A 57671-nucleotide genomic window follows, 5' to 3' on the forward strand; every position below is an offset into this window, starting at 1 on the left:
GCCAGGCCGTATTCGCGCGTCGCGTCATTGGCTGTGACTGTGAGCAGGGCACGCGTGATAGTCAGGGTACCGGGCACGTAGCTGAAGTTGTAATTGGTCGATGTCGCGCCCGAGCCGATGATGCTGTACGTGCCGATGCCCGAGTTCAGGACAGCGGTGCTGCCATAGGTCAGGCCCGAGATCACGCTGGCCGTGTCGCCATTGCGGAAGCCAGAGATGCTGCCGGTGAACGCAGGATCGGCCAGGCCATACTCCCGCGTCGCGTCGTTGGCGGTGACTGTCAGCAGTGCGCGCGTGATCGTCAGCGTGCCCGGAACGTACGAGAAGTCGTAATTGGTCGCGATGGCACCCGAGCCGGTAATCGCGAACGTCCCGACGTTCGAGGCGATCGTCGCTGCGCTGCCGTAGACGAGGCCGGATACGACGCTGGCGGTATCGCTGTTGCGGAAGCCTGTGATCGATCCGGTGAACGTGGGGTTCGCGAGGCCGTACTCGCGCGTCGCATCATTGGCCGTGACGGTGAGCAGGGCGCGGGTAATCGTGAGCGTACCCGGCACATAGCTGAAATCGTAGTTCGCCGCTGCGCCGCCCGAGGCCGTGATCGCGAACGTTCCGACGTTGGAGGCGGTTGTTGCCGTAGTGCCATAGACCAGCCCACTGACCACGCTCGCGGTATCGCCTGCGCGCAAGCCGCTGATCGAGCCGGTGAAGGTCGGGTTGGCAAGGCCATACTCGCGCGTCGCGTCGTTGGCGGTGACCGTGAGCAGGGCGCGCGTGATGGTCAGGGTACCGGGCACGTAGCTGAAGTTGTAATTGGTCGATGTCGCGCCCGAGCCAATGATGCTGTACGTGCCGATACCCGAGTTGAGCACAGCCGTGCTCCCAAAGGTCAGGCCGCTGACGACGCTGGCCGTGTCGCCGTTGCGGAAGCCAGAGATGCTGCCGGTGAACGTCGGGTTCGCGAGACCATATTCGCGCGTGGCGTTGTCCGCGGTCACCGTGAGCAGGGCGCGGGTAATGGTGAGAGTGCCCGGAACATAGCTGAAGTCGTAATTCGTCGCGCTCGCACCCGATCCGGTGATCGCGAAGCTTCCGACGTTCGACGTGATCGTGGCGGCGCTTCCGTATACCAGCCCCGAGACCACGCTGTCGTCGTCGCTGTTGCGGAAGCCTGTGATCGATCCGGTGAACGCGGGGTTGGCTAGGCCATATTCGCGGGTGGCGCTGTCCGCCGTCACGGTGAGCAGCGCCTTGGTGATCGTCAGCGTACCGGGGATGTAATCGAAATCGTAATTGGCAGCAAAGGCCTCGAACGGCGAAATGCTGTAGGTGCCGACGTCGGAGAATTCGTCCGCCAGGGTGGTGAAGTTCAGCCCGGAAACCACCGAGGCATCGTCGCCGTTGACGAAGCCCGAGAAGCTCGCGGTGAACATGGGGTTGGAATCGCCATAGGTGCGGGTGGCGTCGTTGGCGGTCACGGTCAGCAGCGCGCGCAGCGTGGTCAGCGCGCCGTTGACGAAGTCGAAGTCGTAGCCGACATCGGACAGCAATGTGCCCTGATCGATGAAGATCGTGTCGATCCCGGCGCCGCTGCCCGCAGAAAGGGTGTCGAAAAGGTTCGGCGCACCTGAAAACGCATAGGTATCGCTGTCGCCGTTCACCAGCCCGCTGAAACTGAAGGAGTAACCGGGAGGCGCCTGGCCGTATGTGCGCGTGGCATCGTCGGCGGTGAAGGTCAGCACCGGCTGCCGCGCGAAGATGAACAGGTTGCCCGCGAAACCGCTCGGCGAGACGTTGTTGTAGAGGTTGTTCCCGACAAGCCCGCCGCGGTCGATGACATCATAATCGTTGGAATAGATCAGGAAACGACCGCCGCCGGTCAGGTTGAAGACCCCCGCGCCGGCATTGTTGGTGAAGATGTCGCTCTCGATCAGCACCGCATCACCAGAGGCGCTCGCGGTGAGCAGGGCGTCTGCATCCAGGGTGACCGCGCGATTGCCGGTGACGCCCAGGTTCTGCAGGACGATGCTGCTCGCGGTAATCGACCCGATGGTCATCGCGCCGCTGTCGAAGAACGACTTGTCGTCACCGGCAACAATCCGGAGGCTCGCAAAACCCGAGCCTGCATCGATGAATGCGCCCGGGCCGAAGGTGATGACTGCATCGTCTGGATCGCGGAAGCCATCGACGACGCCGCCCGATAGGAATTCATTGGCGACGGCGGTGAAATTGCCGCCGTCGGTCGTGATCCCGGCATTGATCAGGATCGAGCGGCCTGCGCGGAAGGTCAGGTTGCCCCCCGCCCCGCCTGCGCTGACCAGGATCGCGCTGCTGACGGTGATGTCGTTGTTGGCCTGCAGCTCGACTGCGGTGCCGCCCGCCAGGATGTCGACCAGCGCGGTGGGGGTGATCGTGACATCCGCGCCCGGCGTATCGCCGAACCCGAGGCCGAGTGCATCGGGCGAGACCCCGTCGAGGTCGAAGAAATAGACCGCGCCGGAATTGATGATCTGATTTTCCGGGCCATCATCCCCCGACGCGCCAACCACAAGCCGCCCGGCATTCATCGATACGCCGTTGCCGAAAAGGTCGTTGGCATCCAGACCCGCAACCGCAACGTTGCTGCCCCCGGTATAGCCCCGCCCGAAGATGGCCGACAGCGACGGATTGGCAAAAGCCGCATCGGCAAAGCTGATCAGATACACCGCGCCGGCTTGAGGTCGATCGTCCGCAAACCCTGAGTCCCCATAAGCGCCGATCGCCAGCACGTTGCCCTCGAGCGAGAGCGCGCTTCCCAGAAGTTCATTGGCGGTTGAGGTGGGAAGGGTCAGGTCATAGCCAACACCGATCGTGCCTGCCAGCGTACCGCCGTCAAAGGCCGTATCGGCAAAAGTGAACAGATAGACTGCGCCTGCCATATTGGCAGAATCTCCGGAACCGTCTTCGAAGAAGGCACCGACCGCCAGCCGGGTGCCATTGAGCGCGACCGCACTGCCGAGGGAATCACCGACGCTAGCAAAGGCAGTGGTATCGACGTTTGCGCCGAGGGTATATCCGCGCCCGATAGTCCCGATCAGGCCGGGCACACCGGCCGCCACATCGAACAGATAGACCGCACCTGTTTCCTGCGTGCCGTTGGCGTCCCCGTCATCGCCGATCGCACCGACGGCCAGCCGGTCGCTGTCGAGCGATACCGACCAGCCGAAAAGGTCGTCATTGTCGAGCGCGAGGTTGAAATTGGCCCCGAGAGCATAGTCCTTGCCGATGATCGCGAGCTGCGCGGGGGCATTGAAGGTGTCGTCGTCAAACCCGAACAGGTAGACCGCGCCTGCGCCAGGGGCATCGTCGTCGAAGCCGCGGTCGCCGGTGGCGCCGACAGCCAGCGTGAGGTTCGACAGCGAAACAGAGCTGCCAAACCGCGCCCCGGCACGCAATTCCGGAACCGAAAGGTTCTTGCCGCCGCTATAGTCGCTGCCGATGACACCTTCGAGGATGGGGAACTCGAAATCTGTTGTCACGAACGTGAAGAGGTAGACCGCGCCCGATTCGGTCAGGCTGTTGCCAAAACCGGCATCGCCCGGAACGCCGATGGCCAGCCGCTGGCCGTCGAGCGAAACCGAGGTGCCGAATGCGTCGAACTCCCCGACCCCTGCAACCGGCGTGCCCAGACCGCGGGTATAGCCCGCGCCGATGGTACCGCGCAGCTGCGCACCGCTGAAATCGGTATCGGCAAAGGTGAACAGATAGACCGCGCCCGAATCGGTCGACGCTGCGCCGTTGCCGAAGCCATCGTCGCCCCTGGCGCCAACAACCAGCCGGTTGCCGTCCAGTGACACCGAAGTGCCGAACGCATCGGCATCCTCCAGCTCGACATCGAAATCGAGGTTCGCGCCGAAGTTATCCGCCCCCCTGGCAAGGATTTCGGCAATACTTCCGCCACCGAAAATGCTGTCGGTGAAAGTCAGCAGATAGACCGCGCCAGAATTGGGAGGGCTGCTTGCGCCGCTGTTTATTCCAGGCCCTCCGATGGCGAGCCGGTTGCCATCGAGCGATACCGACGTGCCGAAGAAGCTGCCGCTCGCAAAACCGAACGGCGTCAGCACCGTATCGACATCGCCTGGCCCGCTGTAGCTTGCGCCCACGATGCCGCGCTGCAGGCCACCATTGAAATCCAGATCATCGAACGTGAAAAGATAGACAGCGCCAGAATCGGACAGGCCGTTTGAGTTACCATCATCACCCCTCGCGCCGACAGCCAGTCGGGTGCCATCCAGCGAGACGGACCAGCCGAATGCGTCTCCGTCGTCCAGCAGAATATCGCGATCGTTGACGACGCCCTCAAAACCTAGGCCAAAAATGGCCTGCAGGGAGCCAGACTGGAACTCGGCCCCGGCGAACGAAAACAGATACACCGCCCCGATTTCACGCCCGGAGGCCGGGGGGTTGAGCGAACCATCGTCACCGATCGCTCCGACCGCCATCCGGTTGCCATCCAGCGACACCGAGCTACCGAAACGGTCGTCAGCCTCCAGATCGGCGACGGACAGGTTCTTGCCGCCCGTGTAGCCTATACCCGCAATTCCCTCCAGCAACCCACCGCCGAACTGCGGATCGGTAAAACTGAACAGATAGACCGCGCCCGCATTCGACTGGGCATCAGAGGCACCATCATCGCGCGGGGCTCCCACTGCGAGCCGGTTGCCATCGAGCGACACCGCAAAGCCGAACTGGTCGCCCGCGCCGATCTCGGTCGGCCACAGGTTCTTGCCGCCGACATAGCCATGGCCGATGGTGGCCTGCAGCGTGGCGCCGCCAAAATTGGCATCGGCAAAGGTGAACAGATAGACCGCACCGGAATCGCCCAGCCCATCGATCGATCCGTCATCATCCGGCGCGCCGATCGCCAGCCGGTTGCCGTCGAGCGACACGGCTGTGCCGAAACTATCGCCGCTGCCGACCTGCACGACCGTGGGCGTAACGGACGCTGCCAGATCCAGCCCGACGGACGAGCGATAGCCTGCACCGATGGTTCCCACCAGACGGCCGCCATTGAACGTTTCATCGGCAAAGGTGAACAGATACACCGCGCCGGTATCGGTCTGCGTGTTGCCCGGCCCGTCATCCTGACGCGTGCCCACGGCCATCCGGTTGCCGTCCAGCGAGACCGAGGTGCCGAACAGATCGAATGCATCCAACGGGACAGCGATGGTCTTGCCACCGGTGTAGCCGGAGCCGATCGTCGCCTCGCGCACAGCTCCGCCAAACGACCCGTCGGCAAAGCTGAACAGATACACCGCCCCCGGATCGGGCAGACCATTGGTGAAGCCGTCATCGCCCCGCGCGCCGACGGCGAGCCGATTGCCGTCGAGCGACAATGCGCCGCCGAACCCGTCGAAGGTGTCCAGCGTCGCGATGTTGAATGCGCTTCCCGGCGTATCATAGTCCCGGCCGATGATGCCTCGAAGATTGACCCCGCCAAAATCGGCATCGGCGAATGTCAGCAGATAGACCGCGCCGCTGTCTGCAGCGGCGTTGCCTAAACCATTGTTGCCCGCAGCGCCGCCGGCCAACCGCAGGCCGCTCAAGGCGACGGCGGAACCGTAATTGTCGCCAGGCCTCAACCCCTGGTCGCCACCCGAGATATCGACATCCAGGCCAGTGCTGTACCGGCCGATCCGCACCGCAACGGCGGGCGCGTTGAACAGATCATCGACGAAACTGAACACATAGATCGCGCCGATATCTGCACGATCATCGATTTGGCCGTCATCGTTCGGTGCCCCGACGGCAAGCCGGAAACGTCCGAGCTGCTGGTCGAGCGACAGCGATGAACCAAAGGCGTCACCCGCCGCAAGTCCTGCCACGCCCAGATTGCTGCCGCCGGCATAACCCTGACCCAGGATGGAGCGTTGCTCGGCACCGCCAAAGGCGAGGTCGGCAAACGAGAACAGATACACTGCGCCGGCATCGGCTGCGCTGTTGGCAGCGCCATCGTCACCGCTTGCGCCCACGGCCAGCTGCGTGCCCCGCAACGATACCGCGCTGCCGAAAAAGTCGCTGGCGTCAAGGCCTGCGACAGAGAGGTTCTTGCCGCCGCCATAGCCGCTGCCGATGACCGCTTCGAGCACAGGCGCACCGAACGCCAGATCGGCGAAGCTGAGCAGATAGACCGCGCCCGAGAGTGGCTTGAGGCTGGAGGCTCCATTATCATCGGACGCGCCGATCGCCAGCCGCAGCCCGTCGAGCGAGACTGCCGCGCCGAACCGCTCCTCGGGTCCGATGCCCTGCGCGGCGAGCGAAGCGGGCCGCCCCATGGCGTAGCCTGAGCCCAGGGTGCCGGCCTGGACAAGGTCGTTGTACACATCGTCGCTGAAGGTAAACAGATAGACCGCCCCAGCCGACGGGGTACTGATATTGCCAGCGTTGCCGGCAGCGCCGAGCACCATCCGGTTGCCGTCGAGCGCAACGCTGCTGCCCAGACGGTTTCCATCGGTGTTCAGCCCGTCGATCAACAGGTTGCTGGCATCGATCGACCCGGCGGCAATCCTCCCCGAAAGGCTTGCGCCATCCAGGTCGGGGGTGGTGAAGGTGAAGAGATAGGCCCCCCCCACATTGACGCCCCCGCCGGACACGCCGAAATCGCCTGGCGTTCCGACCACCAGCTTGCTGCCGGACACGGCCAGAGCCGCTCCGAAATTGGCGTTGGTTCCCAGCGTCGCGATGGAAAGGTCGTTGGGGCCGCTGTATCCGGAGCCGATCGTGGCCAGCTGCAATGCACTGGAGAAAACCGTGTCGGCAAAGTCGAACAGATAGACTGCGCCGGAATTGCCATTGCTGTCGCCGTCGCCATCGTCCTGAGAGGCGCCGATCGCCAGCCCCTCGCCTGAATCGGTGAAGGCCAGAGCGCTGCCGAAAAAGTCTCCCGCGGCAAGCCCGGCCACCGAGAAATTCTTGCCGCCCGTATATCCGACGCCGCCGATGCCCTCGAGCGTGCCGTTGTTGAAAATCGACGAGGTGAAGGTGAAGAGATAGGCCGCGCCGGAATCACTGGCGAGGTTGTTGAAGCCATCGTCCGCCTGCGCGCCGACGGCAAGCTGGTTGCCACGAAGGGTGACGCTCGATCCGAACTGGTCGCCGGCTTCAAGGCCGGCAACATCGACGTTCTTGATCCCGGTATAGCCCGCGCCCATGCGCGCTTCGAGCACAGGCGAGCCGAACGCGGCGTTGGCGAAGGTGAACAGATAGACCGCGCCTGAATCGGTGGTGGCGTTGTTGAAGCCATCGTCGAGTGGCGCGCCGATGGCCAGGCGAAGGCCATCGATGGCCAGCGCGCTGCCGAAGGAATCTTCCATGTCCAGCACGCTGACGTCGAAGTTGCCCGCGCCGGTATAGCCCTCGCCAATGATCCCGCGCAGCTGCGGTGCCGAGAAGAATTCATCGTTGAAGGTGACAAGGAACACCGCCCCCAGACCCAGCGAATCGCCGCTGAAGCCGCGATCGAAGGGCGAGCCGATCGCCAGCCGGGTGCCCGATAGCGCAACGGCACTGCCAAATTCGGCATCAGTGGCCTGGCCTACGGACAGGTTCTGCTGCGGGCCGTACCCGACACCCACCGTGCCTGCGAGCGCCAGATTGTTGAAGGCATCGTCCGAGAAGGTGAAGAGATAGACCGCACCCAGTCCGCCGGAGGTATTGAACACCCCGGAATCTTCGGGTGCACCCACCACCAGGCGATTGCCGCTGAGCGCTACGCCGCTGCCGAACCGGTCCTCGCCATCCAGCCCGCCCAGCGACAGATTGCCCGCCCCGGTGTATCCCGCGCCGATCCGCTGCGCGAGGGTGTAAGTCCCCGCGATATCGGTGAACAGATAGGCCGCGCCGCTGAGCGGCACTGCGCCGCCTGCGCCATTGTCCAGAACGGCGCCCACGGCGATCTTCTGGCCATCGATGGCGACCGAACTGCCGAAGCGGTCACCCAGGGACAGTGCGGTGACATCGACATTGGTACCGCCGGTATAGCCGCTGCCTATCAGCGCGGATACCGTCCCGCCGGTGAATGCCGTGGTGGCGAAATCGATGACATAGACCGCGCCTGAATCGCCCAGCGAATTGGCGTTGCCATCATCGCCGGGGGTGCCGACAAGCAACCGCGTGCCCTGCAGGGCCACGCCGCTGCCAAAGCGATCCTGGTTTCCGCCGGCAAGCGCGCCGATCGACAGATTGTTGCCGCCCCCATAGCCCGATCCGACAATCGCCGCGAGCGCGCCGCCGGTGAACTGGGTGTCGGCAAAGGTGAACAGATAGACCGCACCGACATTGGTAAACGGATCGTCGTCGCCGCCATCCTGGGGAGCGCCGACCGCCAGCCGCGTTCCGTCGAGCGAAACCGACGCGCCAAAACTGTCGCCGGTGTTGATATTGGCGGGGCTGAGGTTGTTGCCGCCGACATAGTCGGCGCCGATGGTGGCCTGCAGGGTGCCACCGCTGAAAAGGGAATCGGCAAAGGTGAACAGATAGACCGCACCGGCATCGGTCACGGTGTTGCTGACTCCATCGTCGAGCGAGGCGCCGACCGCGAGCCGATTGCCGCGCAGCGAGACCGCTTCACCAAAGCGGTCGCCGGAATCGAGCGTGGCGACAGACACGTTCTTGCCGCCGCTATAGCCCAGTCCGATGATCCCTTCGAGCAAGGGTGCGCCGAATGCGTCATCGGCAAAGCTGAAAAGATAGACGGCGCCGGTATTGAGCCCCCCTGTGGTGTCGGGAGTTTCTGCCGAGCCCACCGCGAGCCGCAGGCCATCCAGCGCGACCGATGTGCCGAACTGATGGATAGTGCCATCGCTGAGCCCGGGGACCGTGTAATTGCTGAACCCCTGATAGCCCGAGCCCAGGACGTCGACCAGCCGGGCGTCGAAGAAACTGGCCGGGTCGCCGAACGTGAACAGATAGACGGCGCCGGAACCGGCCGCGCTGCTGTTGCGCCCGCTGCTGGTGGCCGCCCCCACGACCAGACGCCCGCTATCGAGCGAAACCGCGCTGCCGAAGAAGAAGCCGCCATCGGAATCGCTCAGGTTGAGCGAATAATCCTTGGGCCCGAGATAGCCCGCACCGATCCGACCCTCCTCGACCGGATTGGTAAAGGCGCTGTCGGCAAAGCTGAACAGATACACCGCGCCGCTGCCCGGCTCCAGACCGTTCGCGCCCGCATCGCCAATGGCGCCGACCGCCAACTGCAGCCCCTGCAGCGCGACCGACTGTCCGAAGAATTCAAGCGGGCCGCTGCCGGTATCGAAGTTGTTGCCACCGGTGTAGCCGGTGCCCAGCGTGGCTGCGAGCGTCGCGTCGCTATAGTCGCTCAACGTGAAGGTGAAGAGATAGACCGCACCGGCGTTGGTGATCGGGGTCAAGGCGCCAGCGTCGTTTGGCGCACCCACCGCCAGCCGCAATCCATCGAGCGACACCGCCGTGCCGAACCGGTCGCCGGCCTCAAGACCGACGACACTGACCCCGGCACCCGAGCTGTAGGATTGCCCGAGCGTTGTCAGCAGCTGCGGTGTGGCGGCAAACATCGGGTCGCCCAGATCGAAGATATGGACAGCGCCCGCTTCGAAATCAAAGCCGCCAAAGCCGGGGTCGCCCTGCGCGCCTACCGCGATGACATTGCCGTCGAGCGCTACCGCGCTGCCAAAAAACGAGCTGGAGGCGTTGATGCCGCCGCCCGAGAAGCTTTCGAAGTTAAGCAGCCGCGCCAATCCGCCGCCGGTGAACGATGCATCCTCGAAGGTGAACAGATAGACCGCGCCGGCATCGCCCTGAAAGATCGTGGTGCCATCATCGCCGATCGCGCCGACTGCAAGACGCAAGCCATCGAGCGAGACCGAGCTGCCGAACAGGTCGTCGGCTTCGAGCCTCCCGACCGAGATGTTCTTGCCGCCGGAATAGCCCGATCCGATGATCGACTGCAGCACCGGCGCGCTGAACTGCGCATCGCCGAAGGTGAAGAGATAGACCGCACCGGAATCGATCCTGGCGTTGCCCGCGCCATCATCGAACCGCACACCCACCGCCAGCCGGCTGCCGTCGAGCGACACCGCGGTGCCGAAATTGTCCTGCTCTTCCAGCCCGGTGCCGAGCAGCGAGAGGCCGCTGAAATCGAAATAGCCTGCGCCCAGAAGGCCCACCTGGCGCGCGGTGTTGAACGCATCGTCCTCGAAGGTGAAAAGATATGCCGCGCCCGCATTCCCGAGATTGTTGTTGCGTCCCTCGTCCCTGGGCGCACCGACAACGAGGCGATTGCCATCCAGCGAAACCTTGCCGAAGTTGTCGTTGAAGCTCAGCTGGGGAATGCTGAGGTTTCGGCCGCCCATACTGCCATGGTCCGCGCCGATGATGGCCGCGAGGCCTGGGCTCGAAAAACTGGTATCGGCAAAGGTGAACAGATAGACCGCGCCGTTGTTGAACAGTCCAGCGGAGACCCCATCGTTAAAGGGTGCGCCTACCGCAAGGCGATTGCCGTTGAGCGAGACCGAATCGCCCAGACGGTCCTCCGAAAAGCCGGGGACGTCGAAATCCTTGGTCCCCAGATAGCCTGAGCCGATGATGCCCTCGACCAGAGGAGAGTTGAACGCCGCATCGGCAAAGCTGACGAGATACACCGCACCGGCATCGGTTGCGCTGCCGCTGTCGCCATCATCGCCCGGCGCACCAATCGCCAGCTGCGTGCCTTCAAGCGACACCGAATAGCCGAACAGGTCGTCCGTCACGAGTTGCCCGACCGAAAGGTTCTTGCCGCCCGAATAGTTGAAGCCGATGATCGATTCGACCACCGGGTCGCTGAACTGGGCATCGGTGAAGCTGAACAGATAGACCGCGCCCGAATCCGTCGCCGTGTTCGAACCGCCATCATCATGGCTCGCCCCCACCGCCAGCCGATTACCGACGCGATCAAGCGAAACGCTCGTTCCGAAACGGTCGCCCGCCTCCACATTGGCAACATCGAGGCTTGCGGTGCCGCCATAGCCAGCGCCCAGCACGCCGAGCGTACTGCTCGCGTTGAAGGCAAGGTCGAGGAAGCTGAAGAGGTAGACAGCGCCCGAATCCGGCGCGGCGTTGTTCAAACCATCATCGAACGGTGCACCTACTGCGAGACGCGTACCAGTCAGCGAAACCGAAAAGCCGAACTGGTCGCCGGCTTCAAGCCCGCCTACCGAGAGGTTCCTGCCGCCCGTATAGCCCGAACCGACCACCGCGCTCAACACCGGCGCAGCAAAGCTGGTATCGGCAAAGGTGAACAGATACACCGCGCCGATATTGGCGAGACTGCCATCGGCGCCATCATCGCCCGGTGCGCCGACCGCCAGCCGGTCACCATCCAGCGAAACGCCAAAACCGAACAGATCGCCGAAATCAACCCCCGGCAAGGGCGCGACCGGACCCGGGAAGCTGCTGGCAAACGCCTGCAGCACCAGCCCGTACTGGCTGGGCGCATTGCTGCCATCGGCGATGATGATGTTCTTGGGATCGAGCAGCAGCTTGCCGCCGCGCTGGCCATCCCGCGCGGTTTCCACCGTGCCGCGATAGACGAGCGTCTCCTTGCCCGAGATCTCGATCTGCCCGCCCACGCCGCCGACCATGCCGCCGCGTGCGATCGCCGAGCCGAGGAAGGTGGTCTTTTCGTCCGACCAGACAACAATCTCGCCCGCATTGCCGCGCATGCCGATCGCCGACACGTCGATGGTCACCGCATCTGTTGCCACCAGCGTGCGCGCGTTGGGAAGCTCGTCGGCGCTCAGGCCCTTGCCGCCCTGGAACTCGCCGCCCAGCCGCACCCGGCCGCCGCGGATGCCGCCCTGCGCGTAGAATTGCGCCGAGAACAGATCGAGCCGGGGCGCGCTGACATCGATCGATCCGCCAAAACCATGGCTGCCCGAGGCGCGGAATTTGCCCGAGGAGATGATCTGCTGGTCCGATGTGTAGCGGATGGTGCCGCCGTGCAGGCCGCTGGCATCGATGAACGCATCGCCGGTGTCGATCGCGCGACGGGTGGTGTGGATATCGACATTGCCGCCCTTGCCGAGCCCGGCATTGACCGTGATCCGCCCGGCAAGCGAGAAACCGCCGGCATCGAGCTGGATGTTGCCACCCGCTTCCGCACCGCTGGCCGACAGGATCGAACCGAACGACAGGAATTCGCTTCCGGTGATGTGCGCGGTGCCGCCGGCCTTGCCGCCATCCAGGTTGATCGTGCCATCGAGGATGGTGCGCGCGGCGGTGATCGTCAGCGTGCCGCCGGTTCCGCTCGCGGCCATCGCCGTGCCGGGCGCAGCGCTCGCGTCGCCATCGATCACATTGGCCCAGCCGATATTGCTGGTTGCGCTGCCCTTGGCCGGGCGAGCGCCTGTGACCACCGCATTGGTGGCGGATGACAGGTCCATGGCGACATTCCTGCCGACCTGCACCTCGCCCGGCGCGGTGATCGTCATCTTCGCAGCGACCAGCGAAACCTTGCCGTCGGCGCCGACCTCCATGCTCGCGGCCTGCGGCGTTCCGATACGCACCGACTGGTTGACCAGATCGCGGGCCGCGGATGCGGTGATCAGCAACGATCCGCCACGGGCATCGACCACGCCGCCGATATCGACCAGCGCGCCCTTGTCGTCGAGACGGGTGACTGCATCGCCGACCTGGAAGCGGATCAGGTTGTCGCCGTGCAGATCGAGCGTGAACGCCTGCGCGCCGCCAAAGGCGATCTTGCCCATGTGCGCGGTGATGATGCCATGATTGGCGACCTGGGGGGCTACGAACGCGGCAACCCCGGCATCGCGCACGGTGATTGTGCCATGGTTGATGACCCTTGCGCCCAAGCGGCCCGGGGTCCCGAAACGCAGCGTACCGCCCGCCATGAAGGCAGCGTTGCCGATGTCCGCACTGGTCGCGACCAGCCCTGCGACATCGACCCTGGCATCCTTGCCGAAGACGATGCCGTTGCCGTTGATCAGATAGACCTGACCGTTGGCGGTGAGCTCGCCCATGATCTGGCTGATCTCGGGCCCGGTGACGCGGTTCAACGCAATCGAGCGCGCGCCCGGCTGGCGGAAATCGACGCCCTGGCCGCTGCCGATCGAGAAATTGTCCCAGTTGATGATGACCCGGTCGCTCGACTGGTCGATCCGCACCCGGTCGGTGCCCTGGCCATTGATCGTGGCATTGCCCGCCACGACATTGCCACCGCTGGGGTTGGCAAGCGCGGTCTGTGTGGTGACGATGGCAAGCCCCGCGACCCCGGTGCGCAGCGCAATCTGCCAGTTGGCCCAATGGCGTGCGCGTTGTTCGGGGGTGCTGGTGATGGTCATCGTGTGGCCCCGATCGAGAAGAAGATGCGTGGATCGCTGCTGCCATCGGGCGTGAAGCGTGACTTGCCCGGCCAGGCCGAATAGACCTCGCCGAACAGTCCGTAAGGCAGCGCGATGCGCGCCCCGCCGCCTGCCGACCACAATTCGGTGACTCGCAGCTCGGCAAAATCGAGACGTCCGCGCTGCCGCAGGATGCCGGCATCGACGAACACGAAGGGCTGCACCGTCACCGGCCCGAGCGTCAGCCGGTCGTTGAGCTCCATCGCGACATTGACGCAATGGTCGCCGCCGGCTGCGCCATAATCATAGGCGCGGCCGAACCTGTCGCCGCCATAATTGCACTCGCGTGAAGCTGCGGCACCGCCGTGCAGCGCCATCTGCGCCTCTGCTGTCACCCGAACGCGGGCAGTCCCGACCAGCGGCGCGTTCCACACCAAAGATGCGGTCGCAGCGGTGAATTCCGGATCGCCCTGGGTACGGCTGCGCAGGGGGTTGAACCGGCCGGTGGCGCCAAGCCCGTCGATCCCTTGGCTCAGCCCCAGACGTACCAGCCCGGTGGTGCCGTCGGTGCCCGCCCAGTCATAGCTGCCATACAGCTCGTAGAAGCGGCTGCGGTCGTCGATCAACGTGATGCCGAAGATGCCGCTGTCGGAGTTGATCGCGGTGCCTTCCAGCCCGACGATCAGGCTGGAGTTGCGCGTGCGGCGCAGCGGATAGCTGAGCCCGGCGCGGAACACCTCTTCCTCGCCCTCGAACTGGAGGATCGACAGGAAGCCGCGCACCGCGCGCGACCGGGCGCGCGAATAGGACAGGGTCCCGGTCAGCCCGTCATCGGTGATAGGCGCGCTGTACTGGGCAAAGCCGGAGATGAAGCCGTCGGTCGGCAGCGTCGCGCGTGCATCGAGCAGCAGCTGGTCGCCCGGCACCAGCAGCGAATTGGCGGTGATCCCCGCGCGATAGCGGCGCTCGCCCAGATTGTCGCGGATGCGGTTGTCGAACTGCGCCTCGAGCACCACCGGATCGAGATCGACCACCACCAGCAGGTTCGCCGCGCCGGGCGTGGTTTCGGACGGGCGCACCACCACCGACACATCCATGCCGCCCAGATCGCCGCTGGTCAGGATCGCGCGTTCCAGCTCGTCCACCATCACCGGGCCGCGCTTGATCAGCGGCGTGAAGCGGCGGCGGATCATGTCGGTCAGCCGCGTCTGGCCAACCAGACCCGCGCCCGATTTCAGCTGGATTTCGATGGCATCGACGCTGCCCTCGACCACCTGCAGCACCACGACGCCATCGGCCACGTCCTGCGCGGGCACCAATGCGAACGACAACGCATAGCCTGCCTCGGCATAGACCCGGGTGAGCAGGTCCGCCGCGCGATAGATGTCGGCGAGCGTCAGTTCCTGGCCCAGGAACGGCGCGAGCGGCGCCTGCAGCCGGTCTTCGGAGATGGCATCGAAGCCGATGATGCGGAAGCGGTTGACCCGGACCTTGGCGCTATCGTCCACCGCGCTGGGATCGGTGCGCGGACGATCGATGGTGAACGGGGTGCGGGGCGTCGAGAGCGGCACGTCGGCGGCGCGATTCTCGCGCTCGAACGTACCGGCAGGCGGCCGCACCGATCCCGGCAAGGTCTGGCCGGCAGCCAGTGTCGGCCACATCAACGCGACCGCCAGAGCACCGGCGGTGCAGCTGTGCGATACCGCCTTGCGGCTGGAGGCCAGAATGCCGGCCCATGTCAAAATCCGCTGAAAATCCATGCGGGGTGCAACGTCCAACTCCCCGAAGGGAAATGAGAGGGTGCGACCCCGTCTCGGAAAGTCGGATTGAAGCCCCTGCCATCCGCTACCAGTTTGTCATGAACCGGCAACCCAGCCGATCACGACGCCATGGATATCGGACGATCGTACAACCATGCATGTTTCCGGTCCGGATTCTACGCAGCTGGCCGATGTCGGGAACCCCCGCTTCCTGCGCGAGACTAAGCAGCAAGGCGCGGGAAACGCAAGTAGAACCACCTTCTCGCAAGCCGATTGCCACCAGCGTCAAGGCTGCGGCCAGAGTAGCTGCAGGGTCACGCCTGGCCCGCCATTGCTGCAGCGTTGCGCAGCACCAACGTGCCCGCGCTGCGGCTCTCGCTCCAGCCGCCACAGCGCCGGAACTGGCCGACGCAATTGGGTTCGAGATAGATGATCGTCACCGGCTGGGTGAGCAAGGACAGCCGGTAGGCAACGGGCGCCATCACCGCATCGTCGAACGGATCGTAGAAATAGCAGACCAGCGGCGCATCGACAGGAGGGACAAACTGCGCCGCGTCCATGCACGCCACATCGACCGGCGCTGCCAGTGCGCCCTTGGCCTGCATGATGTCGCGGTTGCGCAGCGCGATGGCGACCAGTTCGGGCGCGAACTCCACCCCGATGACCCGTGCAAAGCCGAAACGCGCGGCCTGGAGCAGCGCCCTGCCCTTGCCGCAGCCGAAATCGATGAACACGGTGCGCGCAAAATCGACGTTCAAATCTGAGAACCACACCGGCATGTCGGTGCCGTTGCTGGCCTGGTAGCGCCGCGCATGCGCCGCGATCGCAGGATCGACATCGAGCGTGTGCAACTCGCGGATGGCGAAGGTGTCGGTGCCCCAGGTCTCGTCGAACGCCTGGAACTGGCGGTTGCGCGCGCGCGCCTGCGGCGTCATCTCCCTAGCATGATAGGCGATGTTGTGCCCGATCAGCCGGATGATTTCGGCTGGAGAGCGGCCCTTGAGGCGGCGGACGAGCGATGACATCATGAAACAGGGGGCCTTTGCGGGTGGACAGCGGTGCGCCGGAGCCAAAAACGGACTGCGCCGATTACGCGATGGCACCCGGCGTTTGAACCTGCTTAACCAACATTCGCGGACGCCCGATGTAAAATGAGAACGCAGATCCGCCCAGATTAAGGATGGAGAACATGGCCGACCCAATTCGGATCACTTCGCGCGGAGAGGTTGAGATGCTGACGCTCTGCCGTCCCGAGGCGCTCAATGCGATGGACGAGCCGATGATCCTGGCGCTGCAGCACTATTTCCGGTCGCTGGCAGACCGGCCCGAGGTTCGGGTGGTGATCTTCAACGCCGAAGGCCGTGCGTTCTGCGCCGGGCTGGACCTCAAGGGCTGGCCCCCGCGCGAGGGAGACGGCGCGGTGCACGGCGGCTGGCGCACCCAGCGCGCGATTGCAACGGTGATGCAGTTGATGCGCAATTGCCCGCAGCCGATCATCGCCTGCGCGCAAGGCGCGGCCTGCGGCGGCGGCATGTCGCTGCTGCTCGCCAGCGACGTGCGATACTGCACCCCCGATTTCCGGATGAACGCGGCCTATATCCGCATCGGCCTGGGCGGGTGCGACATGGGGTCGAGCTATTTTCTGCCACGGCTGGTGGGCAGTTCGCTGGCCAGCGAGATGATCCTGTCGGGCCGCTTTGTCGGCGCCGAGCGCGCGCTGGCGGCGGGCTTCGTCAGCGAGATCGCAGGGCCTGACGAGATCTTGGGGCGAGCCGAGGCACTGGCCGCCGACATGCTGCTCGCCAGCCCGATGGGCCTCAGGCTCAGCAAGGACGTGCTCAACCGCAACATCGATGCCAACGGCTTCGAGGCCGCGCTGGCGCTCGAGGACCGCCAGCAGATCATGCTCAGCATGACCGAGGATTATGCCGAGGCGAGACGGGCATTCACCGAAAAACGCGCGCCCGTTTTCAGGGACAGGTGACACTCTTAGATCCTCCCCCCAGCTTGCTGGGAGAGGATTTAAAAAGGTCACCCCATCTCCGCGATCTTCTGGCGTTCGATGAAGCCGTGCACCGCCTGCACCACCACCGATCCCTCGCCGACGCCAGAGGCGACGCGCTTGACCGAGCCGGAGCGCACATCGCCCACCGCGAACAGGCCAGGACGGCTGGTCTCGAACGGCGTGCAGCCATCTCCGGTGAGGATGAAGCCGTTTTCGTCGAGCGCAGCACACCCTTGCAGCCAGTCCGAACAGGGCTGCGCGCCGATCATCACGAACAGCGCGCCGACCTCGACCTGTGTCGTCTCGCCGGTGTTGCGGTCGCGCCAGACCAGGCTTTCGAGATGCGGCTCGCCTTCGAGCGCGGTGATCTCGGTGAACGGATGGAGCGTGATAGCCTCCGATGCCTCGATCCGGTCGATCAGATAGCTCGACATCGTCGCGGCCAGCCCCTGGCTGCGCACCAGGATGTGGACATGCGCGGCATGGCGCGAGAGGAACACGGCTGCCTGCCCCGCCGAATTACCGCCGCCGACCACCACCACCGGGCGGCCGGAACACAATTGCGCCTCCATCGCGGTCGCCGCGTAATAGATCCCTGCGCCTTCCAGCCGGGCGTAATGGGGCAGATCGAGCTTGCGATAGCGCGCGCCGGTCGCCGCGACCACGGCGCGCGCCTTGGCCCGTGTGCCGTCCTCAAGCGCGATGCTGAAATGATCGCCGCCGCACTCCAGCCCGGTCGCGGCGCGGGAAACCGCCAGCCGCGCGCCGAACTTCTGCGCCTGCACCTGCGCGCGCCCGGCCAGCGCCTGACCGGATATGCCGGTGGGAAAGCCGAGATAATTCTCGATCTTGCTGCTGGTGCCCGCCTGACCGCCCGGCGCGGTCGATTCCACGATCAGCGTATCGAGCCCTTCGGACGCGGCATAGACCGCGGCTGCCAGGCCCGCAGGCCCTGCCCCCACCACGATGACATCGTGCAGCCGGTCGTGATCGATCGAGACCGCCACACCCAGTGCGTCGGCCAGTTCGTGGGTGCTGGGGTTGCGCAGGATCTGGTCTTCGGAAATCACCACCGGCAGATCACGGCCATCAAGGCCGAAGCCCTGCAGAAACGCTGCAGCATCGGGATCGGACGATGAATCGATCGTACGGTGCGGATAGCCGTTGCGCGTGAGAAACGCGTTGATGCGCACGGTATCGGCACTGCGCGCCGGGCCGACCAGGGTCACCCCGCCCTGCTGATGCTGCATCAAGGCCACCCTGCGCAGGATGAAGGCGCGCATGATGATCTCGCCGATATCGGGTTCGGCGGCGATCATCGCGCGGAAATCCGCGCGCGGCACGCGCACCACCTCGGCTGGGCCCACCGCGCGCCCGCTGACCAGGATCTTGCGGTCGTTGAACAGATCGAGCTCGCCGGTGAACTGGCGTTCGCGGTGGCTGTGGACGATGCTCTCCTCGCCATGATCATGATGGTCGATGATCGCGATTTCGCCTGAACAGATCAGGAAGAAATCGACGGTGCGCTCGCCGCGGCGGAAGATATAGGCGCCGTCGGCCACCGATTCGCGAGTGCCGAACCGGGCGAGTCGCGCGGCCATCTCTTCGTCCAGCACCGGGAAGGTCTGTTCGGGCCGGGCATAGGGATCGCTGCCATCGCCGCGCAATCCGGTGGTGTCTGGATTTCCCATCGCAGCTGTCTCCCCGCAAGGATGTCCGCGCGCCGTAGCGTCATGCCTCGGCACGCCTTGCAAGACTAGGAGAATAGCGCAGAAATGCGTAGCTTTTTTGGCAGTTACGCTTTGCTTTTGCGCAGTTCCGGTGCAAATTGCCGCCAACGCCTGATACAGGCATATGAGGTGAGGACGATGACCGAAGACGAAGATCTGGAAAGCTTCCGCGCGGAAGTCCGCGCATTCCTGGATGCAGAGCTGCCGCCCGAAAAGCGCTTTGCCGCAGACGGCTTTGCCAACTCCAGCAAGGAACTGACCGCCTGGTGGCAGGGCGTGCGCGCCAAGCGCGGCTGGGGCGCTCCGGGCTGGCCCAAGCAATATGGCGGCTGCGAATGGTCGCTCGCCCAGAAGCGCATCTTCGCCGATGAATCGACCAAGGCCGGCGCTCCATCGTACAGCCCGTTCGGCATCACCATGGTCGCGCCTGTCATCTACACCTTCGGCACCGAAGAGCAGAAGGCCGAGCATCTGCCGCATATCCTCGATGGCACCCGCTTCTGGTGCCAGGGCTATTCCGAGCCTGGCGCAGGATCCGACCTTGCCAGTCTGAAGACCCGTGCGGTGCGCGACGGCGACGATTATGTCGTCAACGGCCAGAAGACCTGGACGACGCAGGGCCACTGGGCCGACTGGATCTTCTGCCTGGTGCGCACCAACACCGAGGTGAAGCAGCAGAACGGCATCTCGTTCCTGCTGATCGACATGAACACGCCGGGCATCGAAGTCCGCCCCATCCGCACCATCGACGGCATGCACCACCTCAATGAGGTGTTCTTTACCGATGTCCGCGTGCCGGTGAAGAACCTGGTGGGCAACGAGAACGACGGCTGGACCTATGCCAAGTTCCTGCTGGGCAACGAGCGCGCCGGGATTGCCGGGGTTACTCGCACCAGCGGCGACATCGCGCGGTTGCGCGCGTGGGCAGCTTCCACCGCGCACTTCGTCGACCCGCCGATCAACGATCCCCGGATCGCGCAGCGGCTCGACGATCTCGAACAGCGGCTCGCCAAGCTGGCAGCGCTCGAGGCGCGCGCGCTCGAATCGCCCAGCCAGTCGATGGAAGCGATGCGGCTGGTTGCACCGCTCAAGCTGCTGGGAACCGAACTGTCGCAGGACGTGTCCGAGCTGGCGCTGGACATCGCGGGGCCTGCTGCCTTGCCGCGGCCGGCGGAGAACCCCGCCCACCCCTATGGCCAGGAAGGCGAGCACGCGATGTCTGTTTTCCTCTTCGGCCGCGCGCAATCGATCTATGGCGGCACCAACGAGGTGCAGAAGAACATTCTCGCCAAGATGATGGCCGCCGGGCTCTAAAAGCCAGCATTTCCAAATCCGTTTGTGTCGAGCGAAGTCGAGACACGTGAGCGCACATCCCTCGACTGCGCTCGGGACAAACGCGATGAGTGACAGGATTACCTACCCATGTTCGCACCCAATGATGATCAGCAGCTGCTGACCGACAGCGCCCGCCGCTTCACCCAGAAACATTATGCCGACGACAGGCTCGGCCAGATGGGCGAAGCCCCACTCAACACCGCATTGTGGTCCGAGATGGCCGAGGCCGGTTGGCTGATGCTGCCGTTCGCCGAAGCCGATGGCGGGCTGCAGGGCGAGGGCCAGTCGGGGCTTGGCGATTGCGTCAGCCTGTTCGAGGTTCTCGGCGAAGGCCTGGTGGTCGAGCCGGTGCTGGCGAGCACGATCCTGGCCGGCGGCCTGATCGCCGCGAGCGCTGAATCGCAGCAGCGCAGCGATCTGATCGAAGGCATCGTCTCGGGCGGCGCGCCGATCGGCGTGGCGCTGCACGAACCCCGCGCGCGGCACGACATCTGGTATTGCGAAGCGCGCGCGACCAGGAGCGGCGATGGCTGGACCCTTTCAGGCCACAAGTCGCTGGCGCATGGCGCGGCCGCGGCCGAACAGGTCATCGTCCTTGCCCGGATAGAAGGCGAACCCGGCAGCGGCGGGGCTGGCCTCGGCCTCTTCCTCGTTCCCGCCGACGCTGGCGGCGTCACCGTAACCCCCTATCGCCTGCGCGACGACCATTGGGCCGCCGATGTGGCGCTCGACAATGCCGCGCTCGGCGCTGATGCGCTGCTGCTCGGTCCCGGGGCTGCGGCCGATGCGCTGCAGAAGGCCATAGACAAGGCGCGGCTGCTGCTCGCCGCCGAAGGCACCGGCATCATGCGCCGCGTGTGCCTCGCGACGCAGGCCTACACCATGGACCGCAAGCAGTTCGGCGTTCCGCTCGCCTCGTTCCAGGTGCTACAGCACCGCATGGTCGACATGTCGGTGGCGTTCGATCAGGCGCGCTCTCTGGTCTATGAGGCGGTAACGCACGATCTGGCCGGCGATTCCGAAGCCATGACCCGCTCGGCACGCGCGGCCTATCGCGCGGTCAGCGAGGACGGGGTCGAGGTCGGCAAGCAGGCGATCCAGCTGCACGGCGGCATGGGCATGTCCGAGGAACTGCCGCTGGGCCGCGCGCTGCGCCGCCTGCTGGCGATCCGCCAGGCCTTCCCGCTCTGAACCACCCGCTTTGGGGCGACAGGCCGGAGCCAGCCAACCAGATTGCAGGAAAATTGCCCCGATATCCGCGTTCGCGCGGATGTCCGGGCGTCAATCGGGCTCCTGGCCGTTCGCCTTGAGCACCTCGCCGGCCAGATAGAGCGAACCTGCGATCAGCACCGGCATCGGCTGCTGGTCAGAGAGGCGCTGGACCGCAGAGCGCACATCCGTCGCCGCCGTCACCTCGAGCCCCGACGTCAGGCACGCCTGAAACGCATCGGCATCGTGCCATTCGTGGCCCGGCACCGGCAAAGCGGTGACGCTGGCGAGAAAAGGCTCGAGCGGGCCGAGCAACGCGCCCGGCTGCTTGTTCGAGAGCATGCCGATGATCAGGTGCACTTTGCCGCCCATGCCATCGATATGCCGCGCCAGCGCCGCGCCCGCATCGGGATTGTGCCCGCCGTCGAGCCACACCGCCTCGCCCGTGCCGAGCAAGGCGGTCAGCGGGCCAACGCCCAGCCGCTGCAGCCGCGCGGGCCAGTCGGCCCAGCCCATCGCGGCGGACAGCGCGCTGTCGGGGATAGTGACCGCGCTCTGGTGGCGGATCATCGCCACGGCCAGCGCCGCATTGTCCGCCTGATGCTCGCCCGGCAACCTGGGCACCGGCAGGCTCAGCCGTCCGTCGACATCGCGATAGTGCAGCCGCCCCTGATACAGCGCTGCATCCCAGTCCTCGCCGCGCGACTTCACATAAGCCCCGGCGCGCATCGCCTGCCCCGCGATCGCGCCCATCATGCCTGTGGCATAACGCTGGATCACCAGCGGCACGTCGGCCTTGGCGATGCCTGCCTTCTCGAACGCGATCCGCTCCATGGGCAAGTCCGGCGTGCCCGCTTCGGGCGCGAGCAGGAAGGCTTCGTGGTCGATTCCCAGCGCGGCGATGCCGCACACCGCAGGCTGCGGCAGCACGTTGGTTGCATCGAGCCTGCCGCCAAGGCCAACCTCGATCACGCACGCATCGGCAGGCGTCTCGGCAAAGGCGAGGAACGCAGCAGCAGTCGTCACCTCGAAGAAGCTCGCGCCGGTGCCCTCGGCGATATCGAGCACCCGCGCGAGGTAAGCGGCGAGCATGTCGTCCTCGATCAGCCGCCCGGCGATGCGGATGCGTTCGTTGAACCGAACCAGATGGGGGCTGGTGTAGACATGGCAGGACAACCCCGAGGCCTCGATCGCGGCGCGCAGAAAGGCGCAGGTCGATCCCTTGCCGTTGGTGCCCGCAACATGGAACACCGGCGGCAGGCGGTGATGCGGGTCGCCCAGCCGGGCGAGCAGCGCGGTGATCCGCTCCAGCCCCAGCACATCGCGCCCCGGCGACAATGCGGTCAGCCGGTCCAGCTGGGTCTGGACTGCAGGGTCGGAGGAGAAGGCGTGGTCGGGCATCACCTTCTCCCCTCCCGCGTGCGGGAGGGGCAGGTCCGGCTTGCCGGACCGGGGTGGGCAGGGAGCACGACTGCCCGAAGGCTCGGCTGCGCCTCGCCCCCACCCCGCCCTTTGGGCACCCCTCCTGCAGGCGGGAGGGGAGAGGGCGCGGCCAGCGAGTTACTGCTGCGCCCCGCCAGCCTCACGCCGCAGCCTTCGCCGCCATCAGATAATCGATCACGCTGCCAAGCCGGTCTCGCAGGTCCTTGCGCTCGACCACCATGTCGAGCATCCCGTGCTCAAGCAGATATTCCGAGCGCTGGAAGCCTTCGGGCAGCTTTTCGCGGATCGTCTGTTCGATCACCCGCTGCCCGGCAAAGCCGATCAATGCGTTGGGTTCGGCCATCTGGACATCGCCCAGCATCGCATAGCTTGCGGTGACACCGCCGGTGGTGGGGTCGGTCAGCACGACGATGTAGGGCAGTCCTGCCGCGTGCAGCCGCGTTATCGCGACGGTGCTGCGCGGCATCTGCATCAGCGAGAGGATGCCCTCCTGCATCCGCGCACCGCCCGCGGCAGTGAAGATCACATACGGGCACTTTTCGGCGATCGCGCGCTCGGTCCCGGCGATGAACGCCGCGCCGACCGCCATGCCCATCGATCCGCCCATGAAGGCGAAATCCTGCACCCCGACCACCGCCTTGTGGCTCTTGATCCGGCCCAGGGCGTTGGTCAGCGCGTCGTTGCCGACATTGGCGGCACGCGCGGCCTTCAGCCGGTCGGCGTATTTCTTGCTGTCGCGGAACTTGAGCGGGTCTTCCTTGACCACCGGCGAGGGCAGTTCTTCCCACAACTGGTCGTCGAACAGCATCGCAAAGCGCGCGGCAGAGCCTATGCGTTCGTGATGGCCGCATTTGGGGCAGACCGAGAGGTTGTCCTCGAACTCCTTGGCGAACACCATTTCGCCGCAGGCCTTGCACTTGTGCCACAGATTGTCGGGCGAATTGTCCTGACGGGCGATGAAGGGCATCGCGTTGCGGACTCGGCTGAACCAGTTCATCGGCTTAAGCTCCTCAGGCGGTTGCGGTCTGGCGGGCGGTGGCGATGGCGTCGGCCAGCGTGCGGACGTAATCGCGCACAGGGCCTGCGGCATCCGCGCCGTGCTGGCTGACAATCTCGACGATCGCGCTGCCCACGACAACCCCATCGGCGACGCGTCCGATCGCGGCGGCCTGTTCGGGCGTGCGCACGCCGAAGCCCACCGCGATCGGCAGATCGGTCGAGGCCTTGAGCCGCGCGACCGCTTCCTCGATGCTCGCCTGCACCGCCTGCTGCTTGCCGGTGATGCCTGCGACCGAAACGTAATACAAAAACCCGCCCGCGCCTTCGAGCACGGCGGGAAGCCGCGCGGCATCGGTGGTGGGCGTGGCAAGCCGGATCGGCGCGATACCCTTGGAGCGAAGAGCCGGGCCTAGCGACGCATCTTCCTCGACCGGAATGTCAACGCAGATCACGCCGTCGACCCCGGCAGACGCGCAGGCATCGGCAAACCATTCGGGCCCTCGCCGGGTCATCGGATTGGCATAGCCCATCAGCACGAGCGGCACGTTAGGGTGGCGGCGGCGGAAACCGGTGGCGATTGCCAAGATGTCGGCGGTCTTGGTGCCCGCCGCGAGGCTGCGCAGGTTCGCCGCCTGGATCGCGGGGCCATCGGCCATCGGATCGGTGAACGGCATGCCGAGTTCGATCACGTCCGCCCCGCCTTCGACCAGCGCGTCGAGGATGGCAGGGGTAGCGGCGGCGTCAGGATCGCCTGCGGTGACGAAGCACACCAGAGCCGCGCGATCGCCGGGGAAGGCGTTAGCGAGACGCGAACTCACATCTCCACTCCCAGCTTCTCAGCAACGGTGAAGATGTCCTTGTCGCCGCGGCCGCACAGGTTGGCGAGGATGATCGCATCGCGGTCCATCGTGGGAGCGACCTTCGCCACCGCCGCAATCGCATGCGCAGGCTCGAGCGCGGGGATGATGCCTTCGGTGCGGCAGAGCAACTGGAACGCGTCCAGCGCCTCGTCATCGGTGATCGCAGTGTACTCCACCCGGCCCATGTCCTTGAGCCATGCGTGTTCGGGGCCGATGCCCGGATAATCCAGCCCTGCGCTGATCGAGTGGCCCTCGGTAATCTGGCCGTCCTCGTCCTGCAGCAGATAGGTCTTGTTGCCGTGGAGGATGCCGGGGAAACCGCCCAAGAGGCTCGCGGCATGCTCGTTGCCATCGAGGCCGTAGCCTGCCGCTTCCACGCCGAGCATCTTCACATCGGGATCGTCGAGGAACGGGTGGAACAGGCCAAGCGCGTTCGATCCGCCGCCGATCGCCGCGACCAGCAGGTCGGGCAGGCGGTTGATGCGGGCAAGCATCTGCGCGCGCGCTTCCTTGCCGATCACGCTTTGAAAATCGCGGACCAGTTCGGGGTAAGGGTGCGGGCCGGCGGCGGTGCCGATGATGTAGAAGGTGTCGTGGACGTTGGCGACCCAGTCGCGCAGCCCCTCGTTCATCGCGTCCTTGAGCGTCGCTGCGCCGCTCGTCACCGGAATGACCTCCGCGCCGAGCAGCTTCATCCGGAACACATTGGGCTGCTGCCGCGCGACATCGGTCGCGCCCATATAGATCACGCAGGGCAAGCCGAAGCGCGCGCACACGGTCGCGGTGGCGACGCCGTGCTGGCCTGCACCGGTCTCGGCGATGATCCGGGTCTTGCCCATGCGCATCGCGAGCAGGATCTGGCCAATGCAGTTGTTGATCTTGTGCGCGCCGGTGTGGTTGAGCTCGTCGCGCTTGAACCAGATTTGCGGACCCTTGCCTGCAGGCGCGTCCTTGCGCAGTTCCTCGGTCAACCGCTCGGCGTAATACAACGGGCTGGGCCTGCCGACATAATGCTCGAGCAGATCATCGAACTGCGCCTTGAACGCGGGGTCTGCCTGCGCTGCGCGATAGTGCTTCTCGAGATCGAGCACCAAAGGCATCAGGGTTTCTGCAACATAGCGCCCGCCGAACTGGCCGAAATGGCCCTGTGCGTCGGGTTGATTGCGATAGCTGTTAGGCTTGGTGGTTGCGTTGGTCATGGTTGGCAACCGCTTGGCAAAAGCGCGCCATCTTGTCCATATCTTTGAGCCCGGGCGCGCTTTCGACCCCCGAGGAGACGTCGACCAGCGGCGCATGCGTCGCGGCCAGAGCCTCTTCGACATTGTCCGCATCCAGCCCGCCTGCAAGCCCCCAGGGGACCAGATGCCGATGCCCGGCGAGCAGCGACCAGTCGACCCTGGTCCCGTTGCCGCCCGGAAGCGCCTGTGCCGGGGCATCGAAGATCAGCCGGTCGGCGATGCCGTCGAAGCGGCGCGCGTTGGCGAGTGTCTCGGCGCTGCGCAGCCCCAGCGCCTTCCACACCTCGACCTTCATGTGCTTCTTCACCAGTGTCAGCCATTCGGGCTTTTCCGACCCGTGGAACTGGATGACATCGGGCCGCACCGCCTTGTACGCCTGCTCGGTCAGCACCGGCGACGCGTTGACCAGCAGCAGCACGACCTTGAGGCTGGTCGGCGTGCGCGCGCGCAGCTTCGCGGCCTGATCGAGCGTGACGTGACGCGGGCTCTTTTCGAAATGCACCAGGCCGATGTGGCTCGCGCCGTTCGCAGCGGCAGCATCGATGGCGGCTTCGGTGGAAAGCCCGCAGATCTTGATGAGGGTGTTCATTGTCTCTCAACCGGTTGTTTAGTCGTCATACTGAACTTGTTTCAGCACCCATGGTACGTCTTGGCCAGCACCATGCGAGAGGAGAATTGGGCCCTGAAACAAGTTCAGGGTGACGGGAAGGAAAACAGGCCTCACAGCGTCGCCATGATATCCCGTGCCGCCTGATCGGGCTCTGCCGCACGCGCGATCGGGCGGCCGATGACCAGCACCGAAGCGCCGGCATCGCGCGCCTGGCGCGGGGTGACCGCGCGCTTCTGGTCGCCTGCAGTGGCGCTGGCGGGGCGGACGCCGGGCACGACGAAAAAGCCGTCGCGCCACTGGTGACGCACCGCGCCGACCTCCTGGCCCGAACATACGATGCCGTCGAGGCCCGCCTGATGCGCAAGGTCCGCCAGCCGCAGCACGTTGTCGTGCGCGGTACCGGCCATGCCGATCTGGTTCATGTCGTCATCGTCCAGGCTGGTCAGCATGGTGACCGCGACCACTTTGGTCTGTGCGCCTGCCGCTGCCTTCGCGTCTTCCATCATCGCGCGGCCACCAGCGGCATGAACGGTGACGATCGCCGGTTCCAGCACATGGATCGCCTGCATGGCAGCGGCGACGGTGTTGGGGATGTCGTGCAACTTGAGGTCGAGGAATATCGGCAGGCCGAGCTTGGCGATCTCGTGCACGCCGTGATGGCCATGCGCGCAGAAGAATTCGAGCCCCAGCTTGACCCCGCCGATATGGGCGCGAACCGATTGCACCAACGCGCTGGCGCGCGCCAGATCGGGCAGGTCAACCGCAAGATAGATCGGATTGGACATGATGTGCGCGAGACCCCCTGTTGACCGTGTCATACCGAGCGCAAGGCGCTCTCCGGTTCTTGTTCGTTGATGATGCTGGCAGGCGGCTGCGGCGCGGCCTGCACCGGTGATGCGGCAGTAGCGGCAGCGCGCGTCTGGTTGGCCTCCAGCGTCACGATCCGCCGCTTCATCCGCCAGCTGCTGGTGCGATGGTAGGCCCAAAGCGGCAGGAAGCCCGCCAGAAAAGTCAGCATCAGCAGCACCGGCAGTTTGGTGACCAGCTGCAGCCCGCCCCACAGATCGAGCGTGACGGCCTGCCAGTTGTTATAGGCAAACACGATGAACACCACGACCAGCATGATGATCACCAGTGTCTTCAGGAACTGCATGACCGCGGTGTCTCCTCAATAAGTGTCCGCGTCCCGGCGGTCGGCGGGAGCATAGGAGCATAATCGCGTCATGGCCAGTCGCTTGGGTTTCGGTGCCCGGATCAGCCGAAGACCCGCGCGAAAATCGTGTCGACATGCTTGAAGTGATAATCGAGGTTGAACTTCTCCTCGATCTCCTGCGGCGACAGCACAGCGGTCACCTCGGCATCGGCCTTGAGCAGTTCGAGCAGCGACAGTTCGCCGTCCGATTCCCACACCTGCATCGCGTTGCGCTGGACCAGGCGATAGGCATCCTCGCGGCTCACCCCGGCCTGGGTCAGCGCCAGCAGCACCCGCTGCGAGTGGACAAGCCCGCCCATCTTGTCGAGGTTCTTCTGCATCCGCGCAGGATAGACCAGCAATTTGTCGATCACGCCGGTGAGCCGCGCCAGCGCGAAATCGAGCGTGATCGTGGCATCGGGGCCGAAGAAGCGCTCGACCGAGCTGTGCGAGATATCGCGCTCGTGCCACAAGGCGACGTTCTCCATCGCGGGGATCGCGGCGGCGCGGACCACGCGGGCGAGCCCGGTCAGGTTCTCGGTCAGCACCGGATTGCGCTTGTGCGGCATCGCCGACGAGCCCTTCTGTCCGGGGGAGAAATACTCCTCGGCCTCGAGCACTTCGGTGCGCTGCAGATGGCGCACTTCGGTCGCCAGCCGCTCGACCGACGAAGCGATCACGCCCAGCGTCGCGAAATACATCGCGTGGCGGTCGCGCGGGATGACCTGGGTCGAAACCGGCTCGAGCGCCAGGCCGAGCTTCTTGGCGACATGCGCCTCGACGCGCGGATCGATGTTGGCAAAGGTGCCGATCGCGCCCGAAATCGCGCAGGTGGCGATCTCGGCCTTCGCGGCCTTGAGGCGGGCGCGGCAACGGTCGAACTCGGCATAGGCCTGCGCGAGCTTGAGGCCGAAGGTGGTCGGCTCGCCATGGATACCATGGCTGCGGCCGATGGTCGGCGTATATTTGTGCTCCATCGCGCGGCGCTCGATCGCCTCGAGCAGCGCATCGAGATCGGCAAGAAGAATATCGGAGGCGCGCGCCAGCTGCACCGCAAGGCAGGTATCGAGCACGTCCGAGCTGGTCATGCCCTGATGCATGAAGCGCGCCTCGTCGCCGACCTGCTCGGCCACCCAGGTGAGGAACGCGATGACATCGTGCTTGGTGACCGCCTCGATTGCATCGATCGCGGCAACGTCGATCACCGGATTGGTCGCCCACCACGCCCACAACGCCTTGGCGGCGGACTTGGGCACCACGCCCAATTCGGCCAGCGCATCGGTGGCGTGCGCCTCGATCTCGAACCAGATGCGGAACTTCGCCTCGGGCTCCCAGATGGCGGTCATGGCGGGGCGGGAATAACGGGGGACCATAAGCTGTCCTTGCAACTGGAGCGTGGGGCAAACAGGGCACCCTTGCGCCCCGGCGGTTTCGCCCGGGCAGCTAGCAGCAAGCGGGCGCGGGTTCAACCACGGGCCGCCGCGCGCACCCCCTATTCCGCGGCGAGCGCGGTAAAGCGAAAATTGCGGAACGCCGCCTCGCCTGGTCCCGCCGCATATAGCCCCGGCCTCAGCATCAGAAAGCCGCCGCGGACATTGTGATGATAGCCCGACACTTCCATGCCGCGATCGAACTTGAGCCAGGTCCTGCCGCCATCGCCCGATGTGTGAAAGCTCACGATATGACGGCGGTTGGTGACCCTCAGACGCATCCGGCCCCCATGCGGATTGACCGGGCGCGCGCGCTCGATGCCGTATTGGTGGGTCACGAAGCGCACTGCATCGAAGCCCAGACCCGCGTAGAGCTTGTCGTCATAGAACAACACCAGCCCCGCGGTACCGCCCGGCGCCAGCTCGATGTCGCATTCGAAGCGATAGGAGGTGTCGCCCGCGGTCAGCAGCAGCGGCGATCCGGTGGACGGCGCGAGCCCCTTGCCGCGCAGGAACAATGCGTTGTCCTGCACCCGCACGCGCGCGGCCTCGTCGGGCGCAGGACGGAAGAACGACCATTTGGTGCCCAGCTGCAGCGTCGCGAAATCATCGCTCAGCGCCATGCCGTGCGGCAGCGCCCTGCCCCCCTTGGGCCTGGGAATCGGCTGCGAAAGATCGCCCCCGGTCATGCGGAACCAGCCATCGGCGCCCCACTCCACCGGATCGAGCAGGCATTGCCGCCCCAGCGTCCAGAAGCCGTTCTCATAGCCGTGGTACAGGCTCCACCATGACCCATCGGGCGCCTCGACCAGGCTGGCATGGCCCCGCGACCACCACGCCTCGCGGATATCGGTGGTGCGCACCAGTGGATTGCCGGGATGCTGCTCCCACGGGCCGTGGATCGATCGCGAACGGGCAGCGATGACCATATGACCCGTGGGAGGCCCTGCCGTGCCCCCAACGGCGGTGAGCATGTAGAACCATTTGCCGATGCGGTGGATTTTGGGGCCCTCGGGCGCGAAGCCCTCGACATCCCATTCGCTGGGATAGCGCCACGGGTCGTAGACATGCTCAACCTCGCCGGTCGCGCGCATCCCGTCGTCGGACAGCCGCACGCGGTCTCCGCCCGACAGGAACAGCCAGCGCGACCCGTCCTCGCCGACCGCGTGGCAGGGGTCGATATGCTTGTGCAGCCCCAATGGCACCGGATCGCTCCATGGGCCGTCGATATGGTCTGCCCAGATGACGAAGATGTCGTTCTGCGGCGATGCTTTCACCGGGATATACAGGAAATAGCGCCCCTCGTGCTTCTCCAGGCTGACCGCCCAGACCGACCCGATGTTGCGGGTGAGCGCTGGCTTGCGGGGCTGCCAGTTCACCAGATCACGCGAATGCCAGATCAGCAGCCCGGGATAGGATTCGAAGCTCGAGAAGGTGAGGTAATAGTCCTCGCCATCCTTGAGGATTGCGGGATCGGGCCGGTCGCCTGAAAGCACCGGGTTGAGGAAGGTGCCATCGCCCAGATCGGCGATCCGCTGGTTGTCCAGACCCCGGCGCCAGTCTGGGGAGGGCATCGGCGCCGGGGCAGTGCTGGCGCGCGCAGGTGCGGCCAGCGCCAGAGCGGTCAAACCGGCCGAGGCCATCGCGCCGCGCCGGTCGAAGGTGGGGGGCGAACTCACAGCGCCAGCCCGGTTGTCCGCGCCCAGGCGCGCCAGAGCTCGGGCCAGACCTCGACCGGCTTGCCGATCGCCTTGCGCAGGCCAAAGCCATGCCCGCCATGCTCGAACAGATGCGTCTCGACACGGATCTGTTCCGCCTTGAGCGCAGCGCGCAGCAACAGCGTGTTGTTGACCGGCACCGCATCGTCATCCTCGGCGTGGAGCAGGAAGAACGGCGGCGCATCGGCGGGCACGTTCAGATGCGGCGAATGCGCGGCCTCGAGCGCCGGGCTCGCGCTTTTGCCGACGAGCAGTTCGCGTGATCCGGCATGCGCATCGGGCGCGGTCATCGAGATCACCGGATAGATCGGCGCTGCGCTGCGCGGCTTGGCGGAAAGCTTGTCCGCCTCGTCGACCGGCGCATACACCTTGGCATCGAACCGTGTGGCGAGATCGGCACACAGATGGCCGCCAGCGGAAAAGCCCATCGCCGACACGCGCTCTGGATCCAGCGCGAAGTCGCCGGAACGCGCGCGGATCAGCCGCATCGCGCGCTGCGCATCGGCGAGCGCCACATCCGGCCCTGCCGCCCAGCCCTCGCCCGGCAGCCGGTAGAACAGCACGAACGCAGTAAAGCCGCGCGCTGCCAGCCAGCGGCCCATTTCATAGCCTTCCTTGTCGACCACCACCCAGCGATAGCCGCCGCCCGGCGTGATCAGCACGCCAGCGCCATTGGGCCGGTCGGGTCTGAACACCGCCATCCGGGCCTTGGTTATGCCAAAGACCGCCCGATCGGTGACCAGCCGGTCGGTCGAGCGTTCCTGCACGGTCTCGGCAAGGGCTCGTGCGGGCATGCCAGGCGCGCCACCGGGCCACAGATCGATGGTTTCGGACGGTTGCGGCAGCCCGGGCGGGAGCGCGCCGCCCGGCACCGCGGTCTGCGCCCATGCACTGTGCGCCATCCCCAAAGCCAGAGGAGCCGCCATAAGGGATCGGCGATCGATCTTCATGGCGACTCCTCCGGTCAATTCAGCAGGAACAGCGTCGAACCGCTGACCCGGTTGTCATCAGTATTTGAAGCGAGCACCGAGGAAGAAGGTGCGGCCGAAATGGTTGTTCTCGTAGTTCCGGTCCGCATCGAAATCGGTGAAGCGATAGCGATAGGTGTCGGTCAGGTTGTTGCCTTCCAGCGAAACCTCAAGCCATTCGGTCACCTTGTAGCGGATCGAGGCATCGAGGTTGAACTGGCTGCCAAAGCCTTCGAGGATGTTGCCGGTGCCGCTCGCACCTTCGTGCCACCGGCTGCGATAGGTGGCCATGACACGGGCGGAGAACTTGCCGTCGTCATAATAGAATGTGCCGTTGTAGGAACGCTTCGACACGTTGGCGAGTGTGTTGGTGACATTGACGTTGGTGAGCGGCCCAAGATTGCCGTTGGGCTGGTTTGCAACCGTGATCGGTCCTTGCAGCTGATAATCGGCATCGGAGGAGATGAAGGTCGCGTTGGCCAGAATGCCGAAATTGCCCAGGAACCCGTCGGTAAAGGCGGAGAACGGAATCTGTGCCGCGATTTCCCATCCTTCGAGCGTCGCACCTTCGCCGTTCACAGTCGTGGACAGCACCCAGCGGGGTTCCAGAAGCTGCGACGGATTGATCGCTGCAGGAGAGCTGGGGTTGAGCGATGTCACCGGCGCGCCGGTTTGCGCATAGGTCAGCTCGGTTATGGAATCGCTGCGCGTGAAGGTGGCGATGTTCTTCTTGAACCAGGCGACCGACAGAACGGCCTGAGGTGCAAAATACCATTCCGCCGACATGTCATAATTGGTGGCGCGGAAGGGTTCGAGGAAGGGGTTGCCCGTGCTCACGCGGTAGTTGAAACCATCCGCCGTTCCACCTGGGGTCAAGGCGCCCAGCGTCGGGCGGGTGATGACGTCCGCTGCGGCGAACCGGAGGATGACGTTCTGCGTCGGGAAAATCGCCAGGTTGGCAGACGGCAGCCAGTCGTCATAGCTGCGCTCCACTGTCCGATCGACCGTGCCGACCAGACCATATGAGGACTGTTCGGTTTTCACGTAACGGATGCCAGCGTTCAGGGCATATTCCACGCCGAGCAGTTCGCCCTTCGCATCGAACTGCACATAACCGCCCTTGGTCGTTTCCTGCACCCCGCGATTGTTGCCTGCGTCCAGCGCGAGCGGACGGCTGTAGAGCTTGGTGAATTCGGCCGCGGTGTCGAGGTTCGGGACCAGCCAGGCGTTGGTATTGCCTGCCGGCTGACCTGCCTTGCCCAGCTCGAACAATTCGGAGATCTGCGCGGTGACGGGCAGGCCATAGATAGCGGCAGGGCCGAACGCGGCGGTTGGCGAACAGGTGACCGTGCCCAGCACGCGATCAAGGCCGCCATTGCCGCAAACCGCGGTGTCGCGCGTGAACGCCACGGTGTCGAATTCGAACCGGCGCCACATCACGCCCGCCTTGATGGTGAAACCCTCGGCCACATCCCATTCGGTGCGCAGCTGAGCGGTCTTGAACTGGTTGACGATTTCAGAGGGCCGATCGCGGATCTCGGCGAGCTGGAAGACTGCCGGATCGGTGACGCTGGTGCCGAAGGTCAGCTTCGGCCGCTTCATGTCGGAATAGTCGTAGCTATAGCCCTGCGCGTCGCGGTCATCGAAAACGATGGTCGTTTCCACCGGAATGTCTGCGGTCGACTTGGAAATGCCCCCCAGCAGCGTGAAGCGGAAGCTGTCCGAAAGATCCTGGTCCCAGGTCCCGCCGACCTGGTAGAATTCGGTGGTGCTTTCGCGCAGGTAATGTTCGGTGCGGACCCAGGCATCGTTGAAGGTGCCGCTGATCATGTTGTTGTTGGCGTCGTACACCGGATTGATGACGTCGATCGAGCGCTCGTTCGAACGGAACAATACCTCGCCCCAGCGCTCGCGGCGGTCGCTGTTGAAGCGCGAGAAAAGACCGTCGATCGAGAACTTGGTCATGTCGGTCGGTGCGAACTGGATCGATCCGGTGATGCCCAGACGCTCGCGGTCGTGCTTTACTTCACCATAGCGCGGGATGCGCGGATGGAAGGAGAGCGTGGCCTGGTCACAGGCTGCGCTGGGACGATACACGCCCCCGCTGTTCGGACGCCCTGCCGTATTGGCCGCGCTCTGCTGGAAACAGGGGGTGCCATTGACCGAGTCAAAGCGGGCCTGCGCCCAGCGCACCGTGTTGTTGCCCAGCTCCAGCACCTGCGTCTTCTGATACGCGGCAGAGAGCGACACGCCGAACGTGCCGGCATCGTTGCGCCAGCTCAGCAGCCCTGCAAGGCGCGGCCCTGCATATTCGGACAGGTCGTTATAGCTCACCACCGCGGATCCGACTGCGGTGAAGCCCGCCTTGGCAGCGAGCGGGTTGCCGGTGTTGAGGTCAACGACAGCACCCAGCGAACCTTCGTCGAGGCTGGCCTCGGCAGTCTTGTGGATGACGATCGAGCTGAACAGTTCGGAGGCGAAGACGTTGAAATCGAACGCGCGGTCGCGGTTGGCCGAAGCGCCGTCGGTGGAGGTGGCGACGGTTTCGAGCCCGTTGACGCGGACGCGGGTGAACTGGCTGCCCAGACCGCGCACGGTGATCGCGCGGCCTTCGCCGGCGTCGCGGGTGATCGAGATGCCGGGGATGCGCTGCAGCGATTCGGCAAGGTTCTGGTCGGGGAACTTGGCGATATCCTCGGCGACGATCGCATCGATCGCGCCCACCGAATTGCGCTTGAGGTTGATCGCGGCCTCGAGCGACTGGCGGAAACCGGTGACGACGATTTCGTCGGCGGCAACGGCGTCATTCTCGGCGGCCTGGTCCTGCGCGGTGGCGTCCTGCGCCTGCGCCGTGCCTGCTGCACCCAGTGCGCAGCCTGCAAGCAGTGCCAGCTTGATGATAGAAACGCGCGATGCCCGCTGCGAAATCCGACTGCCCATGTTCAATCCCCTCCCAATTGCCCTTTTCGGGCCTATTGCTACCGGTGTCAAAGGAGAAGACGCGGACACGCTCTGACCCTCTTCGACACCCTGGCTCCCGTGCTCGTCCAGATCGGCTGGCGAGCACACACTGTCTTTTACTGTCTTTCCGGCGTGCGTCTCAGCAACAAATGCTAACACGGTAACCGGTGTCATTATGTATTGCCCTCAAGTCGGGCGTCTGTCAATAACCATGGCAACGGGAGAGAGACATGCTTGCGAGACTGGGAAAAACCCTGTGCATCGGCGCATTCGCGCTTGCCACCCTCACACCGGCGCTGGCCGAGCCGCATCCGGCCGACCCCACCCGGGGCGGCGCGGGCGGGCGAATCATCAAGGTGACGACGCTGGCACAATCGGGTCCGGGATCGTTCGCCGAAGCGCTTGCCGCCAAGGGCCCGCGCATCATCGTGTTCGAGGTTGGCGGGGTGATCGATCTGGGGCGCAGTTCGCTCGACATCACCGAGCCGTTTGTCACCATCGCCGGGCAGACCGCGCCGTCGCCGGGGATCACGCTGATCAAGGGCGGGATCGATGTGAAGACGCACGATGTCGTGGTCTCGCACCTGCGCGTCATGACCGGCGCGGATGGCCAGGCACGCATGTCGGGCTGGGAGGCGGATTCGTTTTCCACCGTCGCGGCGCGCAACATCGTGGTCGAGCATTGCAGCTTTCTGTGGGGGGTGGACGAGAACATGTCCGCATCCGGCCCGCGCTTTACCGGCAAGACGCTTGCCGAGTGGCGCGCCGGGACCAGCCACCACATCGTCTTCCGCGACAACCTTGCCGCCGAAGGGCTTGCCAATTCGAGCCACCCCAAGGGCGAGCACTCCAAGGGATCGCTGATCCACGACAACGCCACCCACATCACCTTCTACCGCAATGTCTGGGCGCACAATGTCGAGCGTGCGCCATTGGTCAAGGGCGGGGCGCAGGTCGCGATGATCAACAACCTGATCTACAATCCCGGCCACCGCGCGGTGCACTACAACCTGATGAATCTCGAATGGCTGGGGCAGGACTATGTCACCGGCGAGATCACCGCGGTCGGCAATGTCATGCGCGGCGGCAACGACACCAACGAAGGACTCCCCTTCCTGATGCTGGGCGGCGATGGCGACCTTGCCTATTTCGGCAAGGACAACCGCGCGGTCGACCGGCACGGCAATCCCCTCCCCCAGTTCGGCCGCTATGGCGAGACTCGCGCGAAACTGATCACCGCCAGGGCGCCGCTCGCCGATCTGTCGCAATACCGCATCCTGCCTTCGGGCGAGGTCGAGACATCGTTGCTGCAGACCGCAGGCGCCCGCCCCTGGGACCGAGCGCCTGACGACATCCGCGTGCTGTTCTTCGTTGCCGAAGGGCGCGGCGACATCATCGACGACGAGAGGGAGGTCGGCGGCTACCCCAGGTCTGCCCCCACCGCCGCACGCTTCGTCGAGGCCGAGTGGAACCTCGACACGATGACCCCGAAATCGGGGCGCTATCCCGGGCAGAAGGGGGAGAGCCAGGAATCGCTTTCCACCCGTGACCGCGAAATGCGCCAGCGCCAAGCTCGGCCCCAGCCATGAGCGGCCTTCTCGCGCTGCTGCTGCTCGCAGCCCCGCCGATGGCTGTGATCGACGAGGCCGACACCGTGCGCCGCGAGCCGCCGCCGCATGGCGCCATCGGGATGAGCACCGCGTGGCGGATCAGCGACCATGCGCGGCAACCGCGCCGGATGGAATTCCGCCGCCGCACGCTCGATATCGGGTCGGCGATCGGCGAGCACGCAATCGCCCACGACGAGGTCTATTATGTGCTCGACGGCGAGGGCGAGGTCGTCTCTGACGGCCAGCGCGCAACGCTCAAACCCGGGATGACCGCGTATCTTTATGACGGCGCGGTGGTGGGGATCTGGCAGAAGGGGGACAAGCCGCTCGCGCTGATCATCGCCTATCCCGTGGCAGAACCCAGGGAAGCGCCGATCAGCTCCCCGGCTGAACGTAAGGAGCCTTAGCCCAGAGCTCGCGTTCCCAGCGGCGCGGATCGTTGAGGGCGGTCGCGGTGCCGTCGCCGACGACCAAGGTTGCGCGGTCGGGCAGCGTGTAGGGCGACCACTCCGCGAGCCCTGGCACACCGGTCTTCGCCAGCCCCGCAAACGCCTGCATCATCACGTCACGGGTCGCGCGCGCGCCTGCATCGGTGCCACTCATGCTTCCGGGGGCATCGAGCGTGCCGAACACGTAGGGAATGTCGTCGGTGTGCGCCGCGCCGCGCAAGGGGTCGATCGGCGAAGAGCGGTCGAGCTGGTACACCCAGGTCGCCGCTGCGCCCGCCTGCGCCCGCGCATCCGCCTCGATCACCTGCCCCGGCCACGACCGGCCCGCGGTGGTCGCCGAATAGAAGATCTGTTCGGGGCTCCAGTCGGGATATTGCGCGCGGTACTGCGCCACCACCCAATCGACATCGAGGTCGATCTTGATTTCGGGCAAAACGCGATCGGCCAGATTGTCCCACCCCAGACCCTTGAGCTTCGCGCCCCTGGGGTCGATGAACGCGCGCGTCTCCTCGCGCGTGTTGCCCAGGATCATCGGAATGTGGTTCGATTGCGGCGCGGCATCGGGCCAGAACGGGTGGCGCGGCAGGTTGGTCATGTCGAGCACCGGGCCGAAATAGACCGCCCCGCCCATGATCGGATCTGTCGCGGTGAGCGCTTCGACGATGCGGTCGGTGGGCATTGCCAGCAGCCCTTCTGCATCGCCGGGCTGGAGCCCCAAAGCCGCGATCAGCGCCTGGGTCCGCTTCCACGCGTTGCCCGGGCCGCTGGCGACGACCTGCTGGCCGCTCATCGTCGCGGCGCTGTGGAACAGGCCATCTGCTGCGGGCATCGCCATCAAGGTCGCGATCTTCGCCCCGCCGCCCGACTGGCCGAACACCATCACCTTGCCCGGGTCGCCGCCAAAACCTGCGATATTGTCGCGCACCCATTCGAGCGCGAGGGTCAGGTCGAGCTGGCCCAGATTGCCACTATCGGCAAAGCGCTTGCCCAGCGGCTTGAGCCAGGCATAGCCCAGCGCATTCAGCCGGTGGTTGACCGTCACCACCACGACATCGCCTGAAGCCGCGAGCCTGGCGCCATGGGTCAGCGGGTCGGTGACGGTGCCGTTGGAGTAGGCGCCGCCGTGGAAATACACCATCACCGCACGCTTCGCGGCAGGATTGGCGTTAGGCGTCCAGATGTTGAGGAACAGGCAATCCTCGGACTGCGGCAGATTCGGATTGCCGCGCTGCGGCGCGATGGGGGCGAAGTCCTGCGCCTTGACCGCGCCATCCGCCACCACCGGCACCGCGCGCGCGAACCGTTGCGCGCGGCCATAGCGGATGCCCTTGAACGCGAGCACGCCCTGCTCGCGCACTCCGGTGAAGCGACCGACCTTTGGGTCAGCACCCTTGGCCAGCGCCGGGGTCGCGATCAGCGCCGCGCCGACGCCCAGCAGCGAACGCCGGGTGAGATCAGCGCCGGACATCGCCGCCGGCGGACGAGAATGCCGCCAGCTCGCCCGCACCGATCAGGCACATGTCGCCCGGCAGCGAATGCTTGAGCGCGGCGAGCGCCAGCCCGGTTTCGGCCATCGCCTGGGCATCGCCGCCTTGCAGATATTGGTGCAGCACGCCTGTGGCAAAGGCATCGCCGGTGCCGATCCGGTCGACGATACCGGTGACATCGATCTCGGCGGTCTGGTGCTTTGACGCACGGGTATCGACCCGCGCGGCGATGCGGTGGTGATCGCTGCTCACCACATGGCGCGCGGTCGAGGCAACCAGCTCGAGATTGGGGAAGGCTGCAAACGCCGCATCCACCGCCTCGCGCCTGCGCTCTGCGCCATCGCCCGAAAAGGCCTTGCCCAGCAGCAGCGAGATATCGCGGTGGTTGCCGATCAGCACCGTCGCAGCCGCCACCAGTTCGGTCAGGATTGCGCGCGGGTCGCTGTCCCATGCGTCCCACAAAAGCGCGCGGTAATTGCCGTCAAAGCACACCGGAACGCCCGCTGCCTGCGCCGCAGCAACGGCAGCGCGGGCGAGTGCGACGCCATTGGGGCCCAATGCAGGGGTGATCCCCGACAGATGCAGCAGGGCGGCGCCTTCCAGCGCGCCTGCGAAATCGAATGCACCCGCGTCGCACTGCGCGAACGCCGATCCGGCGCGGTCATAGGTGATCGAGGAAGGGCGCAGCCCCGCGCCCGGCTCGAGAAAATACAGCCCCATGCGCCCCGGCCCGCGCGCGACGTAGCGGATGTCCACCCCCGCAGCGCCAAGCTCGGAACGCGCCTTGTCGCCCAGCGGGCTGGCGGGCAGCAGCGTCACCATCCGCGCCTCGTGCCCCAGCGAGGCGAGCCCGGCGGCGACATTGGCCTCCGCGCCGCCCACCGCCATCTCGAGCGCCTGGGCCTGCACGATCATTCGCACGCCGGGCGGCGAGAGCCGCAGCAGCATTTCCCCGAAACAGACGACCGCGCCCGCCTTGCTCATCGCGCGAGCCAGCCGCCATCGACCGCCAGTATATGGCCGGTGACGTAATCCGACGCAGGCGATGCCAGGAACAAAGCCGCGCCGGCAATATCCTGCGGCTGGCCCCAGCGCCCGGCGGGGATGCGTTCCATGATCTGGCGGTTGCGCGTCTCGTCCGCCTGCAGCGCGGCGGTATTGTTGGTGGCGATGTACCCCGGCGCGATCGCGTTGACCTGGACGCCCTTGGGCGCGAGTTCGTTCGCCATCGCCTTGGTCACCCCGCCGACGCCCGATTTGGCCGCGGCATAGCTCGGCACCCGCACCCCGCCCTGGAAGGTCAGCAGCGAGGCGATGTTGATGATCTTGCCTGATCCGCGATGCGCCATGTGCCGCGCTGCAGCCTGGCTGAGGAAGAACAGCGTCTTGAGGTTGGTGTCGATCACCGCGTCCCAGTCCGCCTCGCCGAAGTCGAGCAGATCGGCGCGGCGGATGATGCCGGCATTGTTGACCAGGATATCGAGCCGTCCAAGCCCCGCAAGCGCCTCGTCGACCACGCGCCCCACCGGCTCGATCGAGCCGAAGTCCGCGGAGATGTTCACCGCCTTGCGCCCGGTCGCCTGGATCGCGGCGAGCGTTTCGGTCGGCTCCGACCGGCCCGCGACCGCGACATCGACGCCGGCTTCAGCGAGCGCGACCGCAATCGCCTGGCCGATGCCGGTATTCGCGCCGGTGACCAAAGCGGTTTTCCCTGCAAGATCAAAGGGGCTGGCTGTCATGTCCCGTGTCCCTTAGCAGGCCTCAGCCCGTGATACCCTTCAGATACGCCGCCATCTCCTGGTCGCTTGCGTTGGCGTAGAAATACTCGGCAAAGCGCTCGCCTGCAATCGCAGCCTTGAGCAGGTCCTGGTCGACGGTCTTGAGCACGGTCAGCATGTCGTGGCAGCTGGCAGCCTTGAGGTCCTTCAGAATACCGCGGTTGGTGCGCATGATCTCGGCGCGCTCCCTGGGATAGCCGAGCCCGCGTTCGCCATCGAACAATTTGCCGTAGACATCGCGCAGGTTGAGCTCTGCCGCCCAGCCGAAGCCCTTGGCATAGGGCATCGAGATCGCGTTGCCGTCGTTGATCTGGCCGAACAGGAACGCGTCAGTCGGGTCGATGACGAGTCCGCAGAACACGCCGGGCATGGCGTTGCACGCCAGCATCGATCCCATTCCGGTGCCGCAGCCGGTGACCACGAAATCCGCCGCGCCCGAATTGAGCAGGATGCCGGTGAGCAGCCCGTTCATGACATAGGTCAGCGAGGCTGCGTCCTCGGCGGAATACATGCCGTAATTGAACACCTGATGGCCCAGCGGTTCGGCGACATCGGTCAGCGCTTCGTGGATGATGGCGTTCTTGGCAGCCTGGCTGTTCTCGGTGATCAGGGCGATCTTCATATCTGTCCTCTCGTGTGGACGCTGTCTCGCGTCCCGCATTGCTGTGGCTTGATGGCAAAGACGGTAACCGGTGTCATAGATCGGCGCAACCCCAAACTGGCCCTGCCCCGGCCCGCAGGGTCGTCAGGCGACCGAGGCACGCTCGATCAGGTCGGAGAGGAAATGCGAGGGGTGCTTGCGCGCTTCGGCCGGGTCGATCAGCTTGATCGCCGCCGCCTTGGCCATCGCCTCGATCGGCCAGCGCACGGTGGTAAGCGGCGGCCAGATATGCGCGGCGATCGCGGTATCGTCGAAACCGACGATCGACAGATCCTCGGGCACCGACAGCCCCTGGGTGCGCGCGGCATGGAGCACACCGGCGGCCATCTCGTCGTTGCTGGCAAAGATCGCGCTGGGCCGGGGTGTCGCGGCGAGCAGTTTTTCGCCCGCAGCGATTCCCGTCTCGAAGGTGTAGCTGCCCTCGGCCATGATCGCGGGGTCGAGCGCTATTCCGGCGGTTTCGAGCGCATCGCTATAACCCAGAGCGCGCTCTGCGGCCGAACGGAAGCCCTCGGGCCCTGCGACGAAGCCGATCCGGCTATGACCGCGCCCGACCAGATAGGCGACCGCCTTGGCCACTGCCTCGCGGTCGTTGGATGCGACCATGTGCGCATCATCGTCGAGCCGGACCGATCCCATGCGGACATAGGTCACGCCCAGTTCCTCGCACAGCGCTGCGAGCGCATCGTTCTCGGAAATCGGTGGCAGCAGCATCACGCCGAACAACCGCTGCTGGTCGAGAAACGCGCGGACATCGTCTAGCATGTCGGGCGAGCGACGGTTGACCGGGCGGACCACCAGCGCGAACTCGGTATCGCGGATCGCCGACAAGATCCCCTGCTGCACCCCCAGCACCATCTGCGCATTGGGGTTGTCGTGGATCAGCCCGATCAGGAAATTGCGCCGCAGTGCCAGCGCGCGCGCCTGCGGGTTGGGGACATAGCCAAGCTCAGCGATCACCGCCTCGACCTTCTCGCGCGTCGCCTCGTTGAGCAGAGGCGAACGGTTGATCACCCGGCTGACCGTTTTCTTGGAAACGCCGGCGATCCGGGCAACGTCGTTGATGGTCGGCTTGCCGTCCTTTGCCTTCATCACGCGCGTTTCCATTCCATCGCCAGACTACACCGGTGTCAGTGCCCGGTTTCTCCTAGCCCCGCCAAGGTCATCATGGCAATGGGATGCGCATTGACACCGGTTACCATCGCGCTATCCATGCACACAACGCTCGGGCGAAACGCCGCCACTTGCGAATGACACCGGTTTCCTTTACGCAGCCGGTCATAGAGATGGACTTGGGATGGGGATCGAGTTGACGGTGAACGAACAGGCCGACGATGTTGCCATGGCCTTTGTCAGTGCCCGCCGCGAGGCGCGCGCGCTGCATAGCTATCCGGGCCTCAAGCCGCAGGAACTGCAGGCGGCCTACACGATCCAGGATCGCGCGATCGTCATCGACGGGCGCGCGGTGGTGGGTTGGAAGGTCGGACGGATCAACCCGCCGCTCGATGGCCAGCTGGGCGCCAACCGCCTGTCCGGACCGATTTTTGCCGATTCGATCGTCGATGCGGCCGATGGCCATGCGCCCGACATGCCGGTGTTCCACGGCGGCTTTGCCGCCGGCGAGGCCGAGATGCTGCTGCACGTGGCCCCCGGCTTTACCGGCCCGGTCCCCTGTGACGACGAAGGCACCAAGGCGCTGCTCGACGATGTCCGGCTGGGCATCGAGGTCGCCAGCTCGCCTTATCCCGGCATCAACACCGATGGCCCGCTGGTCACCGTCTCCGATTTCGGCAACAATGCCGGGCTGGTCCAGGGCCCGGCGTTGCAGGGCTGGCGCGATCTGGATCTGTGCGCCATCCCGGTGCGCAGCGAGATCGACGGCGAGGTCGTCGGCGCGGCGACCGCAGCGACGATGCTCGACGGGCCCTATGGCGCAGTGCGCTTTTTGCTGACCAACCTGATCGCGCGCGGCATGGATGTCTCGGCGGGGCTGTGGGTCTCGACCGGCGCGATCACCGGGGTCCATGAAATCGCCATCGGACAGGCGTTTACCGCGATTTTCGAAGGCTGCGGTGCCGTGCACTGCCGGGTGGTGGCTGCCACGCCGCGCTAGCAGATCGTTGTGGCGGACCGGCAAAAGCCTGGCCGCCACCCACAGGGCCAAATGGCCAAGGGAGAGTGAAGATGGTTGATGCCCCAGCGACGATCGGCACCCAGACCGGGCCCGCGCCCGTGACCGCTGCCGCCGCCAATGCCGGCCGCTATCGCTGGGTGATCGTCGCCTTGCTGTTCGCGGCCACCGCCATCAACTATATCGACCGGCAGATGATCGGCGTGCTCAAGCCCACGCTGGTCGCGGAATTCGGCTGGACCGAGAGCGACTTTGCCAACATCGTCTTCTGGTTCCAGGTCGCCTATGCCATCGGCTATGTCGGCTTTGGCCGCATCGTCGATGTCGTCGGCGCGCGGCTGGGCTATTCGGTCGCGATCGTCATCTGGACCATCGGCCATATGGCGCACGGCTTTGCCACCGGCGTCGCCAGCTTTGCCGCAGCGCGCTTCGGCCTCGGCATCGGTGAGAGCGGCAACTTCCCCGCAGGGATCCGCGCGGTCACCGACTGGTTCCCGCAGCGTGAGCGCGCCTTTGCCATCGGGCTGTTCAACGCCGGGGCCAATGTCGGCGCGATCATCACGCCTTTGCTGGTGCCGGTGCTGGTGCTGTATTTCGGCTGGCGCTCGGCGTTTTTCATCACCGGCATCTTCGGCGTCGTCTGGCTTGCCGCCTGGTGGTTCATCTATCGCCACCCGGCCGAGCACAAGCGCGTCACCCCGGGCGAGCTCGCCTGGATCCAGCAGGACCCCGCCGACCCAGTCGAGCAGATCGGCTGGAGCCGCCTGCTCAGCGTTCGCGAGACCTGGGCATATGCTTTGGGCAAGTTCCTGATCGATCCGATCTGGTGGTTCTTCCTGTTCTGGCTGCCGGGCTATCTGTTCGAGCGCTATGACATGGATCTGAAGACCTTCGGCCTGCCGCTGGCGGCGATCTACCTGATCTCCGACTTCGGATCGATCTTCGGCGGCTGGATGTCGTCGCGGCTGATCAAGGCCGGGCGCACCCCCAATTTCGCGCGCAAGTCGACGATGCTGTTGTGCGCGCTGGCGGTCACGCCGATCTGGTTTGCGCAAAGCATCGACAGCGTTTGGGCCGCGGTGCTCATCATCGGACTGGCGACGGCAGCTCATCAGGCGTTCTCCGCCAATCTCTACACCTTGCCCTCGGACGTGTTCCCGCGCGGCGCAGTGGGTTCGGTGATCGGCATCGGCGGCACCGTGGGGGCGCTCGGCGGCATGGGCATGGCGCTGTTCACCGGCTACATCCTCGACAGCACGGGCAGCTATGAAATCCTGTTCGCGATCTGCGCCAGCGCCTATCTGCTCGCGCTCGCGGTGGTGCATCTGCTGAGCCCCAGGCTGGCACCCGCCAACGTCTAGGGCGCGCAGCGGCCTCCCAGGCTGCGCAACGTCCGTCCGGCTTTCGCGTATGTGCAACAGGCAATCTTGTCGCACAAAGGACGCGCAGCATGGCAGACACCCGGGATACCAACAGCAACGGCACCACCAACCAGTCGCAGCAGGAGGCTCCGCAGGCGCAGGACATCGCTGAGGAGGCGCTGCACCGCAACGACGACCCCAGCGAGGACAGCGAGCGGGGCGGTTCGGACGGAATTTCGGTGGTGCCGCAGGACGAGCAGGATCTGGTCGATCACATGAACCAGATGGTGCAATCGGGCCATATCGACCGCAGCGCCTTTGACGGCGAACGCAACGACGATGACGAGGAAAGCCCGCTGGGCACGCTCGACGACGCAGAGAGCGACAGCCCCGGCGATGGCGACGTGATCAGCTTCGGCAATTCGGGCTGAGCCGCAAAAGTCTATCCTCAAGCTTCCCCGTGATCGGCAGGTTACGGGGAGGCGAAAAGGCTCAGGTGTCTCGGCATTGTTTTGGGCTTCTTGCCGCGGATCAACCGGTCCACCGCATCGATCGCGCCGACCAGTTCGGCGGCGCTGTAGGGCTTGTTGAGGCAGCCGATCGCATATTGCTGCGCCCCGCCCGGGCAGGTTCCCGTGGCGAACAGCACGGGAATGTCGCGCTCGCTAGCTACCCGCGCGACCTCGATCCCGCTCCCCCCGCGCGAAAGGTTGACGTCGGCCAGCACCAGATCGATCGCCTCGCGCTCTAGCACCGCGATCGCCTCGTCCTGCGTATCGACCGTTGCCACCACGCGATAACCCGCGTCGACGACGCGCAATTCGTTGTCGAACGCCACCAATGGCTCGTCCTCGACGATCAGAATGGTCTTGATCGACCGGGTGAACCGCGAAAACAGCATCTGATGACTTTCGGACAGGGGCTTGGGCGTCTCATGGAAATACGCGGCAGACAAATCTTGCGTTCCCGCGCGAGGCCTTCCTCGTTATAGCAGCGCCCATGCCCCCCCGGAAACCGAAATTCGATCCGCTCAACGACAGCCCGTCGCCGCGCGAAGCCCCCGCCAAAGCCAGCACATCCGCGCTGGGAGAAGGGCAGCGCATCGCCAAGCTGCTTGCCCGCGCCGGTATCGCCAGCAGGCGCGAGATCGAGCGGATGATCGAGGGTGGCCGCGTGGCGCGCGATGGCGTGGTCATCACCACGCCTGCAACGGTCCTCACCAGCCTGAATGGCATCACCGTCGACGGCAAGGCGGTCAAGGAACCCGCGCCTGCAAAGCTGTGGCGCTTCCACAAGCCTGCCGGGCTACTGACCGCGGCACGCGACTTCACCGGGCGCGAGACGATCTATGACCATCTCGCCCGCGTTGCCCCGGATGCACCGCGGATGATGCCCGTCGGTCGGCTGGATCTCAACACCGAGGGGCTGCTGCTGATGACCAATGACGGCGAGCTCAAGCGTCAGATGGAGCTACCCGCCACCGGGGTCGAGCGCACCTATCGTGCCCGCGCGTTCGGCGAGGTCAGCCAGACCCAGCTTGAGGACCTGATCCACGGCATCACCATCGAGGGCATCCGCTATGGCAAGATCGACGCCAATCTCGAACGCCGCACCGGGCGCAACGGCTGGATCGAGATGACGCTGACCGAGGGCAAGAACCGTGAGGTCCGCCGCGTGCTCGAGCACCTCGGCCTCAAGGTCTCGCGCCTGATCCGCACCCGCTATGGCCCCTTCCTGCTCGAAGGGCTCGAGCCCGGCGCGCTCGAGGAAGTGCGCAGGCACGATCTGATCACGTTCAGGAACACGTTGAAATGATGGACTATCCCACGCCATCCCTCGCCAAGGGGGAGGGGAAGTAATGCTGCGCATCATCGCCGGCGAGTGGCGGGGCCGCAAGCTGAAGACCCCGGCAGGCGACACCACCCGCCCCACCGCAGACCGCACCCGCGAAACGCTGTTCTCGATGCTGACCAGCCGGTTGGGATCGTTCGAGGAGCTGAGCGTGCTCGACCTGTTCGCTGGATCGGGCGCGCTGGGAATCGAGGCACTGTCGCGCGGCGCGGCAAAGTGCGTGTTCGTCGAGCAGGACCGCGCCGCAATCGACGTGCTGCGCGCCAATATCCGCTCGCTTGAAGCCGAAGACCGCGCCGAAATCCGGCCCAGCTCCGCGCTGACATTGGGCCCGGCGCTCAAGCCTTTCGACGTCGTGCTGATCGATCCGCCCTATGCGACCGGCGCGGGCGCGGTGGCGCTCGACAAGCTGAAGCGCTTGGGCTGGTTTGCACCCTCGACCTGGATCAGCGTGGAGACAGGCAAGTCGGAAAAGCTCGAGGTGTCAGGCTTCGAGATCGACGCCGAGCGCGTGGTCGGCAAGGCCAGGCTGACATTGTTGCGGCTGGCGGGTGATGTGATAGACTGACCCCATGGTCAAATACTCGCCGATCGAGTCCGAATTCGCCTCGTCCGAGGAAGAGGCGGCCTATGATGCGTGGTTGAAGGCGACAGTCGAAGCCGCGCTAGCGTCAGACGAACCACTCATTCCGCATGAAGACGTCATGCGACAAATGTCGGAGATTATCGCCGGGCATGAGCAAAAAAAGCGTCGTCTGGACCGCAGACGCGCTTAGGAAGCTGCGGGCGATCACGGATTATATCGCCGAACGAAACCCACCGGCAGCGCGTCGGCTGGAAGAAGCGTTCATCCAGTGCGCGCAACGTATAAGAACTCAGCCGCTAATGTATCGGCAAGGACGCATCGCCGGAACGCGAGAAGCAGTGGTCCATCCGAACTATCTGATGATCTACCAAATACGGGAGCACCAGATCGTTATCGTCTCGGTAGTCCACGCCCGCCAGCAATACCCTTGAGCCTTGCCTACCGCGCAGCCCTTCCCCGCTGCGCCCACAGCCCGGCAAAGCTCAGCACCCCGGCCGCTGCCAGATACAGCCCGACCGCATCCGCGCCGCCCGTGTCCGCTAGTGCCTGTGCTGCGATCGGGGCGAGTGCGCCGCCGATGATGCCGCCGCCGTTGAACGCCACCGACGCGCCGGTATAGCGCACGCGCGCGGGAAACTGCTGCGGCAGCCAGGCGCCCAATGGGCCATAGACGAAGCCCATCACCAGCAGCGCGATCGACAGCGCCACCCATGCCAGCCAGAGCGAGCCCGAGCCCAGCAGCGGCCCGAACAGCAGGCCGACGCCGATCGTCGCGCCGCAGCCGATCATCAGCACCCGCCCGCTGCTGGTCGCGTCCGAGCGATAGCCCGACAACACGATCCCCAGCGCGAGGAACAGGATCGCGCCCAGTTGCACCAGCAGGAAATCGACGCGGTCGTGCCCCAGGGCGGTGGTGGCATAGCCCAGCGCAAACGCGGTCGAGAGATAGAAGATCGCAAAGCAGGCGACGACCGCAAAAGTGCTGGCGAAGGTCGCGCGCAGATGGTTGCGGAAAAGCTCGGCCACCGGCACCGGCGCGGGCTTGTCGCGCGCCAGCACCTCGGCAAAGTCCGGCGTTTCGCTGATCTTGAGCCGCACCCACAGCCCCAGCCCCACCAGAATGCCGCTCGCCAGGAACGGCACGCGCCAGCCCCAGGCGACGAACTGTTCGTCGGTCAACGAAAGGCCCAGGATCAGGAACAACCCGTTGGCGGCGATGAAGCCGACCGGCGCGCCCAGTTGCGGTGCCATGCCGAAGCGCGCGGCCCATCCGGGAGGTGCGTTCTCTACCGCGAGCAAAGCCGCCCCGCCCCATTCACCGCCAAGCCCGAAACCTTGCCCGAACCGCAGGATGCACAGCAACAATGGCGCGACCCATCCCACCATCTGATAGGTGGGCAGGAACGCGATCAGCAGCGTGGATCCGCCCATCAGCATCAGAGAGGCGACCAACGTCGACTTGCGCCCGATGCGGTCGCCGAAATGGCCGAACGCCACCGCCCCGACGGGCCGCGCGAAGAACGCAAGGCCGAAGCTCATATAGCTCAGCAGCAGCTGCGCCGAGGCGCTCTCCGACGGAAAGAACAGCGGACCGAACACCAGCGCGGCAGCGGTCGCGTAAATGTAGAAGTCATAGAACTCGACGGCCGTGCCCACCAGCGAGGCGGTGAGCACGCGCGCATGGACGCGATATGGATGCGGCTGTGTGATGGTCCCCATAAGCGCGGAGCGTTAGCGCAGCCAGCGCCAATGGCAAGGTTTGGCGCGGATCTGTGCGCACAGCGGGCATGCAAAAAGGGCGGCTGGTTGCCCGCCGCCCTTTTGTGAATGTCGAAATATCCGCGGATCAGGCGGCGATGACTTCGCCATCTGCTTCCGGATCGCGCAGCACATAGCCGCGGCCCCAGACGGTCTCGATGTAGTTTTCACCGCCACAGGCCAAAGCCAGCTTCTTGCGCAGCTTGCAGATGAAAACGTCGATGATCTTGAGTTCAGGCTCGTCCATCCCGCCATACAGGTGGTTGAGGAACATTTCCTTGGTCAGCGTAGTGCCCTTGCGCAAGCTGAGCAGCTCGAGCATCGCATATTCCTTGCCGGTCAGGTGAACGCGGGCGCTGTCCACTTCGACCGTCTTGGCATCGAGGTTGACCGCCAGCTTGCCGGTGCGGATGACGCTTTGCGAATGGCCCTTGGAGCGGCGGACCACGGCGTGGATGCGCGCGACCAGTTCCTCGCGGTGGAACGGCTTGGTGACATAGTCGTCGGCGCCGAAACCGAACGAGCGGACCTTGCTGTCCATCTCCGAAATGCCCGACAGGATCAGAACCGGCGTCTGCACCTTGGCGACACGCAGCTTCTTGAGCACGTCATAGCCATGCATGTCGGGCAGGTTCAGGTCGAGCAGGATGATGTCGTAATCATACAGCTTGCCCAGATCCAGGCCCTCTTCCCCAAGGTCCGTCGTATAGACGTTAAAACCTTCGGTCGTCAGCATAAGCTCGATCGCCTTTGCCGTGGTCGGTTCATCTTCGATCAAAAGCACCCGCATGTGCAGCCCCTTTTCGCCCGTGCCATCGGCACCGTTCAGTCATCTGGACCCAAGAACGGATCGACGAGGAAAACATTAACCATAAAAGTTTTGGGGGCAAAAGGTTAATTTTGTGTAAACCGGCCTGACTCCACGAGTCGCGAGGCACGCCCGGATCGCTGGGGCGCGGAAAAGACTCGATTTTCTGCATGCCAACCGACGCTTTCGGTTCGTCGCTTTTTACACAGTTATACCGATATGGTTTCCAATTGGTAACGCTGCGCGGTGCCGCTCATGCCGGCGGAAGCGTCTTGCGCAGATAGTCGATCAGCGCCTCCACCCGCGCCGGGCGATGCGGCGAGGGCGGGGTCACGATGCTGAGCGTGGTATCGTCGAAGCGCCATTCGGGCAGCAGCCGCAGCAGCCGCCCATCCGCCATCGCCGCGTTGCAGAAGAAGTCGGGAAGCGATGCGATGCACAGCCCGTCCAGAACCGCGGGCATCGCCGCATCGGCGTTGTTGACGATCAGCGCCGGGGGAACCCGCACCTGCAGCTTGCTGCCATCGGGCCCGGTCATCGACCACAGCCCGGGCTGCGCAGCATTGGCATAATGCACCGCCCGGTGCTCGCCCAGCTCGCCCGGGTGACGCGGGGTGCCATGGCGCGCGCAGTAATCGGGCGAGGCGATCATGTACATCTGCACGCTGCGCAGCCGGATCGCGCGCAGGCTGCTGTCGGGCAGCACCGCGATGCGCAGCGCCAGATCGAACCCCTCGTTGACCAGATCGACCCGCGCGTCGGACAGATGCATGTCGATGATGATCCCGGGGTGCATCGCCATGAAACGGGCAACCAAAGGTGCCACCGCGCGCAGGCCGAAGCTCATCGGCACCGCAATCCGCACCGTGCCCGAAAGCAGCGATGCCTCGTCGCGCGCTGCCTCCACCGCCGCCTCGCCATCCAGCCGGATTCGCCGCGCATGATCGACCAGCGAGCGCCCCGCCGCCGACAGCGACAGGCGGCGCGAAGTTCGGTGGAACAGCGCCGTGCCCAGCTCCGCTTCCAGCCGAGAGACCGCCTTGGAGACCTTGGCCTTGGACAGGCTGAGCGCATCGGCCGCCGCGGTGAAGCTGCCGCTGTCGGCAACAGCAGCGAACACCGCCCAGGCCTCGAAGTCCGGAAGCCGCATATCTGAAACAATCCTTTTCCAAACTGGCTATTTTGGAAACGATACCACTGTCCTATCTCCGTCTCAAGCCAAGGCACGGCCGACCATCCGGTGCCTTTTAGAAGGAGCAACTGACATGATCGAGAAGCGCGACTTTTCTTCCCTGGGCCATGCCAACCATGGCTGGCTCAATGCCCGCCACCATTTTTCGTTCGGTGGCTATCATGATCCCGCCCGGATGGGCTGGGGCGCGCTGCGGGTGTGGAACGACGACGAGATCGCTCCCAAGAGCGGTTTTCCCACTCATCCGCACCGCGACATGGAGATAATCACCTATGTCCGCGCCGGCGCGATCACCCATCGCGATAGCCTGGGCAATGAAGGCCGCACCGAAGCGGGCGACGTCCAGGTGATGAGCGCAGGCACCGGGGTGCAGCACAGCGAGTTCAACCTGGAGGGCGAGGAAACCCGGCTGTTCCAGATCTGGATCATCCCCGATGCTCCGGGCGGTGCACCGCGCTGGGTCGCCAAGCAGTTCCCCAGGGGCGAGCGCTCGGGCAAGCTCGAGGTCCTGGCCAGCGGCCGCGACGAGGACATCAGCGCGGGCGCACTGATGATCCGCGCCGATGCCCGCCTGTCGGGTGCGACTTTGGCGGCCGGCGACAGCATTACCCACAGGATCGCGGACGGCATGTCTGCGTATCTGGTGGTGTCGGCGGGCAGCGTGACGGTGAATGGGGTCGAAATCGGCCCGCGCGATGCCGCCGCGATTACCCAGGAAACCGAGATCACCGTCTCGGCGACCCAAGATGCCGAGTTTCTGCTCGCGGAAACCCGGACCCACTGATCCCCCCGTCCCGCCGCTTCCCCCTCCCGGCGGCGGGACACCCCTTTCAACCCATTCCCTTAAAGGAGACGTCTCATGGCAAAAGTTCTGGTGCTCTATTATTCCTCTTACGGTCATATCGAAACGATGGCCGAGGCCGTGGCCGAAGGCGCGCGCGGCGAGGGCGCCGAGGTGACGATCAAGCGCGTGCCCGAAACGGTGCCCGAGGATGTTGCCCGCAGCAGTCACTTCAAGCTCGACCAGGCCGCGCAGATCGCCACGCCCGAAGAGCTCGCGGACTATGACGCGATCGTCGTCGGCACCGGCACCCGCTTTGGCCGCATGTCGAGCCAGATGGCGGCGTTCTGGGACCGCACCGGCGGGCTGTGGGCCAAGGGCGCACTGGTCGGCAAAGTCGGCGCATCGTTCACCTCCACCGCCAGCCAGCATGGCGGACAGGAGACCACGCAGTTCTCCATCCTCACCAACCTGCTGCACCACGGCGTGACCATCGTCGGACTGGACTATGGCTTCCAGGGCCAGCTCAGCAACGACGAGGTAATCGGCGGATCGCCTTATGGTGCCAGCACGATCGCCGGTGGCGACGGATCGCGCCAGCCGCAAGAAGCCGATCTCGGCGGCGCCCGCTATCTGGGTGCGAAGGTCGCGCGCACCGCAGCCAAGCTGACCGCGTAACCTGCCCCCTGCCCGCTCGGCGACCGCCCGGCCATTCCCCCTGCACCCCGTTTTTTGCGGGATTGCAGCGGGGATGGCCGGGCCATACTGTGCCTGGCGAAGCTGCGATGGGGTAACGGGTGTGAACGTTTCGAGGATCAGGCGCCTGCTCGCCCTGGCGCTGGCCGTGCTGGCGAGTCTTCCCGTAGCCGCGCGTGCCGAGTGGCGGGAGGCATCGAGCCCGAATTTCCTGGTTTACGGCGACCAGAGCGAATCGCAGATCCGCGAATTCACCGACATGCTCGAACGCTATCGTTCGGCGATGCTCTATATCTACAATCTGCCTCCAGAGGTCACCTCGCCATCGAACCGGCTGACTGTCTTCGTGGTGCGCGACGACGCGCAGGTGCGCAAGCTCCTGGGCACCGGCAGCCGCTTCGTCTCGGGCTTCTACCAGTCGCGCGCGGGCGGATCGGTGGCGTTCGTACCCCGCGTGAACGACGACAGCCAGAGCGACCGCGTCTCCGATGGCGAACGCCTCCTGCTCCACGAATATGCGCATCACTTCATGTTCAGCGTCTTTTCCGGGTCGCCTCCGATGTGGATGACCGAGGGCTTTGCCGAATTCTATGCCAGCGCCAAGTTCGAGAGTGGCGGTGCGGTCGGGCTGGGGCTTCCCGCCGATCATCGCGTGGCCGAGCTCGAGCTGGCGCAGGAAGTGCCGATCGACATGCTGCTCAGCACCCGCAAATATCGCGAGAACACCTCGAAACGCTACGACTCCTTTTACGGGCGCAGCTGGCTGCTGTTTCACTATCTGACCTTCTCGGATGAGCGCGCGGGGCAGATGGCCGACTATCTGCGGCGGCTGGATGCGGGCGAAGGCGAGGAGGCAGCCGCGGTCAATGCCTTTGGCGATCTCGACGTGCTCGACAAGGAACTCGCCGCCTACAAGAAGCGCCGCAGGATGACCTATCTGCGGCTGGGGCCCGAGCGGATCACCAGCGCCGCGATCACCATCCGCACGCTGAACAAGGGCGAGGCAGCGATCCTGCCGGTGATGATGCGCTCGCGCCGCGGGGTCAACGACGAGCAGGCGAAGATCGTCGTCGAGGAGGCGCGACAGGCCGCAGCTCCCTATGCCGACGATCCGTTCGTGCAGACCGCACTGGCAGAAGCCGAGTTCGACGCCGGCAACACCGCCGAGGCACTGGCAGCTGCCGACCGGGCGCTGGCCAGGGACCCGCGCGCGATGAATGCGCTGATCCAGAAGATGTATGCTCTGTTCCGCCAGGCCGAGCAGGGCGATGCCAGATTGTGGCCCAAGGTCCGCGCTGCGGTCGCCGCGGCCAACCGGGTGGAAAACGACAATCCCCTGCCGCTGAGCTATTTCTACCGGACCTATGCGGCAGAGGGCAAGACACCGCCACCGGTCGCGATCCAGGGACTGGAGCGCGCGCTTGCGCTGGCGCCTTATGACATCGGCTTGCGGATGACCCTGGCGCAGTACCAGATCGGCAGCGGCCAGAAGGAGCGCGCCCAAAGGACGCTGGCGCCGCTGATCAACCATCCGCACAACACACGGCTGGCAGAGACCGCGCGCGCGCTGATCGAGGGCCGCGCGCCGCCTGCTGCGAAAGAGGATGAAGACGACACGGCATCCTGATACGCTCCGCTGCCAAAACCAGGGAGAGTTGCATGTCGCACCGGCCGTCACTTCATATCGCATTGTCCGCAAGCGCGCTGGCGCTGATCGCGGGCCTGGCCCCGGCGCAGGCCCAGGCCGACACCCAGCCCCCTATGCGACCCGGCTTCCATTCCGGCAGCGTGATCACCCGCTTTGGCCCAGTCGCGACGGTGGAGGGGCGCGAGCCCTTGCCTGCAAATGCCACGTTCAGCGTTGCCTTCGATGTCGCGGAGGCCGCCAAGCCGGGTGCCATCAACCGCACGCTGGAAAGCGCGGCGCGGTTCATCAACATGCACGCAGAGGCAGGCGTCCCGCGCGACGCGGTGCGGGTCGCGGTGGTGGTGCACGGCCCGGCGAGCTTCGATCTCACCAACGCTGCAGCCTATGCCAGAAAGCATGACGGCGCGACCAACGCCAATCTCGCGGCGATCGCCGCGCTGATCGACAACGGCGTCGAGATCCATCTGTGCGGGCAGAGCGCTGCGGGGCAAGGGATTGCCCGCAGCGACCTTGCCCCCGGGGTCAGGATGCAGCTGTCGGCGATGACCGCGCATGCGCTGCTGCAACAGCAGGGCTATACGCTCAATCCCTTCTGAGCGCGGCCTTGCGGGCATGAGTTGCCGCGCGGGCCGGAACCAATCGCTCAGACAGATGTAAACTGGTCAACGGCCCCGCGGATGAATGGGCAGCTGGAGGCGGCGCTGCCGTCATTGCACAGCCTCATCCCTTCGGGTGCTCCATTCCAGGGTGGTCGCACCGACCTCTCACGCATTTCAAGAAGGACCCATCATGGCAAAAGGCCTTATCCTGTGGCTGCTGGGCGTACCCGGCCTGCTGATCATCGCGCTCTTCGTCTTCGGCATCCTCTGAGCCGCAAACCGGATCGGGGGTAACGAGCCCCCCGGCCTGACAGACCGAACACAACAAACCCGCCGGAATCGCTTCCGGCGGGTTTGTTGTGTGCAAAGGCGGTTACTCCCCGGCCAGCGCCGGGGAGCAACACGCTTATTCCGCGTCGGTATCGGCCGCCTCGGGCTCGGCTGCGACCGGTGCCGGGGCGGGAGCCGCCTCGACCTCGTTCGCGGCTGCCATCGCCCGCTGCAGCGCACGCTGCTGGGCGCGGAGCGCTGCATCGCGGCTGTTGGCGGCGATGCGCATGCGGTTCATGCCCGCACCGGTACCTGCCGGGATCAGACGACCCACGATGACGTTTTCCTTCAGGCCGATCAGCGAGTCACGCTTGCCTTCGACCGCCGCCTGGGTGAGCACCCGGGTGGTTTCCTGGAACGATGCCGCCGAGATGAACGAACGCGTCTGCAGCGAAGCCTTGGTGATGCCGAGCAGCACGGGCTTGCCTTCCGCGAACTTCTTGCCCGCGTCGAGACGACCGTTGTACTCGTCCATTTCCTCACGATCGAGCTGTTCGCCCGGCAGCAGGGTGGTGTCGCCGCCGTCGGTGATTTCCACCTTCTGCAGCATCTGACGGACGATCACCTCGATGTGCTTGTCGTTGATCTTCACGCCCTGCAGACGATAGACCTCCTGGATTTCGCTGACCAGATATTCGGCCAGCGCTTCCACGCCGAGCACTTCAAGGATGTCATGCGGGTCGGGCGAGCCCGAGATCAGGTTGTCGCCCTTCTTGACATAATCGCCTTCCTGGACGTCGATGACCTTGGACTTGGGCACCAGATATTCGACCGATTCACCCTCTTCAGGATGGATCGCGATCTTGCGCTTGGCCTTGTAGTCACGAACGAACTCGATGCGGCCCGAGACCTTTGCGATGATCGCATTGTCCTTGGGCTTGCGAGCTTCGAACAGTTCGGCAACGCGCGGCAGACCACCGGTGATGTCGCGGGTCTTGGCGGCCTCGCGGCTGACACGGGCGAGAACATCGCCTGCTTCAACCTTCTGGCCTTCCTCGACCGAAAGCATCGCACCCACTGCCAGCATGTAGCGGGCAGCTTCACCCGAATCATCATCGAGCAGGGTCAGGCGGGGACGCAGATCTTCCTTGGACTTCGCTTTGAGCGATCCACGGAATTCCACGACCACGCGCTGTGCGATGCCGGTGGCATCATCGGTCTGTTCGATCAGCGTCTTGCCGTCGATCAGGTCCTGATACTTCACGACGCCGCCCTTTTCGGTGATCACCGGCATGGTGAACGGATCCCACTCGGCGATCCGATCGCCAAGGTTGACCACACCATTGTCGTCGACCAGCAGCACGGTGCCGTACGGGATGCGGTGGACCGCACGTTCGCGGCCTTCCTTGTCGACAATCGCGATTTCGCCGTTGCGGGCGAGCGACAGGCGCTGTCCGCGCTTGTTCACGATCGTCGGGATATCCCGGTACTGCAGCGTGCCATCGGCCACCGCTTCGAGGTTCGAGGTTTCGTTGAGCTGCGCCGCACCGCCGATGTGGAAGGTCCGCATCGTCAGCTGGGTGCCCGGCTCACCGATCGACTGCGCGGCGATGACGCCGACAGCTTCGCCGATGTTCACCGGCGTACCGCGAGCAAGGTCACGGCCATAGCACTTGCCGCACACGCCCATGGTCGCTTCGCAGATCAGCGGCGAACGGATGCGTGCTGCCTGCAGCCCCAAGGCCTCGATCGTCGCGATATTCGCTTCGTCGAGCAAGGTGTCCTTGGCAATCACGATCTCGCCGGTCTTGGCATCGGAGATATCCTCGGCCAGCGTGCGGCCCAGGATACGCTCGCCCAACGAGGCGATGACGCTGCCGCCCTGCACGATCGCACGCATTTCCAGCGCGTTCTCGGTACCGCAATCCTCCTGCACGATGACGCAATCCTGGCTGACGTCGACCAGACGGCGGGTCAGGTAACCCGAGTTCGCCGTCTTGAGCGCCGTATCCGCCAGACCCTTGCGGGCACCGTGGGTGGAGTTGAAGTATTCAAGAACGGTCAGACCTTCCTTGAAGTTCGAGATGATCGGCGTTTCGATGATCTCGCCCGACGGCTTGGCCATCAGGCCGCGCATGCCGGCAAGCTGCTTCATCTGCGCTGGCGAACCACGCGCGCCCGAGTGGCTCATCATGTAGATCGAGTTGACCGGGGCTTCGCGGCCATGCTCGTCCTTAGGCGTCGCCTTGATCTCTTCCATCATGGCATTCGCCACCTGGTCGCCGCAACGGCTCCAGGCGTCGATCACCTTGTTGTACTTTTCCTGCTGGGTGATCAGACCATCCTGATACTGCTGCTCATAGTCAGCAACCAGGGCGCGGGTCTCATCGACCAGACGCTCCTTGGAATCGGGGATGATCATGTCGTCCTTGCCGAACGAGATGCCGGCGCGGCAGGCGTGACGGAAGCCCAGGCCCATGATCGCATCGGCAAACAGGACGGTGTCCTTCTGGCCGGTGTGACGATAGACCTGATCGATGACGTCGCCGATTTCCTTCTTGGTGAGAAGGCGGTTGACGACGTCGAAGGGCACCTTGTGGCTCTTGGGCAGGCACTCGCCGATGAGCATGCGCCCAGGCGTGGTGTTGTACCGCTTGAGATACTGGTTGCCCTGCTCGTCGGTCTGCGGAACGCGCGCAATAACCTTGGAGTGCAGGGTCACCGCACCTATTTCCAGCGCCTGATGCACTTCGGCGATGTCGGCCATCAGCATGCCCTCGCCGGGCTCGCCTTCGCGGTCCATCGAGAGGTAATACAGACCGAGCACCATGTCCTGCGAAGGAACGATGATCGGCTTGCCGTTGGCGGGCGAGAGGATGTTGTTGGTCGACATCATCAGCACGCGCGCTTCTAACTGCGCTTCGAGGCTCAGGGGCACGTGGACAGCCATCTGGTCACCATCGAAGTCGGCGTTGAAGGCCGAGCAGACGAGCGGGTGAAGCTGGATCGCCTTGCCCTCGATCAGCACGGGTTCGAACGCCTGGATGCCCAGACGGTGGAGCGTCGGGGCGCGGTTGAGCATGACCGGGTGCTCGCGAATGACTTCGTCGAGGATGTCCCAGACTTCCTTGCGCTCCTTTTCGACCCACTTCTTCGCCTGCTTCAGGGTCATCGACAGACCCTTGGCATCGAGAC

The 57671-nt window shown here is 65.2% G+C and carries 41 protein-coding genes (1 of these 41 running past the window's edge); 16 read left to right on the forward strand and 25 right to left on the reverse strand.

Annotated elements, in window-relative coordinates:
- The 3 genes from IP68_RS20355 to IP68_RS17285 form a co-directional block, all read right to left on the reverse strand.
- Positions 1-13352, reverse strand: a 13352-nt coding sequence (locus IP68_RS20355; RefSeq protein ID WP_156318231.1) for an MBG domain-containing protein, incomplete at its 3' end; no start/stop codon positions are given.
- Positions 13349-15094, reverse strand: a complete 1746-nt coding sequence (locus tag IP68_RS17280; RefSeq protein WP_162892496.1) for a ShlB/FhaC/HecB family hemolysin secretion/activation protein — start codon at positions 15092-15094, stop codon at positions 13349-13351. The genes IP68_RS17280 and IP68_RS20355, both read right to left, overlap by 4 nt.
- 332 nt (positions 15095-15426) lie before the next feature.
- Positions 15427-16140, reverse strand: coding sequence for a methyltransferase domain-containing protein (locus tag IP68_RS17285; RefSeq protein ID WP_156318233.1), 714 nt, complete (start codon positions 16138-16140; stop codon positions 15427-15429).
- 161 nt (positions 16141-16301) lie between these two features.
- Between IP68_RS17285 and IP68_RS17290 the strand changes: the two genes are divergently transcribed.
- Entirely contained in the window at positions 16302-17096 is a 795-nt protein-coding gene (locus IP68_RS17290; protein ID WP_054136308.1) for an enoyl-CoA hydratase/isomerase family protein, read from the forward strand.
- Positions 17097-17143: 47 nt separating this feature from the next.
- Here the strand turns inward: IP68_RS17290 and IP68_RS17295 are convergent, their stop codons facing one another.
- On the reverse strand, positions 17144-18808 hold the full coding sequence (locus IP68_RS17295) for an FAD-dependent oxidoreductase (protein WP_054136268.1): 1665 nt from the start codon (positions 18806-18808) through the stop codon (positions 17144-17146).
- Between the two features lie 177 nt (positions 18809-18985).
- Between IP68_RS17295 and IP68_RS17300 the strand changes: the two genes are divergently transcribed.
- Positions 18986-20161 carry an acyl-CoA dehydrogenase family protein gene (locus IP68_RS17300; RefSeq protein ID WP_054136269.1) on the forward strand — a complete coding sequence of 392 codons (1176 nt, stop codon included), beginning with the start codon at positions 18986-18988 and terminating at the stop codon, positions 20159-20161.
- A gap of 108 nt (positions 20162-20269) precedes the next feature.
- Entirely contained in the window at positions 20270-21373 is a 1104-nt protein-coding gene (locus IP68_RS17305; protein ID WP_054136270.1) for an acyl-CoA dehydrogenase family protein, read from the forward strand.
- A gap of 90 nt (positions 21374-21463) precedes the next feature.
- Here the strand turns inward: IP68_RS17305 and IP68_RS17310 are convergent, their stop codons facing one another.
- The 11 genes from IP68_RS17310 to IP68_RS17360 all read right to left on the reverse strand — a co-directional run bounded on the left by IP68_RS17310 (position 21464) and on the right by IP68_RS17360 (position 34789).
- Positions 21464-22792: a folylpolyglutamate synthase/dihydrofolate synthase family protein gene (locus IP68_RS17310; protein ID WP_054136271.1), complete on the reverse strand. Its 1329-nt coding sequence runs from the start codon at positions 22790-22792 to the stop codon at positions 21464-21466.
- A gap of 181 nt (positions 22793-22973) precedes the next feature.
- On the reverse strand, positions 22974-23831 hold the full coding sequence (gene accD, locus IP68_RS17315) for an acetyl-CoA carboxylase, carboxyltransferase subunit beta (RefSeq protein WP_054136272.1): 858 nt from the start codon (positions 23829-23831) through the stop codon (positions 22974-22976).
- A 13-nt stretch (positions 23832-23844) separates the two neighbouring features.
- The gene (gene trpA / locus IP68_RS17320; protein WP_054136273.1) at positions 23845-24651 is read right to left on the reverse strand and encodes a tryptophan synthase subunit alpha; all 807 of its coding nucleotides are present in this window, start codon (positions 24649-24651) and stop codon (positions 23845-23847) included.
- Complete coding sequence (gene trpB, locus IP68_RS17325) at positions 24648-25892, reverse strand: tryptophan synthase subunit beta (RefSeq protein WP_054136274.1); 1245 nt, start codon at positions 25890-25892, stop codon at positions 24648-24650. Before trpB ends, trpA begins: the two co-directional genes overlap by 4 nt.
- A complete protein-coding gene (locus IP68_RS17330) occupies positions 25867-26520 on the reverse strand; it encodes a phosphoribosylanthranilate isomerase (RefSeq protein ID WP_054136275.1) in 654 nt (217 codons plus the stop codon). The genes trpB and IP68_RS17330 overlap by 26 nt, the downstream gene beginning before the upstream one ends.
- A gap of 131 nt (positions 26521-26651) precedes the next feature.
- Positions 26652-27326 (reverse strand): orotidine-5'-phosphate decarboxylase, encoded by a 675-nt coding sequence (gene pyrF, locus IP68_RS17335; RefSeq protein ID WP_054136276.1) that lies wholly within the window; start codon positions 27324-27326, stop codon positions 26652-26654.
- A gap of 29 nt (positions 27327-27355) precedes the next feature.
- Positions 27356-27694 carry a hypothetical protein gene (locus tag IP68_RS17340; RefSeq protein ID WP_054136277.1) on the reverse strand — a complete coding sequence of 113 codons (339 nt, stop codon included), beginning with the start codon at positions 27692-27694 and terminating at the stop codon, positions 27356-27358.
- A 101-nt stretch (positions 27695-27795) separates the two neighbouring features.
- Positions 27796-29106, reverse strand: coding sequence for an adenylosuccinate lyase (purB, locus tag IP68_RS17345; protein WP_054136278.1), 1311 nt, complete (start codon positions 29104-29106; stop codon positions 27796-27798).
- 119 nt (positions 29107-29225) lie between these two features.
- Complete coding sequence (locus IP68_RS17350) at positions 29226-30806, reverse strand: family 43 glycosylhydrolase (RefSeq protein ID WP_082382471.1); 1581 nt, start codon at positions 30804-30806, stop codon at positions 29226-29228.
- A 32-nt stretch (positions 30807-30838) separates the two neighbouring features.
- On the reverse strand, positions 30839-31831 hold the full coding sequence (locus tag IP68_RS17355) for an alpha/beta hydrolase (protein ID WP_054136279.1): 993 nt from the start codon (positions 31829-31831) through the stop codon (positions 30839-30841).
- A gap of 57 nt (positions 31832-31888) precedes the next feature.
- Positions 31889-34789, reverse strand: a complete 2901-nt coding sequence (locus IP68_RS17360) for a TonB-dependent receptor (RefSeq protein WP_054136280.1) — start codon at positions 34787-34789, stop codon at positions 31889-31891.
- A gap of 251 nt (positions 34790-35040) precedes the next feature.
- Here IP68_RS17360 and IP68_RS17365 point away from each other — a divergent pair, with 251 nt between their 5' ends.
- Both IP68_RS17365 and IP68_RS17370 read left to right on the forward strand, forming a co-directional pair.
- The gene (locus IP68_RS17365; protein WP_054136281.1) at positions 35041-36399 is read left to right on the forward strand and encodes a polysaccharide lyase family 1 protein; all 1359 of its coding nucleotides are present in this window, start codon (positions 35041-35043) and stop codon (positions 36397-36399) included.
- On the forward strand, positions 36396-36827 hold the full coding sequence (locus IP68_RS17370) for a cupin domain-containing protein (protein WP_054136282.1): 432 nt from the start codon (positions 36396-36398) through the stop codon (positions 36825-36827). The genes IP68_RS17365 and IP68_RS17370 overlap by 4 nt, the downstream gene beginning before the upstream one ends.
- Here the strand turns inward: IP68_RS17370 and IP68_RS17375 are convergent.
- From IP68_RS17375 to IP68_RS17395, 5 genes are all read right to left on the reverse strand, one after another.
- Positions 36796-38337: a carboxylesterase/lipase family protein gene (locus tag IP68_RS17375; protein ID WP_054136283.1), complete on the reverse strand. Its 1542-nt coding sequence runs from the start codon at positions 38335-38337 to the stop codon at positions 36796-36798. The genes IP68_RS17370 and IP68_RS17375 overlap by 32 nt on opposite strands.
- Positions 38324-39340 carry a sugar kinase gene (locus IP68_RS17380; RefSeq protein ID WP_054136284.1) on the reverse strand — a complete coding sequence of 339 codons (1017 nt, stop codon included), beginning with the start codon at positions 39338-39340 and terminating at the stop codon, positions 38324-38326. The genes IP68_RS17375 and IP68_RS17380 overlap by 14 nt, the downstream gene beginning before the upstream one ends.
- Positions 39337-40095: a 2-dehydro-3-deoxy-D-gluconate 5-dehydrogenase KduD gene (gene kduD, locus IP68_RS17385; protein WP_054136285.1), complete on the reverse strand. Its 759-nt coding sequence runs from the start codon at positions 40093-40095 to the stop codon at positions 39337-39339. Before kduD ends, IP68_RS17380 begins: the two co-directional genes overlap by 4 nt.
- Before the next feature lie 22 nt (positions 40096-40117).
- Complete coding sequence (locus IP68_RS17390; protein WP_054136286.1) at positions 40118-40756, reverse strand: RpiB/LacA/LacB family sugar-phosphate isomerase; 639 nt, start codon at positions 40754-40756, stop codon at positions 40118-40120.
- Between the two features lie 123 nt (positions 40757-40879).
- Positions 40880-41887, reverse strand: a complete 1008-nt coding sequence (locus tag IP68_RS17395; RefSeq protein ID WP_054136310.1) for a LacI family DNA-binding transcriptional regulator — start codon at positions 41885-41887, stop codon at positions 40880-40882.
- Positions 41888-42092: 205 nt separating this feature from the next.
- Between IP68_RS17395 and IP68_RS17400 the strand changes: the two genes are divergently transcribed.
- The 3 genes from IP68_RS17400 (at position 42093) to IP68_RS17410 (ending at position 44718) form a co-directional block, all read left to right on the forward strand.
- Positions 42093-42908, forward strand: coding sequence for a 2-keto-4-pentenoate hydratase (locus IP68_RS17400; RefSeq protein WP_054136287.1), 816 nt, complete (start codon positions 42093-42095; stop codon positions 42906-42908).
- A 71-nt stretch (positions 42909-42979) separates the two neighbouring features.
- Complete coding sequence (locus IP68_RS17405) at positions 42980-44287, forward strand: MFS transporter (protein WP_231684117.1); 1308 nt, start codon at positions 42980-42982, stop codon at positions 44285-44287.
- A gap of 89 nt (positions 44288-44376) precedes the next feature.
- Entirely contained in the window at positions 44377-44718 is a 342-nt protein-coding gene (locus IP68_RS17410; protein ID WP_054136288.1) for a hypothetical protein, read from the forward strand.
- Between the two features lie 41 nt (positions 44719-44759).
- Here the strand turns inward: IP68_RS17410 and IP68_RS17415 are convergent, their stop codons facing one another.
- Positions 44760-45188: a response regulator gene (locus IP68_RS17415; RefSeq protein WP_054136289.1), complete on the reverse strand. Its 429-nt coding sequence runs from the start codon at positions 45186-45188 to the stop codon at positions 44760-44762.
- A gap of 98 nt (positions 45189-45286) precedes the next feature.
- On the opposite strand from IP68_RS17415, the gene IP68_RS17420 reads away from it, so the two are divergent.
- Genes IP68_RS17420 through IP68_RS19950 form a run of 4 tightly spaced genes read left to right on the forward strand, consistent with a single transcriptional unit; the run spans position 45287 to position 47155 of the window.
- The gene (locus tag IP68_RS17420) at positions 45287-46102 is read left to right on the forward strand and encodes a pseudouridine synthase (protein ID WP_054136290.1); all 816 of its coding nucleotides are present in this window, start codon (positions 45287-45289) and stop codon (positions 46100-46102) included.
- Between the two features lie 43 nt (positions 46103-46145).
- Positions 46146-46706 carry a 16S rRNA (guanine(966)-N(2))-methyltransferase RsmD gene (rsmD, locus tag IP68_RS17425; RefSeq protein ID WP_082382467.1) on the forward strand — a complete coding sequence of 187 codons (561 nt, stop codon included), beginning with the start codon at positions 46146-46148 and terminating at the stop codon, positions 46704-46706.
- Between the two features lie 4 nt (positions 46707-46710).
- Entirely contained in the window at positions 46711-46914 is a 204-nt protein-coding gene (locus IP68_RS20695) for a hypothetical protein (RefSeq protein WP_054136291.1), read from the forward strand.
- A complete protein-coding gene (locus tag IP68_RS19950) occupies positions 46874-47155 on the forward strand; it encodes a type II toxin-antitoxin system mRNA interferase toxin, RelE/StbE family (RefSeq protein WP_082382468.1) in 282 nt (93 codons plus the stop codon). The genes IP68_RS20695 and IP68_RS19950 overlap by 41 nt, the downstream gene beginning before the upstream one ends.
- Positions 47156-47162: 7 nt before the next feature.
- Here the strand turns inward: IP68_RS19950 and IP68_RS17435 are convergent, their stop codons facing one another.
- The 3 genes from IP68_RS17435 to IP68_RS17445 form a co-directional block, all read right to left on the reverse strand.
- On the reverse strand, positions 47163-48443 hold the full coding sequence (locus IP68_RS17435) for an MFS transporter (RefSeq protein WP_054136292.1): 1281 nt from the start codon (positions 48441-48443) through the stop codon (positions 47163-47165).
- 127 nt (positions 48444-48570) lie between these two features.
- Complete coding sequence (ctrA, locus tag IP68_RS17440) at positions 48571-49272, reverse strand: response regulator transcription factor CtrA (RefSeq protein ID WP_017672249.1); 702 nt, start codon at positions 49270-49272, stop codon at positions 48571-48573.
- Between the two features lie 271 nt (positions 49273-49543).
- Complete coding sequence (locus IP68_RS17445; RefSeq protein ID WP_054136293.1) at positions 49544-50440, reverse strand: LysR family transcriptional regulator; 897 nt, start codon at positions 50438-50440, stop codon at positions 49544-49546.
- Between the two features lie 115 nt (positions 50441-50555).
- Between IP68_RS17445 and IP68_RS17450 the strand changes: the two genes are divergently transcribed.
- The 4 genes from IP68_RS17450 (at position 50556) to IP68_RS17465 (ending at position 54203) form a co-directional block, all read left to right on the forward strand.
- Positions 50556-51266: a pirin family protein gene (locus IP68_RS17450; RefSeq protein ID WP_054136294.1), complete on the forward strand. Its 711-nt coding sequence runs from the start codon at positions 50556-50558 to the stop codon at positions 51264-51266.
- A 75-nt stretch (positions 51267-51341) separates the two neighbouring features.
- On the forward strand, positions 51342-51941 hold the full coding sequence (gene wrbA, locus IP68_RS17455) for an NAD(P)H:quinone oxidoreductase (RefSeq protein WP_054136295.1): 600 nt from the start codon (positions 51342-51344) through the stop codon (positions 51939-51941).
- A gap of 121 nt (positions 51942-52062) precedes the next feature.
- Positions 52063-53586, forward strand: coding sequence for a DUF1570 domain-containing protein (locus tag IP68_RS17460; protein WP_054136296.1), 1524 nt, complete (start codon positions 52063-52065; stop codon positions 53584-53586).
- A gap of 32 nt (positions 53587-53618) precedes the next feature.
- Positions 53619-54203 carry a DsrE family protein gene (locus tag IP68_RS17465; RefSeq protein WP_082382470.1) on the forward strand — a complete coding sequence of 195 codons (585 nt, stop codon included), beginning with the start codon at positions 53619-53621 and terminating at the stop codon, positions 54201-54203.
- A gap of 409 nt (positions 54204-54612) precedes the next feature.
- Here the strand turns inward: IP68_RS17465 and rpoC are convergent, their stop codons facing one another.
- Positions 54613-57671: the 3' portion of a DNA-directed RNA polymerase subunit beta' gene (gene rpoC, locus IP68_RS17470; protein WP_054136297.1), read on the reverse strand. 1153 nt of this gene lie beyond the right edge of the window; only the last 3059 of its 4212 coding nucleotides appear in the window; its start codon lies beyond the right edge, outside the window; the stop codon is at positions 54613-54615.

The sequence above is a fragment of the Blastomonas sp. AAP25 genome (assembly GCF_001295965.1).
Taxonomy (GTDB): Bacteria; Pseudomonadota; Alphaproteobacteria; order Sphingomonadales; family Sphingomonadaceae; genus Blastomonas; species Blastomonas fulva.

Coding starts and splice junctions, on each gene's coding strand:
- IP68_RS17415 (WP_054136289.1), bottom strand. CDS start 45,188: ATGCTGTTTTCGCGGTTCACCCGGTCGATCAAGACCATTCTGATCGTC.
- IP68_RS17410 (WP_054136288.1), top strand. CDS start 44,377: ATGGCAGACACCCGGGATACCAACAGCAACGGCACCACCAACCAGTCG.
- IP68_RS17330 (WP_054136275.1), bottom strand. CDS start 26,520: ATGAACACCCTCATCAAGATCTGCGGGCTTTCCACCGAAGCCGCCATC.
- trpB (WP_054136274.1), bottom strand. CDS start 25,892: ATGACCAACGCAACCACCAAGCCTAACAGCTATCGCAATCAACCCGAC.
- IP68_RS17445 (WP_054136293.1), bottom strand. CDS start 50,440: ATGCGGCTTCCGGACTTCGAGGCCTGGGCGGTGTTCGCTGCTGTTGCC.
- IP68_RS17300 (WP_054136269.1), top strand. CDS start 18,986: ATGACCGAAGACGAAGATCTGGAAAGCTTCCGCGCGGAAGTCCGCGCA.
- ctrA (WP_017672249.1), bottom strand. CDS start 49,272: ATGCGGGTGCTTTTGATCGAAGATGAACCGACCACGGCAAAGGCGATC.
- accD (WP_054136272.1), bottom strand. CDS start 23,831: ATGAACTGGTTCAGCCGAGTCCGCAACGCGATGCCCTTCATCGCCCGT.
- IP68_RS17370 (WP_054136282.1), top strand. CDS start 36,396: ATGAGCGGCCTTCTCGCGCTGCTGCTGCTCGCAGCCCCGCCGATGGCT.
- IP68_RS17355 (WP_054136279.1), bottom strand. CDS start 31,831: ATGAAGATCGATCGCCGATCCCTTATGGCGGCTCCTCTGGCTTTGGGG.
- IP68_RS17310 (WP_054136271.1), bottom strand. CDS start 22,792: ATGCCCGACCACGCCTTCTCCTCCGACCCTGCAGTCCAGACCCAGCTG.
- IP68_RS17420 (WP_054136290.1), top strand. CDS start 45,287: ATGCCCCCCCGGAAACCGAAATTCGATCCGCTCAACGACAGCCCGTCG.
- IP68_RS17400 (WP_054136287.1), top strand. CDS start 42,093: ATGGGGATCGAGTTGACGGTGAACGAACAGGCCGACGATGTTGCCATG.
- IP68_RS20695 (WP_054136291.1), top strand. CDS start 46,711: ATGGTCAAATACTCGCCGATCGAGTCCGAATTCGCCTCGTCCGAGGAA.
- pyrF (WP_054136276.1), bottom strand. CDS start 27,326: ATGTCCAATCCGATCTATCTTGCGGTTGACCTGCCCGATCTGGCGCGC.
- purB (WP_054136278.1), bottom strand. CDS start 29,106: ATGGTCCCCCGTTATTCCCGCCCCGCCATGACCGCCATCTGGGAGCCC.
- kduD (WP_054136285.1), bottom strand. CDS start 40,095: ATGACAGCCAGCCCCTTTGATCTTGCAGGGAAAACCGCTTTGGTCACC.
- IP68_RS17450 (WP_054136294.1), top strand. CDS start 50,556: ATGATCGAGAAGCGCGACTTTTCTTCCCTGGGCCATGCCAACCATGGC.
- IP68_RS17350 (WP_082382471.1), bottom strand. CDS start 30,806: ATGGCCTCGGCCGGTTTGACCGCTCTGGCGCTGGCCGCACCTGCGCGC.
- IP68_RS17435 (WP_054136292.1), bottom strand. CDS start 48,443: ATGGGGACCATCACACAGCCGCATCCATATCGCGTCCATGCGCGCGTG.
- IP68_RS17340 (WP_054136277.1), bottom strand. CDS start 27,694: ATGCAGTTCCTGAAGACACTGGTGATCATCATGCTGGTCGTGGTGTTC.
- wrbA (WP_054136295.1), top strand. CDS start 51,342: ATGGCAAAAGTTCTGGTGCTCTATTATTCCTCTTACGGTCATATCGAA.
- rsmD (WP_082382467.1), top strand. CDS start 46,146: ATGCTGCGCATCATCGCCGGCGAGTGGCGGGGCCGCAAGCTGAAGACC.
- IP68_RS17395 (WP_054136310.1), bottom strand. CDS start 41,887: ATGAAGGCAAAGGACGGCAAGCCGACCATCAACGACGTTGCCCGGATC.
- IP68_RS17295 (WP_054136268.1), bottom strand. CDS start 18,808: ATGGGAAATCCAGACACCACCGGATTGCGCGGCGATGGCAGCGATCCC.
- IP68_RS17465 (WP_082382470.1), top strand. CDS start 53,619: ATGTCGCACCGGCCGTCACTTCATATCGCATTGTCCGCAAGCGCGCTG.
- IP68_RS17380 (WP_054136284.1), bottom strand. CDS start 39,340: ATGAGCAAGGCGGGCGCGGTCGTCTGTTTCGGGGAAATGCTGCTGCGG.
- IP68_RS17360 (WP_054136280.1), bottom strand. CDS start 34,789: ATGGGCAGTCGGATTTCGCAGCGGGCATCGCGCGTTTCTATCATCAAG.
- IP68_RS17290 (WP_054136308.1), top strand. CDS start 16,302: ATGGCCGACCCAATTCGGATCACTTCGCGCGGAGAGGTTGAGATGCTG.
- IP68_RS17375 (WP_054136283.1), bottom strand. CDS start 38,337: ATGTCCGGCGCTGATCTCACCCGGCGTTCGCTGCTGGGCGTCGGCGCG.
- IP68_RS17285 (WP_156318233.1), bottom strand. CDS start 16,140: ATGATGTCATCGCTCGTCCGCCGCCTCAAGGGCCGCTCTCCAGCCGAA.
- IP68_RS17390 (WP_054136286.1), bottom strand. CDS start 40,756: ATGAAGATCGCCCTGATCACCGAGAACAGCCAGGCTGCCAAGAACGCC.
- IP68_RS19950 (WP_082382468.1), top strand. CDS start 46,874: ATGAGCAAAAAAAGCGTCGTCTGGACCGCAGACGCGCTTAGGAAGCTG.
- IP68_RS17305 (WP_054136270.1), top strand. CDS start 20,270: ATGTTCGCACCCAATGATGATCAGCAGCTGCTGACCGACAGCGCCCGC.
- IP68_RS17365 (WP_054136281.1), top strand. CDS start 35,041: ATGCTTGCGAGACTGGGAAAAACCCTGTGCATCGGCGCATTCGCGCTT.
- IP68_RS17405 (WP_231684117.1), top strand. CDS start 42,980: ATGGTTGATGCCCCAGCGACGATCGGCACCCAGACCGGGCCCGCGCCC.